This is a genomic window from Parabacteroides sp. AF17-28, assembly GCF_003479205.1.
GTDB classification, from domain to species: Bacteria; Bacteroidota; Bacteroidia; order Bacteroidales; family Tannerellaceae; genus Parabacteroides; species Parabacteroides acidifaciens.
The window spans coordinates 98,464-139,773 of the sequence record NZ_QUGV01000012.1 but is presented as its reverse complement, the minus strand read 5'-3'; the positions used below and the strand labels follow the sequence as shown (position 1 = coordinate 139,773).

General features: G+C 44.5%; 28 protein-coding genes and 1 other RNA gene. 15 read left to right on the top strand and 14 right to left on the bottom strand.

The window, feature by feature from the left end; translation table 11 throughout:
• Nucleotides 1–855: 855 nt before the first annotated feature.
• Both DWW90_RS10970 and DWW90_RS10960 read right to left on the bottom strand, forming a co-directional pair.
• Nucleotides 856–1,716 (bottom strand): RNA polymerase sigma factor RpoD/SigA, encoded by an 861-nt coding sequence (locus DWW90_RS10970; RefSeq protein ID WP_005641668.1) that lies wholly within the window; start codon nt 1,714–1,716, stop codon nt 856–858.
• A 143-nt stretch (nt 1,717–1,859) separates the two neighbouring features.
• Nucleotides 1,860–3,431, bottom strand: coding sequence for a Do family serine endopeptidase (locus DWW90_RS10960; RefSeq protein ID WP_122344997.1), 1,572 nt, complete (start codon nt 3,429–3,431; stop codon nt 1,860–1,862).
• Nucleotides 3,432–3,801: 370 nt separating this feature from the next.
• Between DWW90_RS10960 and rnpB the strand changes: the two genes are divergently transcribed.
• The 3 genes from rnpB to DWW90_RS10945 all read left to right on the top strand — a co-directional run bounded on the left by rnpB (nt 3,802) and on the right by DWW90_RS10945 (nt 6,887).
• Nucleotides 3,802–4,160: RNase P RNA component class A (gene rnpB / locus DWW90_RS10955), an RNA gene on the top strand.
• A gap of 13 nt (nt 4,161–4,173) precedes the next feature.
• Nucleotides 4,174–5,532 (top strand): YihY/virulence factor BrkB family protein, encoded by a 1,359-nt coding sequence (locus DWW90_RS10950; RefSeq protein WP_122344996.1) that lies wholly within the window; start codon nt 4,174–4,176, stop codon nt 5,530–5,532.
• Nucleotides 5,529–6,887: an MATE family efflux transporter gene (locus DWW90_RS10945; protein WP_122344995.1), complete on the top strand. Its 1,359-nt coding sequence runs from the start codon at nt 5,529–5,531 to the stop codon at nt 6,885–6,887. Before DWW90_RS10950 ends, DWW90_RS10945 begins: the two co-directional genes overlap by 4 nt.
• A gap of 6 nt (nt 6,888–6,893) precedes the next feature.
• Here the strand turns inward: DWW90_RS10945 and DWW90_RS10940 are convergent, their stop codons facing one another.
• Nucleotides 6,894–7,496: a riboflavin synthase gene (locus DWW90_RS10940; RefSeq protein WP_122344994.1), complete on the bottom strand. Its 603-nt coding sequence runs from the start codon at nt 7,494–7,496 to the stop codon at nt 6,894–6,896.
• An 81-nt stretch (nt 7,497–7,577) separates the two neighbouring features.
• On the opposite strand from DWW90_RS10940, the gene DWW90_RS10935 reads away from it, so the two are divergent.
• The 4 genes from DWW90_RS10935 to DWW90_RS10920 are packed head-to-tail and all read left to right on the top strand — an operon-like array spanning nt 7,578 to nt 9,101.
• Nucleotides 7,578–8,018 (top strand): nucleotidyltransferase substrate binding protein, encoded by a 441-nt coding sequence (locus tag DWW90_RS10935; RefSeq protein ID WP_122344993.1) that lies wholly within the window; start codon nt 7,578–7,580, stop codon nt 8,016–8,018.
• On the top strand, nt 8,015–8,323 hold the full coding sequence (locus DWW90_RS10930) for a nucleotidyltransferase domain-containing protein (protein ID WP_122344992.1): 309 nt from the start codon (nt 8,015–8,017) through the stop codon (nt 8,321–8,323). Before DWW90_RS10935 ends, DWW90_RS10930 begins: the two co-directional genes overlap by 4 nt.
• Nucleotides 8,324–8,329: 6 nt before the next feature.
• The gene (locus DWW90_RS10925; protein WP_122344991.1) at nt 8,330–8,665 is read left to right on the top strand and encodes a TM2 domain-containing protein; all 336 of its coding nucleotides are present in this window, start codon (nt 8,330–8,332) and stop codon (nt 8,663–8,665) included.
• Nucleotides 8,666–8,684: 19 nt separating this feature from the next.
• The gene (locus DWW90_RS10920; RefSeq protein ID WP_122344990.1) at nt 8,685–9,101 is read left to right on the top strand and encodes a DUF2442 domain-containing protein; all 417 of its coding nucleotides are present in this window, start codon (nt 8,685–8,687) and stop codon (nt 9,099–9,101) included.
• A gap of 83 nt (nt 9,102–9,184) precedes the next feature.
• On the opposite strand, the gene DWW90_RS10915 is transcribed toward DWW90_RS10920, so the two are convergent.
• A complete protein-coding gene (locus DWW90_RS10915) occupies nt 9,185–11,272 on the bottom strand; it encodes a GLUG motif-containing protein (RefSeq protein WP_122344989.1) in 2,088 nt (695 codons plus the stop codon).
• 5 nt (nt 11,273–11,277) lie between these two features.
• Complete coding sequence (locus DWW90_RS10910; RefSeq protein WP_122344988.1) at nt 11,278–11,682, bottom strand: hypothetical protein; 405 nt, start codon at nt 11,680–11,682, stop codon at nt 11,278–11,280.
• 625 nt (nt 11,683–12,307) lie between these two features.
• Between DWW90_RS10910 and DWW90_RS10905 the strand changes: the two genes are divergently transcribed.
• The gene (locus DWW90_RS10905; protein ID WP_122344987.1) at nt 12,308–13,123 is read left to right on the top strand and encodes a DUF6261 family protein; all 816 of its coding nucleotides are present in this window, start codon (nt 12,308–12,310) and stop codon (nt 13,121–13,123) included.
• A gap of 72 nt (nt 13,124–13,195) precedes the next feature.
• On the opposite strand, the gene DWW90_RS10900 is transcribed toward DWW90_RS10905, so the two are convergent.
• The 8 genes from DWW90_RS10900 to DWW90_RS10860 form a co-directional block, all read right to left on the bottom strand.
• Nucleotides 13,196–14,842 carry a diphosphate--fructose-6-phosphate 1-phosphotransferase gene (locus DWW90_RS10900; RefSeq protein WP_115499403.1) on the bottom strand — a complete coding sequence of 549 codons (1,647 nt, stop codon included), beginning with the start codon at nt 14,840–14,842 and terminating at the stop codon, nt 13,196–13,198.
• 169 nt (nt 14,843–15,011) lie between these two features.
• Nucleotides 15,012–17,327 (bottom strand): GH92 family glycosyl hydrolase, encoded by a 2,316-nt coding sequence (locus DWW90_RS10895; protein WP_122344986.1) that lies wholly within the window; start codon nt 17,325–17,327, stop codon nt 15,012–15,014.
• A 172-nt stretch (nt 17,328–17,499) separates the two neighbouring features.
• A complete protein-coding gene (locus tag DWW90_RS10890) occupies nt 17,500–19,788 on the bottom strand; it encodes a GH92 family glycosyl hydrolase (RefSeq protein WP_122344985.1) in 2,289 nt (762 codons plus the stop codon).
• Nucleotides 19,789–19,805: 17 nt separating this feature from the next.
• On the bottom strand, nt 19,806–22,133 hold the full coding sequence (locus tag DWW90_RS10885) for a GH92 family glycosyl hydrolase (protein ID WP_122344984.1): 2,328 nt from the start codon (nt 22,131–22,133) through the stop codon (nt 19,806–19,808).
• Between the two features lie 23 nt (nt 22,134–22,156).
• Nucleotides 22,157–23,263, bottom strand: a complete 1,107-nt coding sequence (locus DWW90_RS10880) for a basic secretory protein-like protein (protein WP_122344983.1) — start codon at nt 23,261–23,263, stop codon at nt 22,157–22,159.
• Between the two features lie 68 nt (nt 23,264–23,331).
• Nucleotides 23,332–24,954 carry a RagB/SusD family nutrient uptake outer membrane protein gene (locus tag DWW90_RS10875; protein ID WP_115499411.1) on the bottom strand — a complete coding sequence of 541 codons (1,623 nt, stop codon included), beginning with the start codon at nt 24,952–24,954 and terminating at the stop codon, nt 23,332–23,334.
• Between the two features lie 26 nt (nt 24,955–24,980).
• Nucleotides 24,981–28,052: a TonB-dependent receptor gene (locus tag DWW90_RS10870; RefSeq protein WP_233547709.1), complete on the bottom strand. Its 3,072-nt coding sequence runs from the start codon at nt 28,050–28,052 to the stop codon at nt 24,981–24,983.
• Between the two features lie 946 nt (nt 28,053–28,998).
• Nucleotides 28,999–33,081, bottom strand: a complete 4,083-nt coding sequence (locus tag DWW90_RS10860) for a hybrid sensor histidine kinase/response regulator transcription factor (protein ID WP_122344981.1) — start codon at nt 33,079–33,081, stop codon at nt 28,999–29,001.
• A gap of 141 nt (nt 33,082–33,222) precedes the next feature.
• On the opposite strand from DWW90_RS10860, the gene DWW90_RS10855 reads away from it, so the two are divergent.
• From DWW90_RS10855 to DWW90_RS10825, 7 genes are all read left to right on the top strand, one after another.
• Nucleotides 33,223–34,341, top strand: a complete 1,119-nt coding sequence (locus DWW90_RS10855; protein ID WP_122332896.1) for a TlpA disulfide reductase family protein — start codon at nt 33,223–33,225, stop codon at nt 34,339–34,341.
• Nucleotides 34,342–34,404: 63 nt separating this feature from the next.
• Entirely contained in the window at nt 34,405–36,360 is a 1,956-nt protein-coding gene (locus tag DWW90_RS10850) for an alkyl/aryl-sulfatase (protein WP_122344980.1), read from the top strand.
• A gap of 11 nt (nt 36,361–36,371) precedes the next feature.
• Entirely contained in the window at nt 36,372–36,818 is a 447-nt protein-coding gene (locus tag DWW90_RS10845) for an OsmC family protein (protein WP_115499417.1), read from the top strand.
• A gap of 123 nt (nt 36,819–36,941) precedes the next feature.
• The gene (locus DWW90_RS10840; protein WP_115499418.1) at nt 36,942–37,634 is read left to right on the top strand and encodes an iron-sulfur cluster assembly scaffold protein; all 693 of its coding nucleotides are present in this window, start codon (nt 36,942–36,944) and stop codon (nt 37,632–37,634) included.
• Entirely contained in the window at nt 37,627–37,818 is a 192-nt protein-coding gene (locus DWW90_RS10835) for a hypothetical protein (protein WP_122344979.1), read from the top strand. The genes DWW90_RS10840 and DWW90_RS10835 overlap by 8 nt, the downstream gene beginning before the upstream one ends.
• Nucleotides 37,819–37,826: 8 nt before the next feature.
• Nucleotides 37,827–38,828: a GGGtGRT protein gene (locus tag DWW90_RS10830; protein ID WP_122344978.1), complete on the top strand. Its 1,002-nt coding sequence runs from the start codon at nt 37,827–37,829 to the stop codon at nt 38,826–38,828.
• A 636-nt stretch (nt 38,829–39,464) separates the two neighbouring features.
• Nucleotides 39,465–40,505 carry a TQO small subunit DoxD gene (locus tag DWW90_RS10825; protein WP_122344977.1) on the top strand — a complete coding sequence of 347 codons (1,041 nt, stop codon included), beginning with the start codon at nt 39,465–39,467 and terminating at the stop codon, nt 40,503–40,505.
• Between the two features lie 218 nt (nt 40,506–40,723).
• Here the strand turns inward: DWW90_RS10825 and DWW90_RS10820 are convergent, their stop codons facing one another.
• Entirely contained in the window at nt 40,724–41,239 is a 516-nt protein-coding gene (locus DWW90_RS10820; RefSeq protein WP_115499422.1) for a thioredoxin domain-containing protein, read from the bottom strand.
• Between the last annotated feature and the right edge of the window lie 71 nt (nt 41,240–41,310).

Below are 41,310 nucleotides of genomic sequence, written 5' to 3'. Positions count from 1 at the left end.
AGTACTGCTCTACAACATAACTTCCAAATCTTTTCAAGACTATTTTTTAACCGGAATGTAATGAATTTTCGGGAGTCGCTGGTATATTGCACGTTACGGGGAAAACTTTTTTCAAATATCGAAATGAGTGGGAAAATCAAGAATTACTATTACTATATAATGTACGGGAAAGAAAATAAACAATACCGACTTTCCAGATAGGAAGAGACAGGGTGTAAAAGGATAAAAGTACGTAATCAATGACAAAACTTTACAATAACCCCTTTTTCGACTGTTTTTCTATTTCATCTGAAATGTTGATCCATTTTGAAGTGTCTCTTTTCACAGATTTAGTGCTTTTGTCTGACAATAGAAGAAATGAGGTGCGCAGGGCGTCCTTATACACACACAATTTGGCTACAGAAAAGCAGAAATGCCGACAATATGATAAACCTTAACTCCCGGAGAATCGAATATTTGAAAATAAAACGGACAGCGTTCCAAATATCTCGAGGAAATTCAGGGGCTTTTTTGCCTTGAAAACGGTCATCTTCCCAATTACGACCGTCCTAATCTTTGCGAGCTGCCGAGTGCACTACATATTAGCACGGTCGTAATGGCAAAGAGGACGGTCGTAATTTGGGAAAAGGCTCAAAAAAGAGGAAAAAGTCCCTTTTTGACGGCGGAAAAGCGGATTAACATTTGTTTTGTTTCGGATGTCTTTTCATCCTAAAAAATGCGGTTTTTACAATAAGTCCCATTTGGACTTTACAATAACTATTTGATTAAATGAGTATATACGATATAACAAAAGAATGCCCCCTACCCTAAACGGATAAGAGGCATTTAATCCTTTTTTGTCTTCCTCCTGGGAGGTTAACCTAAATACGATTTGAGGAGCTTGCTACGCGTTCCTTGTCTTAGTCTTCTAATTGCTTTTTCCTTGATCTGGCGGACGCGCTCTCTTGTGAGGCCAAATTTGTCGCCAATCTCTTCCAATGTCATCTCCTGACAGCCTATACCGAAAAACATTTTGATTATCTCACATTCTCTTTCGGTTAATGTAGCAAGTGCTCGATCAATCTCTTTTGCCAATGACTCGTTCATTAACGACCGGTCAGCGATAGGAGCATCATCGTTAACAAGCACATCTAAAAGACTATTGTCTTCGCCTTCTACGAACGGAGCATCTACCGAGATATGTCTTCCTGATACTTTTAATGTATCCGAAATCTTATCTACTGGTATGTCCAGCTCGTCTGCAAGTTCTTCTGGAGAAGGTCTACGTTCGTTTTCCTGTTCGAATTTAGAGAAGGCTTTGCTGATTTTATTCAACGAACCTACCTGATTCAACGGAAGACGCACAATTCTTGACTGTTCTGCCAAAGCTTGCAAGATAGACTGACGAATCCACCATACAGCATAAGAAATAAACTTGAACCCTCTTGTTTCGTCGAACTTTTCAGCTGCTTTAATCAACCCCAGGTTACCTTCATTAATAAGGTCAGGTAAACTTAATCCCTGGTTTTGATATTGCTTAGCTACAGATACGACAAAACGCAGATTCGCTCTGGTTAATTTTTCCAATGCTCTCCGGTCTCCTCTTTTGATAGCCTGTGCCAATTCTACTTCTTCTTCTACTGTGATCAAATCTTCACGGCCTATTTCCTGAAGATACTTGTCAAGAGAAGCGCTTTCGCGATTGGTAATGGACTTTGTGATCTTTAACTGTCTCATCCAATGTTTTTATATTGAGAATATCAGGGTGCAAAGATAATATTATTTTTATTGACAGAATTGGCTGGATGCACCCTACACCCAGCCAATTATAAACCTTTAACAATCTTCCCGCCAAATAAGACGAATATAACGTTATTTTATTATTCGGCCAGATCTATAGCATATACTTTTGTACGTCCATTCGGATAGAAACCTTTCACTACGATGTAGCGATCATCAGCATTGCCTTTCAAGACCTTATCAACTATTTTTTCAAGTTGTTCCGGAGATGTAACCTTCTGATCGTTTACTACCATGATGATGAAGCCTTTCTTAATACCGGCATCTTTCAACTTGCCATTCAGCAAACCGGTCACTTCAATACCATAGCTTACACCTAATTCACGTTTCTGATCATCTGTCAACGCTTTAAAAGCGGCTCCTAAAACTTCTGCACTGTCACCGCCTCCTTTCACTACGGCTGTACTTCCTTGTGCATTACGAAGTTCTACATTAAATGTTTTTGTGCTGCCATTACGGTCTACCGTCACCTGGACTTTATCGCCCGGACGATATTTACTGATCTGTTCCTGCAAAGCATTGGCAGATTTTACTTTCGCACCGTTTACGGCAACAATCACATCACCTTTTTCAATACCGGCTTCTTTTGCTGTACTGCGATCTGCGAAATCAGCGACACAAGCACCTTCTGACACTTTTATCTTTGATTTCAAAGCACTCAGTTCATCCTTCTGTGCACTCGGCAGATTCGGATCGCTCAACATATCGGCAATATCACCAACGCTCATAATCTGAACACCCAGAATAGCGCGCTGTACAGTTCCATACTGCTTCAGGTCATTTGCAACCTTTCCTGCAATACTGATAGGCACTGCAAAGGAATATCCGGCAAAGTTTCCTGTTTCGGAATAGATAGCCGTATTGATACCGACCAGTTCACCTTTCGTATTCACCAATGCGCCACCACTGTTACCGGGATTCACTGCTGCATCAGTCTGGATAAACGATTCGATCTTGCTCTTATCGCCTCCTCCCATAGAAATACCACGACCTTTTGCACTTACGATACCGGCTGTAACCGTAGAAGTCAGATTGAATGGATTACCTACAGCCAATACCCACTCTCCTACTTTCAACTTTTCAGAATCACCAAACGGAATCGTAGGCAGGTCTTTCGCATCAATCTTGATCAAAGCGATATCTGTAGTCGGATCTGTTCCTACCAGCTTAGCAGAGAACTTGCGGTTATCATTCAACGTCACTTCCAATTCATCCGCACCATCAATCACATGATTATTCGTTATAATATATCCGTCCGTTGAAATAATAACTCCGGAACCAGCCCCTACACGCGGTTGCGGCTGCGGACGCTGGAAATTACCACGTCCTCCGAATCCGAAGAAATATTCGAATGGATCGACATATTGCTGATTACCTCTGTCAGCATACTGTTTAGCGTTAGTCGTAGCTTTAATATGCACAACGCCATGAACCGTACTTTCCGCTGCGGTGGTAAAATCCGTATTCTCAGCAGCAACTGTTCCCAAGCTCGTGAGTTTATACGGTTGCTTAAACGTATTTTCAACTCCCGTAGCATATTGCACCGGCTGGCTGTTTTTGCTTGCCAGATAAGCGGTCGTTCCAACAGTAACACCTGAACTGATGGCTGCTATAAGAACAATTCCAAGCACATTCTTCCACATTGTTTTCATACTCATTTTATTTTATCAAACGTTTAAATTTAACACTTTTCTTTCGACAAAGAAAACTCAAAAAACGTGCGATTATTCCATTTGCGATTGTTTTTTTATCACTTTTAACGGCGACTTACAAGGGCTTAACTGCACTTAACAGTACTGTGTAATGCAAAGTACCTTTTTAACAATCAAGCGACTGACAAATGGTCATGTATTCAATAATATAACAGTAAGAACGGCAGAAAGTTCGGACCTATTGACAATGGATAATCGATAATTGGCAATAAGAAAAGTACCTAAACAGCCGTTATTCCCCACCCCTATCTCCAAATTTTCAATTCTCAATCCTCAATTTTCAATTTAAAACCCCTATCTTTGTCCCATTGCAGTCTGCCGGTCTGTCGCTCATCCCTTGGGATGGGAGGAACGTCCGGGCAACACAGAGCACCATACTTCTTAACGGGAAGCTGTCCGCGAGGGTAGAGTAACGTAACAGAAAACGACCGCCGGATTCGTCCGGTAAGGGTGAAAAGGTGAGGTAAGAGCTCACCGGGTCCTATAGTAATATAGGATGCCGTACGTCTTATGGGTTGTAAGGTCATGTATACCGGCGCATGTAGGATTGCTCGTCCGATGCCGGGGGGTAGACCGCTAAAGCTTGCTGGTGACAGTAAGACGAGATAAATGGCAGACGCTTCCGTGCAAACGGAAGTACAGAACCCGGCTTACAGGCAGACTGCTTTTTTACATTTAAAATATGAAGACAGCTGATAAAAAGACGTTCGGAGAACGGATCAATGCCTTACTGACAAGAACGATCCGTTTTGTAACTTACGACATTTGGCGGATTACCGAAAATGAAGTAAGCGGGCTGAAAGAACTTTATATCAACATCATTAAAACAATCATACTCGCCTTCAGAGGTTTCCGGAATGAGAATCTGCAAACAAAAGCCTCTGCCCTCACCTATAGTACATTATTATCTATTGTACCGCTTTTAGCAGTCTTATTAGGCATAGCCAAGGGGTTCGGTTTCCAGGGGACGGTCCGCCAGGAGCTGTTCGACTATTTTCCCGGACATGAAATTGAATTGAATAAGGCCTTCGAGTTCGTAGAGAGTTATCTGGCACAAGCACAAGGCGGAGTGATCATCGGAGTCGGCCTGATCCTGTTATTCTATACGGTTATCAACCTGATTTCCTCCATAGAAGATACATTCAACGACATCTGGCAGATACAGAAATCACGTCCCTGGTACCGAAAGATATCTGATTACCTGGCCCTATTCCTGATCCTGCCCGTACTAATGACGGCTTCCAGCGGTTTATCCATTTTCCTGTCTACGCTGCAAAATTCATTCCTCAGCCAGTATTTTTTCTTTACTCCCCTGGTCGAGCTGATTTTGAATATTGCGCCTTACATCATTACGATCCTGGCATTTACGGGGCTTTATATTTCGCTGCCCAATACAAAAGTCAGGTTTGTCAACGGGCTGGTCGCCGGGTTTCTGGCCGGTATCGCTTTCCAGTTTTTTCAGTTTATCTATATCAGCGGACAGATTTGGGTGAGTAAATATAATGCTATCTATGGTAGCTTTGCCGCCCTGCCTTTATTGTTACTTTGGTTGCAACTGTCATGGCTCATCTGCCTCTTCGGTGCGGAAATTTCGTATGCGTCCCAGAACGTAAAGAAATTCAGTTTCGAACGAGACAGCAAGAATATCAGCCGGCGTTATAAAGATTTTCTCACACTGCTGATTGCCTCGCTGATCGTCAAACGATTTGTGAAAGGCGAGAAACCTTACACGGCTGACGAACTGTCGGATGCCTATCGCATCCCGATCCGTATCACCACGCAAATTCTTTACCTGTTGACCGAGTTGAACATCATTATCGAGGTCAACTACGGAGACGACGAACGGGTTGTCCATTACCAACCGGCAATCGACGTGAACAAGATCACGGTTAGCTATCTGCTGACACGCATGGACGAATACGGCTCCGAAAATTTCAAGATCGACACTTCTAAATTATTCAGCAAAGAATGGAAAGCCCTTTTGAAAACCCGTGAAGATATGATTAAGGCAAATGACACAATTCTTCTTAAAGACCTATGAGGAATACATCTACGGATCTTACAAAGGGGAAAGTGTGGAAAGTGATCGTTCGCTTTGCACTGCCGCTTCTGATCGGAAATCTGTTGCAACAACTTTATAATGTAACCGATAGCGTTATCGTCGGACAATTCTTAGGGAAAGAGGCATTGGCGGCCGTATCGGCTTCTTTTTTCATATATTACTTTATCATCTCGTTTGTGATCGGCGTCGGAAGCGGGACAAGTGTCGTCATTTCGCAACTCTTCGGGGCTAAACAGTTTCAGAAAGTCCAACTGGCCTTCTCTTCCTTCTTTATCTTTATGCTGGTAGGGGGCGTTATATTATCCATCACCGGGATTATCTTTGCCGAACCGGTTTTCCGTCTGACAAACACGCCGGAAGAGGTTATCCCGCAAGCCGTCGCCTATTTCCGGATCTATATCGGAGGGACATTCCTGTTCGTGACATTCAATAGCATTATCTCGATCCTCCGGGGCGTGGGAGAATCCGTCCGGCCGATGATCTTTATATTAATCACGACCATCCTGAACATCCTACTCGACTTGCTTTTCATCCTCGTATTCAAATGGGGCATCGAAGGAGCCGCCCGTGCGACCGTCATCGCACAAGGGATCGGAATGTGCGTCGCCCTGGCCTACGTAAACAACACGCATCCCCTACTCTCCATCAAAAAGCAGGATATGCTGTTCGACGGCAAGCTATTCAAAGAAAGCCTGAAGATCGGTCTGCCGACCAGCGTGCAGCAATGCGCCATTGCCCTCGGACTGATCGCCCTCTTGGGGATTGTGAACAGTTTCGGGACCAATACGCTGACAGCCTACGGAGCCGCCGGAAAAATAGACACGATCATCACGCAAGCCATCCTCACCTTATCCGGCGCACTGGCAGCATTCTGCGGACAGAACATCGGAGCCGGACGGCTGGACCGGGTCAAAAAGGGACTGCGGTTCACCATGTACGCCAATATCGTGCTGGGACTGCTGACATTCGCCGCCGTCTATCTGTTTGGCGACGCTATGATGCGCATCTTCACGAACGACGCGGATGTGATTGTTATCGGGAAGGAATATCTGTTGATTATCTGCGGTTTCTTCATCGTTCACGGGGCGTTGAACGTCTACAACGGGGCGTTGCGTGGAGCTGGCGACACCTTGTTTCCAATGGTAACCAGCCTGGTATGTCTCTGGATCATCCGCATTCCCCTCGCCTATTACCTCAGTTCATGGTTAGGACGAAGTGGAATCTGGTGGGCTATCGTGGCAAGTATCACGATCGGGCTGATCGTGACCTTCATCTACTATAAAACGGGAATCTGGAAAAGGAGATGCATCATCAAAAACGAGACATCTCCATAAACCCGTTTATTTGAATTGCATCATCTTGCTAATATACTTCCCTACGATGTCAAATTCAAGGTTGACAACCGTGCCTTTCTCGATCTGGCAGAAATTGGTATTGTCGTGCGTGTAAGGAATGATCGCCACCTGGAAACTGTTCTGCTTTGAATTGCAGACCGTCAGGCTCACGCCATTCACGCAGACGGAACCTTTCTCTACGGTTATATATCCCTGCGCGGCCATTTCCTTATCGAACGGATATTCAAATGTATAATACCAGCTACCGTTCGCATCTTCGACGTCCGTACAAACGGCGGTCTTGTCCACATGCCCCTGCACGATATGCCCGTCCAGACGGCCATTCATCATCATGCTGCGTTCCAGATTCACCAGCGAACCCGGCTTCAGAAGCCCCAGGTTGGAACGTTCCAGGGTTTCACGCATGGCAGTCGTTGTAAAGGTATCCCCATCTTTGCGGACAACAGTCAGGCAAACACCGTTATGAGCCACACTCTGGTCAATTTTCAATTCATCGACAAAAGAACATTTCATTGTGATATGAATATTGTCTTTATCATGCTCGATCGCTACGACCTGAGCTGTTTCTTCTACAATTCCTGAAAACATAAGATTGTTGTTTTAATGATTATCGGAGCCCAAAGATACGGAAAATAACTATATTTGCCTGTACAAATCGCAATTATAGATATGACACAACAAGACATACGTTGGCTGCAACGATTCTCTAATTACCGCAAAGCACTGGCCAAACTGCGCCAGGCTGTAGAGTTGGTTTCAAAGCAACAAGATTTATCCGAAGAGATAGACGAACTTCTGCAGGAAGGGTTGATACAGCGCTTCGAATACACGCACGAACTCTCATGGAAAGTAATGAAAGACTATGCCGAATATCAAGGATATACCGACATTCACGGCTCGCGCGACGCCATTCGGAAAGCCTTGGAAATGGGCATTATCGATGATAAGCAATGGATGAATACGATCAACGACCGCAATCTGACCTCACACAACTATGACGATGATGTGGCTACCGAAATATACGAAGCAATTGTGCAGACCTACTATCCGCTGTTCTGCCGGTTTGAAGATAAAATGTTATCCCTGTCCGATAATATGACCAGCAAATGAAATACGGACTTACAGATACGGAAATCAATAAACTATGTGATCTTTTTGCCCGGTACAAGGAGATCGAGCAAGTTTTGCTTTACGGCTCACGTGCCAAAGGCAACTACAAACCATTCTCGGACGTAGACTTCACACTGATCGGAGAAAAACTGACTCATAGTGATATAAATCAAATAACATGGGCAATTGACGACCTGCTCTTACCCTATCAATTCGACATTTCTCTCTTTCACAAACTGACAAATCCGGATTTGATAGAGCATATCCAGCGGAAAGGGATCGTCTTTTACCAGAAAAAATCTTAATATATTATGGAAGCAGAAAAAGTAGACAAGTTCCTTCTTGCCAACGAAAGCAAATTTCCCGATTATGAAATACCCATTCACCGGCTGCTCGACCTCTCGCCGGAGAAGGAGACCGTTTTAGAGCAAACCCACTTCAACAGTCCGGTCAAGATACTGCTCGCCTCCCTCTTCTTAGGGATGTTCGGCGTAGACCGTTTCCTCATCGGCGACTGGGGCAAAGGCCTCTGCAAACTGTTTACAGGAGGCGGCTTCGGCATCTGGTACCCTATCGACTGGTTCCTGATCATGAAGACGACGAAAAGGAAGAACATGGGGAGGCTGGAAGGGATTGTGAAGAAATAAAAAGTATCCGATAGATCTTATGAAAATCAATGTTACAAAAACCTGGATAGACGATAAATTCGTACATATACTCACAGCCGATGGCATCGAACACCGGGAGGCTATAGCCAACTATGAACGACTTCGAAATGCATCATCCGAACAATTACAGAATTTCGAAACAGATAATATCGGCATCCATTGGCCGGATTTGGATGAAGATCTCTGCTATGAAGGATTTTTTCTAAAAGAAACGTTAGATGATAAGACGAAGCTCTATCGCACGTTTAAAAACTTTCCAGAAATCAATGTCGCCGCTATTGCTCGCCGCTTAGGAATCAAACAAAGTCTGATGGCAGTCTACATTTGCGGCTCAAAAAAGCCATCCGAAGCAAGAGAGCAAGAAATTATCAACGAGCTTCATGCATTGGGCAAAGCGTTATTGGAAGTTGGATGAGATTATAAAAAACAAAGATTCTGTTACTATTCACAGCAAATCCCCAATATGCAACAGATTGTAAACATATTGGGGATTTTATTTCATAAGGTGACCAAAATTTTCAAGACCTTCTCATTCACATGAACCAAATAAACACCAGGTTTTAACCCTTCATAACTTTGTAAACCCGATTGTTTCCGGCTTCGGATAATTGTTCCGTTTAAATCTATCACATAAACACGTTCTAATTGAGGCGTATAGACATATAAACAATTATCTTTACAATAGGCCTTTATATAATTGTTATTAGATAGCTTTTCATTAGAGGTTGTCGAAATCGCAACAGTTGGCGGATCTTCTCCTTCTAACGTTGGAAGTATCATTTTCCCATTTTCGTAACTCGCTTTAGTAATCCAATTCTCCTTTGTCGTAAAACAAACATTCATTACATTTATAATCTCTTGTACATTCATTTCTTTTACAGCTTCTATTCCTAACTCATAAAAATCATCTCCAATTCCAATATTTGAAGAACCCTCTAAATAGCCACAATTAGTAACAGAATTAGTAATATTCCAACCAAATACTCCACCACTCTTTTCTCCAACAACTGCAACTACCCCCATATTATAACTATTATTTACTGTTGCACCAGAAAAACCACATATTCCGCCGACTTTATTAGCTGTTCCAGTCTGAGTTCCCGTGTTATAACAATTATTAATTATTCCATCAGGATTATAACCACAAATTCCTCCTAAATCACAAACCGTACCATTTAAGGCTCCCGTATTATAACAATTACTAATTGTTCCTTTTGCACTATAGCCACAAATTCCTCCGAACTCATCAATAGATGATCCTGTTAAATTTCCCCTATTATAGCAGTTGCTAATTGTTCCTTCTGCACTATAGCCACAAATTCCCCCTAAATCCCTTACATTCTCAGCAGCTAAGGTCGCTATATTATGACAAAAAAGAATTGTTCCACCAGCATTATAACCACAAATACCTCCTATACTCGGTATTCCCATCACAGAAATAGATTCCGTATTGTAGCAATTCTTTATTATTGATTTCACTCCACTATTACATCCACATATTCCGCCAATAGAAGCATATTTTGCTTTCACAACATTCATATTCTTACAATTAGAGATAGCCCCTTGGTTTCGACCACATATACCACCAACGTCCCCCCCTTCATTTTCTCCATCATTAACAACGCCCTGATTTTCACAATTATCTATTCTTCCCGAAATTCCATTACTTCCACATATTCCACCGGCATAAGCCCCTGTAACCATATTTACATTATAACAATCACGGATTAGACCATCTCCCCTTCCGCATATACCACCAACATCACTATATTCACCAACACCCACTATTTTCCCTGTATTATTACAAAAACGAACTCCACCATCATATAATGAGCCACAAATACCACCTGCACAATTATATCCAGTTACAATACCCGTATTATAGCATTGGAGAATCATTCCTTCTGTATTCATTCCACATACTCCACCAGATTCTGAACCTTTTATAAAACCTGTATTATAGCAATATTCAACTGTTCCATTTTCATTAAATCCACAGATGCCACCAACATTACAATAATTTGTTTCACCAACTATGATTCCGGAATTATAACAACGCTGAATAAGTCCTCTATTATATCCACAAATCATCCCTATAGCTTGATTCTCTTTAATAGAGAGACAATAACTATCTTCTATACCCAGATTTTTTACAACACCGCCTTGTCCAACATGGGCAAACAATCCTAAGGACGTTTTTTCTGATATTATATAAAGTCCTTTAATAACATGTCCATCTCCATTAAAAGTTCCAGCAAAAAGTCTATTCTTTTCTTCATTATACGATATTCCAATCGGAGTCCAAGACTTAAAGTTACAGTTATTTAATTCTCCATTCTCATTTAAAACATTTTCATTGAGTATTATATCCTCGGTAAGAATAATTGTTTTATTACGAAAATCATTTCCTGCATCTACTAATTCAGCCAATCCTGCTAATGCTTCTGCTGAAGAAATCTCAAAAGATATTTTTGTTTTATCATACCAACTTATATTCGCTGTTCCATTCCAAATTTTAGAATCAGCCCGAAGAAAAGATGATGACATCAACCAAACAATCAATAGAATCAAAACTTTATTAATCATACTCTTTATCCTTTTATCAGATTCCAACAATCCTTATAATCCTTAATATCTCTCTTGAAAAGATCCGTTTGTCCTCCATCATAAGACACTCGTCGTTCCACGACTATCTGACTATGCACTATATAAAAATCTGGCAAAACATTTACATCGCCAAACTTATTGTTATAAATTACAATTACAATAAAATGCCCATCCTTTTCCTTTACATTCTTGACTGGGATCGAATCATAACCTCGTACAGATTTCACATCAATCGTAACAATCGAACCATTATCTTTTCTAATAATGATGTCAACACTCTTCTTATTACCTAATGTCAGATAGGCATCAAAACCTTTACGATACAACATGGACAGTACTAAATATTCACTCGCCATTCCTGTCTGGTAACCTTTATTGTCTTCACTCATACGATTAGAATTACCATCCTATTCCCCCGGCTGGTTCTTTCATAAATAAAAAAGCGTGGGAATCATCGTCTATCACTGTCTTGAGGCTTTGGACTGCCCACACTTCAATAATAGAACAATGATCCCACGCTTTATGCAGATATATAATATCTCCCCCACGAGGCAGATACATATAACAAACACAAGCGTAGGAGTCATTTTGTCTATTATCTTGAAGTGTTGAAATTGTCCAGATTTCAAGACAAGATAATATCGAAACGCTTCTACGTTAATTTTTCAATACAGAGGCAAAAGTCGGGATTTTTATCTAATGAAAAAAGAATATAGTAAGAAAAAGAATATATTTTGTATGTTTTGAACCGGCGCGGCTTGCGCCGACCACTTCACATCTCGAAAGCACTCGGCGCAAGCCGCGCCGACCACTTCACACCTCGAAAACACTCGGCGCAAGCCGCGCCGACTACTTCACACCTCAAAAACACTCGGCGCAAGCCGCGCCGACTACTTCACACCTTAAAAGCACCCGGCGCAACATGCGCCAATAATATTTCACCTGAAAAACGTTGTTCTTCAATTATTATACGTACATTGCGTCCAATAATCAACAAAACAAAATAAATCTATCATGGGAACATTCATTCATTTTTCAGATCCCTCATTCTCCCGTTTAAACAGCGCCGAATACGCAAACTTCATCGATCGTTTCCTCGCCCTGTTGCCATTGGCTCCGGATCCGGATCGCCCAAGTATACTGAGCGACGATTCTCCTTTGGGGGCACCGTCACTCAATATTCCGTCCTATATGGTGACACGAACGAAGGAATTGCTTGAAAAGCTGACGGATCTGAACAAACAAACCCGCTCGAATGCCGGTACGGAACAGATCGCTGAAACGGAACACAGTCGCGATATCGTTGCGAGTTTCATTACCGACCGCGTCTTCCGTTATTCCACTCTGCCGCTGGAATCGGAACGAGGCGCAGGGAAATTGCTCTATAACACACTAAAGGTCTATGCCGGCATCGCCAAGCTCCCGGTCAACCAGGAGACGTTGACGATCAAAGGCATGCTCCTCGACCTCCGCAAGCCGGAGTTTACCGAGGCGGTCAAGACACTGGGATTGCAACCCTATATGGACGAACTGGAACGGTTGAACAACCTGTATGAAGAACAGGTGGCACAACGCAGTGCGGCGCGTTCGCTCGGCAGTGTCGAAGAGAACAGTAAAGAAATCCGCTTGCAGATGGACAACCTGTATGAAGATATGACAGACCTGGCTTTTGCCAGCAACCTGCTGAAGGAGACGGACAAGACAGCTGCTTTTATCCGCGACGTCAACAACCTGATCGCCGAAACACGCACCGCCCGCAACCTGCGCGGCAGCAAACCGAAAAAGGATGATCCCGGCAGCAGCGATCGTCCGGGGATTTTGAATGCATAGCGCAACAGTGAAGAAATAAAAAACGGAGGCCTGTCAAAAGTCTCCGTTTTTTTATGCGCTTCTGCAATATCTTTATTTAGCCTGTTCCAGCTGTAACGTCTTAGTCGGCTGGTCGCAAACTTCTGTCGGACCGAAGTACTGGATAGGACCCGGATAAACATAGCTTGTTGTCAAAGCCCATTCGTCGCGGTTGGCGGCGAAAGTCTTGAAAGGAGCACCGTCCAGTTTAACCAGAGCTTTCTGGATAACCGGTTTCATTTCGCCATGACGTCTTTCCATGTTCATCATCATGGTGACAGGGATACCGCCTGCGATCCACTTGTCGGCCGGAGCAGTCGTGTTGCGTACGGATGACATATAACCTGTCTTGCCGGAAGCGATCAGGCAAGAAGCCGTGTAACCCAAAGAATAGCAATAGTCGGCATCGTAGTTAGACGGAGCGGCGCAACGTCCTTCGTAACCGAAGAAGTGGTGCTGTGCAGCGAACTTACCAACGTATTTGCCTTCGGCCTTCCACTGAGCCAGCTTGTTGCCAACCATTTCAGACAGCAGCTTTTCTGTTTCGATCAGAGAAACCTGAACGTTTCCGTGCGGGTCGCGGTCGAGAGACAACTGACGTGCCACGCCTTCCGGCAGAGAAGCATACAGGTCAGAGTTTTCTTTTGTCAGCTTGCTGATGATATAAGCGCGCTGTTCGCTTTTCTTGATCATCTTGAATTCGGCATCGTGTTTAGCCAGGAAGTCGTTCAGTTCGGCGATCAGGCGTTTCATAGCCGGAACGAATTCGATCAGACCTTCGGGGATCAGCACCGTACCGAAGTTGTTACCGTCGGCAGCACGTTTTGCAACGATTTCTGCGATATAGGTAACGATATCGTCCAGAGACATGTTCTTTGCTTCCACTTCTTCCGATACGATCGCGATATTCGGCTGTGTCTGCAAAGCACATTCCAGTGCGATGTGAGAAGCCGAGCGGCCCATCAGTTTGATGAAGTGCCAGTATTTCTGGGCTGAGTTACAGTCGCGCTGGATGTTACCAATCACTTCCGAATATACTTTACAAGCCGTGTCGAAACCGAAAGATGTTTCGATCTGTTCGTTCTTCAAGTCACCGTCGATCGTCTTCGGACAACCGATAACCTGTACACCGGCATTGATAGCTTTGTAATATTCAGCCAGCACGCAGGCGTTTGTGTTGGAGTCGTCACCGCCGATAATAACCAGCGCCTTAATATCCAGTTCTTTCAGGATTTCCAGACCCTTGTCGAACTGTTCTTTTGTTTCCAGTTTCGTACGGCCTGAACCGATCATATCGAAACCACCCGTGTTACGGTATTCGTCGATGATGTCAGCTGTCAGTTCCATATATTTATGATCGATCAGACCACCGGGTCCGAGGATAAATCCATACAGACGAGAGTCTTTGTTAGTAGCCTTGATGCCGTCAAACAGACCGGCAATCACGTTATGACCGCCAGGAGCCTGACCTCCGGAAAGGATCACACCAACGTTCATAGCCGGCATCGCTTTCTTCTCGCTACTCTTTTCGAAAGTAACGACAGGCATTCCGTACGTGTTCGGGAACAATTTCTTGATTTCGTCCTGATCGGCAACTGATTGTGTGTACTCACCGTCAACGGCTTTTACAGCGCCTTTCAATGCAGCGGGAACCTTTGGCTGGTAAGCTGCTCTTGCAATTTGTAATGCACTCTTTGTCATTTCTTAATCTGATTTATTTAGAAATTATCTGATCCTTAATTAAAGGCGGTGCAAATATAGAAATTTTTCGGTAATAGTGAAAGGGGATTTCGGTCGAATTCCTGCGAAGTCTAAATTTTATAAGAAAGAGGGCTTTTGAGACCCTCTTTCCATTACTGATATATGTTTCTTATGGTTTCTGATAAAGCATCGTCTTTCCCTGAGTCGACAGTGAGGCCGGGCGGGCATCGAGGGAGGTGGCGCGTTTGTAGTTCGGCTTGCTGCTCATGACGAAATGCAGGGTGATTCCGGGCTGCACGTCTTCGTAGGTCAGATAAGATTTATCGTACTTCTTGCCGTTGACATACAATTCTTTTACGTAGACATTCTCCTTCGACCAGTTTTCCGTTGTCATCCGGATCTCTTTCCCGTTGCTCATCCGGATCGAGAGCACCTCGACACATGGAGATCCTATATTATAGATGTTGCTGGACGGAGCCACCGGATAAAAACCGGCGCAGTTGAACATATACCAGGCCGACATCTGCCCGCAATCGTCATTGCCGCTCAGCGAACCCGGTTCGTTTCCATAAAAACGGTCGACGATTTCGCGTATCCACTTCTGGCATTTCCAGGGCTGGCCCAGGTAATTATAGAGATAGGCAACATGATGGCAAGGTTCGTTCCCATGCCAGTAACCGCCGATACGCCCCTGAATATCGTGTGCGCCTGGGATATCTTCAGGCAGTTCCACCGTAAACAGTTCATCCAGCCGTTTCTCAAAAAGCTTCTTGCCGGCCAGGTTGATATATCCCTGTACATCGTGCGGGACAGACCAGGTATATTGCATGGTAAATCCTTCCGTAATGTCTCCCCATCCGTTCACCGAACCCGGTCCCTGATAAGCGATCGGAGAAAACGGAGTACGCCAGTTGCCCTGGCTGTCACGGCCGCGCATATATTTTGTTTCCGGATCAATCAATGTCTGGTAAGACAAAGAGCGGTTCAGGAAACACTGATAATCATCCGTTTTCCCCAAAGCTTTAGCCGCCTGCGCAATGCAATAGTCATCGTAGGCATATTCCAGTGTCTTGGAAACAGATTCGGCTTCTTTGTCAAAGGGGACATACCCATTCCGGATATAATCGGGCAAGCAATCATAATATTTGTTTTGAGCTGTCGTCTTCATCGCTTCGTAGGCCCGTTCGTAATCGAAGCCCTTCACACCTTTGACAATCATATCTGCCAGCACAGAGACAGCGTGATAACCGATCATGCACCAGGTCTCATTACCGTAAAAAGACCAGACAGGCAGCATTTTTTCCACACTTTTGTCGTAATGAGCCAGCATGGAATTGGCTATATCGGCATTCACATCCTGATGCACCAGATTGAACCAGGGGTGCAAGGCCCGGTAAGTGTCCCATAAAGAAAGAGTCGTATAATTCGTAAAACCTTTGGCCTGTTCGATGTTCTTGTCCAACCCTCTGAAGCTGCCGTCGGAATCCTGGAATACAAAGGGATGCAAGGCCGCATGATAGGCAGAGGTATAGAACGTCTCTTTCGTTTTCCGGTCTGCCGTTACCCGGTACTTCTGCAATTCTTTTTCCCACAGATCCACGCCTTTATCTTTCAGGCCGTCGAATGTCAAGCCGTCCAGTTCCTGCATATTCCGCATGGCTCCGGCTGTGCTGACCGAAGAAACTGAAGTCTTTACTGTCACCACCTCTCCTTCTTCCGTTGCAAAAGAAAGGCAAGCCATCAGGTTTTTTCCCCACGCCTCGCGGTCACTTCTGAAACGGGATGTGTTATAGATCACCGGCTTTTTATCCTGCATGATGCGCAGGCCGTCCAACTTTTTGGAAAAGACTGCGGTAAAATAGATATGGCGTTCCGGCCCCCACCCTTTCACCAACTTATAGCCTGTCAGGGTCGAATCGTTCTCAATACGCAGATTAGCCCATTCACATTTCTGCCATAAGGTATGATCCATATCGATCATGATAAAAGACTTGTCCGACTTCGGATAGGTAAACCGTAGCATCCCACTCCGCAATCCGGAGGTCATTTCCGCTTTTACACCATAATCCAGTAATTGGACGGCATAATAATTCGGGGACGCCCACTCTTTATCATGCGTATAGCGAGACCGATAACCCTCATCGGGATTTTCCCGGCTTCCCGGTTCCAGCTTCATCTCACCGGTTCCCGGGATAAACAGGAAATCGCCCAAATCGGGAATCCCCGTTCCACTGAGATGCGTCAGGCTGAATCCCTGGATGGAAGTATGGTTGTATTTATATCCGGCCGCCGCATCGTAGTACTTGTCGTCCGTATCAGGACTAATCTGGATACCGCCGAACGGGATCTGCGCCCCGGGATATACATTACCAAAACCGTCAGTTCCCACTAATGGCCTGACATATTCCGTCAGTTTCTCATTTTGGGCCATGCCGGAGAGTGCCAGACATGACATGGCAACTAAAATACTGATTCTTGCTTTCATATCAAATAAATTATTTTAGGCACGGATTTCACGGATTCCACAGTTTAAAGATATTTCCAATACCGTGCAATCCGCATAATCCGTGCCTAATTATAATTATAGCCGAAAGTCCTATTATAATTAAGTGCTTATGTTAATATTAATTCTTTCAGCTAATATATAGACATTCTTATTATTTACCCAATTCTTTAGAGAATGAGTAAGGCGCATCGCTGTCCTGCGTACCCCGGTTCTGATTCGGAACAGGTGACATTGTATAGTTGACCGTCATGCCACGCAGCATATCGCCATGTGTCAGGTAGTTCTTCGTATAGTTCTTACCGTTAACCTTCATGGCCGAGATATAACGGTTAGCCTGACTGTTGTTGCCAGCCTTGATCACAACCTTCTTGCCATTCTCCAGGTTCAGGGTGACACCCTTGAAGAGAGGAGAACCTAAGATATACTGGTCCGAACCCGGACAAACCGGATAGAAACCTAAAGCGGAGAAAACATACCAGGCGGAAGTCTGGCCATTATCTTCATCCCCGCAATAGCCGTCAGGAGTAGCGAAATAGAGTTTATCCATCACTTCACGCGCCCAATATTGAGCCTTCCAGGGTTCACCGGAATAGTTATACATATATATCATGTGCTGGATCGGCTGGTTGCCATGTGCATAGTTACCCATGTTCATAATCTGCATTTCACGGATCTCATGGATCACGCCGCCATAATAGCTGTCATCGAACAAAGGCGGCACATTGAAGACAGAATCCATCATTGCGTTGAAGCCGGTTTTTCCTCCCATCAGATCGATCAATCCCTGCGGATCATGGAACACAGACCAAGTATAATGCCAGCTATTTCCTTCCGTAAAGGCATCCCCCCACTTCAGCGGGTTGAACGGAGACTGGAATGTACCGTCTGCATTACGTCCACGCATCAGCTTGGTCTCCTTGTCGAACAGGTTCTTATAGTTCATCGCGTGTTTTGCGAATATAGCAATTTCCGATTCCGGCTTGCCTAAAGCCTGGCCCAGTTTGTAGATAGCCCAGTCGTCGTAAGCATATTCCAGCGTGCGGGCTGCACTTTCATTGATCTTTACATCATAAGGCACATATCCCAATTCATTGTAATATTTATATCCCAGACGTCCGGTAGACGAAATCTTCGGATGTACGTTGTTGGCGCCATGTACGACAGCTTCCCAAAGCGTTTCGATATCATATCCGCGAAGCCCTTTCAGGTAAGCATCCGCCACAATAGAAGCCGAGTTGTTGCCGACCATACAGCCACGATGACCCGGGCTCGCCCATTCGGGAAGGAAACCGCTCTCTTTATATGCGTTGACAAGACCTTCCTGCATCTTCGTATTCATAGACGGATACATCAGGTTCAGGAACGGGAACAGGCAACGGAAAGTATCCCAGAAACCGGTATCGGTAAACATATAACCCGGCAACACTTCTCCGTTATACGGGCTGTAGTGCACGACTTTACCGTTTGCGTCCAGTTCATAGAAACTGCGCGGGAAAAGCAGTGAACGGTACAGGCAGGAATAGAACGTACGCAGTTTGTCCACGTCATTATCTTCTACTGCGATGCGTCCCAATGTCTCGTTCCAAACCTGGCGGCCTGCATCTACAATCTGGTCGAACGAACGGTCGCCCAATTCCTTCAGGTTCAGTTCAGCCTGTTCGGGACTGATAAAGGAAGAAGCGACACGGGCATGTACGATCTCGCCCTTATGAGTAGAGAAACCGATAATGGCACCGGTATGGTTTTCTTGCGCTTCTGTCTCGCCTTTGCGAATTTCACTGTCGCCGACAGTAGCCTTATAAGTAAACGGTTTGTCGAATACAACTACAAAATAGTTACGGAAGTTCTTAGGAACACCGCCGCTGTTACGGGTTGTATAACCGATAATCTTGTTCTCTTCCGGAATGATCTTGATATAGGAACCACGGTCGAAAGCATCTACAATCACATAAGACTTGTCCGTTTCGGGGAATGTAAAACGGAACATGGCGGCGCGTTCTGTCGGTGCGATTTCCGTCACGACATCATGCTCGGCCAGATACACCCGGTAATAATTGGGTTTTGCCACCTCTGCCTTGTGTGAGAACCAACTGGCACGCTTGTCCTGGTCGAATACAACCTTACCGGTAATCGGCATAATGGCAAACTGGCCGTAGTCGTTGATCCAGGGACTGGGCTGGTGAGTCTGTTTAAAACCACGGATTTTATCTGCATCGTATGTGTAAGCCCAACCATCTCCCATCTTTCCTGTCTGGGGCATCCAGAAATTCATACCCCAAGGCAGGGCAATCGCCGGATAGGTGTTTCCCGTCGACAGGGATATTTTCGACTGGCTTCCGACCAGCGGATTGACGTAATCCACCAGCTCCGTCTTGTCAGCCGCCACCGCAGTAAAGAGGCCGCTGCAAAGCGTAATCGCTAAAATAAATAACTTTTTCATGGATAGAATATGTTTAATTAATTAGTAGACTGAGAATAGGGCTTATCTGTACCCATAAAAATACGTTTTTTATTCGGAGACGACGTCATTTCGAATGTCAGCGTACCGCCATCCATAATATCCTGCTGGGTGATATAGCCTTTCGTATAAGGTTTGCCATTCAGTTTCACCGACTTGACATAGCGATTCCTGTCACTTACCTTATCAGCCCTGACCTCAAAAGTCTTTCCGTTTTCCAGCGTCACCTTCATATAAGGAAGGAAAGGAGCACCCAATACATATTGGTCTGTTCCCGGACAAACCGGATAGAATCCCATCGCAGACAGGATATACCAGGCAGACATCTGCCCGCAATCATCATTACCACACAAGCCATCGATATTGTTGCGATACATCTTGTTCATAATCTCACGCTGCCAGTACTGCGTCTTCCAAGGTTGAGAAGTCCAGACATACAGGAACGGGATGTGATGGCTCGGTTCGTTGCCATGCACATAACCACCCAGCAATCCCTCTTCCGTCACATCTTCCGTATCGGCAAAGAATTCAGCCGGCAAATGCATCGTGAACAGAGAGTCGAGTTTAGAGACAAACGACTTGTCTCCTCCCATCAGACGGATCATATTATCCACATCCTGCGGCACGTAAAAAGAATAGTTCAGGGCATTTCCTTCTATAAAGCCTTCACCATGCGTACTCAACAGGTTGAAGTTTTCCTTCCACCGGCCGTCTGCATAACGGGGGCGGGCATAACCAATGCCGGTATCGAATACATTCGCATAATTAGTAGCCCGTTTCTTATATGTCTCGGCCACTTCACGGTTCCCGGCCAAAAGCGCCGTATGATAGATTGTCCAGTCGTCATAAGCATATTCGAGTGTCAAAGATGCAGCACTGCCGTTATGGTCGAGTGCGACATATCCTTTTTGCATATATTCGCCGGTCCCGTCCAGATAAGGGATAGCCGAACTACTCACCATTGCCTTCAACACCTCGTCTTTGTCCAACGGAAGACCTTTGGCAACCGCATCTGCCAGAACGGAAACGGAGTGATACCCGATCATACACCAGTTTTCATTCGCCATATGGCTCCAGATAGGCAAAGCCTTGTGTACACTCTGTTCGCAATGCTTCAGCATGGAACGGGCGATATCCGTATTGACCTGGCGATTGATAATATTAAACAACGGATGCAGGGCACGGTAGGTGTCCCAAACGGAAAAGACCGTATAGTTCGTGAAACCGTCAGCCTGGTGAATATTATGATCCAATCCACGATACTGACCGTCAACATCGGTATATACGCAAGGATTGATCATCGTATGATAGAGGGAAGTGTAAAGCATTGCCAACTGATCTTCACTGCCGTTCGCCTCGATAACGGATAACTCCTTATTCCAGGTTTCATTTGCCCGGGCAGCCAATTGATCGAAGCTATAGCCGGATGCTTCGGCCTGCAAATTCTTTAAAGCGCCGGCAGCACTCACGCCGGAAAGAGCCACCTTTACCTCTAATTCTTCGGATGCGGCCGGATCAAAATCAAAATAAGCTACAATCTTGCGTCCGCCTATATCCGGAAAGTTTTCTTTCATATTAAACTTACCGTATCCGCCCCGGTAGTCGACCTTCGCCTTCTCTTCGCAACCATAATGTATGACCGGTTTGGAGAAAGACATGGCGAAATAGGTATAATTGGTACGCGCCCATCCGTTTGTAATCCGGTAGCCGGTAACCAATGTATCATTTTCGACGCGGATATTTGTCCACAGGACTTTTCCGTCATAGTTATATATGCCATGGATCATGTCCAGGACAATCCGTTGGTTCTTTGCCTCTTTCGGGAATGTATATTTATGGACTCCTACCCGCTTGGTTGTCGTCAGCTGTGCTTTTACACCGTAATCCGCCAGCATCACTTCATAGTAGCCGGGACGGGATATTTCCGTCTCGTGTGAAAAGCGGGAACGATAGCCGCCATCAGGGTTTGTGGCTGTCCCCGGGTTCAGTTTCAAAGCGCCGGTCGTCGGCATAATCAGGATATCACCCAGGTCGGAATGCCCTGTTCCACTGAAATGCGTATGGCTGAACCCGACGATACTGCTGTCTTTATGCTGGTAACCTGCACAGTATTCATATACGCGGGGCTGGTATTTACCATCTATATTATGAGGGATCGTGTCTGTATCGGGACTCAACTGCACCAGTCCGAAAGGCACACAAGCCCCCGGAAACGTATGCCCCATCCCGTTTGTCCCGATGATCGGGTTGACCAAAGAAGATTTATCCTGTGCGGACAAACCGCCAAAAGCCAATAAGGCGGAAAATAAAAGGATCGTCTTTTTCATGATATCATTATCTGTTTATATTCTTATTTTGACAAAAAAGCCTGGTATTCATCCCACATGCTTTCAATGCTGCTCTCTTCGCCGAAGATGCTCTTGATCGCTTTGTCGAAGCTCCATTCATCGATGTCGCGGACAGTCTCGTGGAATTTCCGGATCGCATCCGGATCTTTGGTTGTCAGCCACTGGATAAAGAAACCGGTCGTACGATAACCGTCCATCCAGTTACCGCCCGGTTTACGGGTACTCATATCGAAATATCCGGCCTGTGCACGGACTGCATCCGCCATACCTTCGATACAAGCCCAAAATGTCTTGTTTGTTGCATAGGAACCGATTCCTTTCGGTTCAAACTGATAAGCGTGTACCAATTCGTGATACAAAACGCCACGTGTTTCAAAATCGAGTTTATACAGCGATTCGTTTGCTGATTTCTCGATATGTTGCGTGCTATAAACAATCGAGATGACAGGCGGATTGCCACCTTTAGCCGACACGCCGTCATAGTCCTTCAACGTGTACTCGATTTTCTGCACGTCATTCATTGTGTCTTTGGCCGTATAGAACAAAATCTCTGCCACTTTACGGGCATGGTACCGGATATACTCGTCAGGATCTTGCACGAGGCCGGTATAAATTGAAGCCCCTTTTGTATCAGGGTCCAACACTTCAAAATCTACATTGGGATACCTAAAGCTTTCCCAATTTGCATTCAAATTCGTATCATATAATAATACATCGCCCAAAACCAGTGTATCGCCTGTTTCGGTACTGGCTTCCAGCATATATTGTTTATAGTTGGAAGGTTTGGCTATCGAACAAAGGATTTCCTGGTAGCGGGAACAAAATTTCTGGTCTTTCCGTTCGTCTACCACCACCCAATTCTTTCCGTCATACGATCCCTTCAATGTCCAGGCAGCCGGATCGTGGGCTGGTGTTTCGCCGGATGAATAAATTTTATAACTCTGGACAGGAACAGTACATTGCTCTTCAAATACAACCTTATTAACTCCCTTCGTCCCGACAAAACAAGTGGTCGGATTTCCATCCGACAGTTCGGGGACATTTACCGGTAATTTGGTCTGACAAGAACACAATAATAAACTTATCGATATAAATATACTTATTTTCATAACACAACTATTAAAATTAAGCAATATACTGTTCACTCTCCAAAGTTAGAAAAACAAATTAAAATAGACTAATTCCATCCAGGATTCTGATGTCCCTGCAATGCCGGGTTAGCCTGCATTTCATCCAACGGAATCGGCCATAACAATGCATATTCAGGAATAGCACCTACCCGGATCTGTCCGTCAGGTTTATTCTGAATCTTAGCAGAAGTAAGGGGAACCCAATTCAACTTACCGGATTGTGCACCGACTTCTTCCGGATACAAACGAGTACGGCGGATATCATCCCAAACTTTAAATTCCAATGGGAATTCATGCAAACGTTCTGTCAAGATCGACTGGATCAAAGCGTCACCTGTTGCTGTTTCATTTGCCAGACCTGCACGATTACGCACCTGGTTGAGATAACCTAACGCAGCGCTTTCCTGACCTGTACGAGCCAAACCTTCAGCTGCGATCAACAAGACTTCCGAATAACGGAACATCGGCATATTGTAGTCGCCGTCATGACCTTCCATCAAAGATTTTTCATCAAACCAAGCCCAGTTACCAATATTATTCAATTGATGACTAACACCTGTAGCATCTGTATATTCTCTGAAGAAGAATTGCTTTTCATGTCCACGGATATCGGCCGGATCATAACTGTTTACAATCATGTCACAGGGCAGATAAATGTTTTCCAGAACGTCGCCACCCGGATGGAAAATTGCACTACCATTCGCATCTTTCCACTGAGAAGCATCTGATCCCATCGAATGGGCAGCATAAGAGTTACCTACTTTATGGTTGGTATAGTTATACTCTTTTGCATAAATGATCTCGTTAGATGATTTTGTCGTCTTGATCACATTAAATGCCGAATTGAGATCATCACTGCTACCACCAGCCTGAACCAAGGCGTGCTGGCCACCTTCGACCACCTTCAACGCCATCTGAGCAGCCTTTGCATAATCAGCATCTCCACCGTTAAGCGGAGCTCCTGCTCTTTGCAGATAGACTTGTGCCAACAGAGTCTGGGCCATCGGAAGAGTTGCATAGCAACCATTATCGTAGAATGCCTTATTAGGCAAACCATTATTGTTTACGATGTCAAGCAAATCCTGTTCGATATAGCCGTAAACTTCAGCAGCCGGAATACGTTCTTTAAAGATTCCATCCGGAGAAGTATAAGGTTCAGAAATATAAGGCACATCTCCAAATTCCTTTACCAACCAGAAATAAGCATACGCACGGAAGAATTTACCCTGTGCCACATAATACTTGATCGTCTCTTCGCTCAGAACGCCCGTCATATTCGGGACATTGGCAATCACGAAATTTGCACGAGAGATACCTTTGTAGAACTCATGCCAATAGCTCATGGCCTGGTCTTCAAATGATGCGACATTGAAGTTACAACCTTCCGATGCATTTGTAAACTGACGGTCTTTACGTCTGTCAACATACAAACCTGAAATAATACCACCCCAACAAGTTGCTTTAGGGGTCCAACCGCCACCTGTATTGTGCAGATAAGGCACACCACCGAAATACAATGCGTTCACACCGGTTTCAGCATCAGCTGCAGTCTGCCAGAACTGATTTGAATCTTTCTGGTCCAATGGCTTCTCTTCCAGGAAGCTGTCACATGAACTCATGGCCAACGAGCAGATGCACAATAATGAAATATATCTTTTCTTTAGTTTCATAATGATCTTATATTATTTTTGACTGATTAAAATGCAACATTAACACCAAACATGAATGTTCTCGGACGCGGATAAGTAAAGAACTGACGGTTAGCACCCCAGTTGTTACCACCTAAACGAGAAGAGTTGTCCGGGTCATATCCTAAATAATCCGAAGCAGTGATCAAGAATGCATTATTCACGTTAGCATACAGACGTAAAGAAGACAAACCAATCGACTTGATCAGATTTGAATCAAATGTATAACCCAACTGAATCATGTTACAACGCAGATAAGCACCATTGGCAACCCAATCATCATCAGCTGCATTATTTGCACCCTGGCCGAAGTTGTTCAGACGAAGAGCCTGTTCTTGTCCGTTCGGATTCAAAGTCGGATGCCATGCATCCTGATAAATGCGGTCAAGACCGTTGGTCAGGAAACGAGCCACTGTAGAGTGGTAATATTCCTGCATAACATCAACACCCCATGTATATTGGAAATCAACTGTCAAATCGAAATTCTTATAGTTGAACGTATTGACGAAAGAACCCGTCCAGTCAGGTAAACCGTTACCAATGATTGTACGGTCTTTAGATGTTACTTTTTCACCGATAACAGACGGAACATTCATTGTTTCCGGATCCCAGTTTTCAGGTTTGCCATCATAAATACCGATACGTTTGTAACCGTAGAACGAAGAAAGCGGTTCGCCTTCACGGATAAGCATGTCATAACCTACGAAACCGTCAGTTGTAATCTGGCGTTTTCCTGTAATCGGGTCAACTGAAGCGCTTTCATCCAATTTCTCAACACGGCTTCTGTTGAAACCTAAGTTAATCGTTGAAGTCCATTGGAAATCATGATTTTGAATAGGATGTGCAGTAACCAGGATATCGACACCACGGTTGGATACAGCTCCGACATTATCCAGGATTGAAGAATAACCTGTTGATTCCGGAACCGGACGGTCAAGCAACAAGTCCGATGTATATTTGTAATAACCGGATACGTCAAAGCTCAAACGATCCTTAAACAAACCAAGTTCAACACCAAAGTCAAACTGACCGGTCTTTTCCCATTTCAACTTAGAGTTCGGCATATTGTCCAAATAAGAAACCATATGCAAAGCATCACCGATAATCGTAGTAGACTGGCTTACAGTAGCCAAAGAACGATATGTACCGATTTCAGAGTTACCGGTCAAACCATAAGAAGTATGCAGTTTCAACTTGCTGATAGTCGGATTGTCTTCCAGGAAACTTTCACGGGACATCAACCAACCTAAACCGACAGACGGGAAGAACGCATACTTATTACCGGATCCGAACTTGGAAGAACCATCATAACGTCCGGTCACTGTTGCCATATACTTATTGTCATAAGAATAAGCCAAACGGAGGAAGTATGAGTTCATTGTCCATTTGTCATAGTCGCTGCCTACACCCGGACGGTCCGTACCTTTACCCAAGTTGTAATAACCATAGAAGTCATCCGTAAACTTACTGTCGGAAGCATTGAATGATGTATATTCACGTCCCTGCCAAGACAAACCGAGCATGGCATTGATAGAATGCTTATCCAACAACGTAGAATAGTTCATGTAAGTTTCTTCCTGCCAGTAGAAAGCATTTGAATTACTTGCAGAAGCATAACCTTCGGAATTCTGGTTGATCATAGGACGCGGAGTAAACGGAGTGTAATTGGCGTCACGGCTGTTCTGGTAGTCCACACCGAACTGTGTCTTCAAATCCAATCCTTTCAACAAATGGAATGTAAGGGCTGCGTTACCGAAGATTTTCGTACGGTATTGCATAGCGTACATATTTTTCAACAATTCAACCGGGTTACCGACAGGTTCCGGACTAAATCCTTGAGTACCGCTGTTAGGATTATCCTTGTCATTCAAGATAGCAGTCGTTCTAATGATATTAGTCTGCGTATATTCACCATCCAGCTTAACCGGCAAGAACGGCAACTGTTCGAGCATCGTACGCAAAGCTCCCTGTCCGTAAGGGTTATCGGAAGTACGGTTACCCCATGTATGGTTCACCAACAAATTCACTGAAGTAGACAGCCATTTCGTTGGTTTGTCGTCATACGCCAATTTCGCATTGATACGTTTGAAATAAGAATTAAGCAAAATACCTTCCTGGTCAGTATAGTTGATAAATGCTCCGACTGAAGAGCCGTCACCTGCACGCTGGATACTGATCTGATGGTTGTGGGAAACAGCCGTACGGGAAGCTTCATCCTGCCAGTTTGTATTATATTTAGGAGAGCCGTCAGCATTAAACAAACGCTCGTCTGTAAATATCTGAGACAAATCAGTGGTAAAATTCTTACCCTGCCATGCATTGGCATTTTCCAAACCTTGCTTGAAAGCAGCCATCCATTCATAAGAATCCATCACGTCCATCTGTTTAGCCATCGTACCGACCGAAACAGAACCATCGTAAGAGATATGAACGCCTTTGCCTCCGTCACCACGCTTGGTAGTTACCAAAACAACACCGTTCGCACCACGAGCACCGTAGATTGCTGCGGAAGATGCATCTTTCAATACTTCGATAGACTGAATGTCATTCGGGTTGAGTAACTGGAAGTCAGACATAACCACACCGTCGACAACATACAAAGGAGAGGAAGATGCCTGGATCGTGGACACACCACGAATAACAACACGCATTTCACCACCCGGCTGTCCGGTATTGGAGAAAATGTTCACACCGGCTACTTTACCTTTCAAACCATCGAGGGCATTGAACGATTGCGTTTTGATGATTTCTTCACCTTTAGCCGTAGAGATAGAACCTGTTAAGTCGGATTTACGCATCGTACCATAACCGACTACCACTACTTCATCCAATGTCTGAGAATCCTCTTTCAAGAGTACAGTAATAGTAGACTGGTTTCCGACTTTAACCTCCTGAGTCAGGTAACCGATAAAAGAAATTTGCAGTACAGCCCCCGCAGGAACATTCGAGATGGAGAAATGTCCATCCATGTCTGTCATCGTACCGTTTGTAGTACCTTTCACAACGATGTTAGCTCCGGCAACCGGACCTAATTCGTCATTTACGACGCCTGTTATCGTCTTACCCTGCTGCGCCACCATGACATTGCCATCCGATGCCGAAACCGGAACAGCAAACGCTGCATGAGCAGAAAAAGCAGACATTAGCAAACATAAGGCTGAGGCCTTCACTATCCCACATGGAGATAATAGTTTAGATTCATTCATCTTTTTTGCTTTTTAATTTTTAACACATAATACATAATAATATTGGGAATATCTTTACCAATCAAGGCATTCATTAATTTTTGTATTTCGATGGCAATATTACTTGATCTTAACACATTCGTAGTAACACTGAAACACCAAAAGAGTATCAAAATCAACCGCTGGTCAATTATGACACTCTTTTGGACAACCAGGACACTATCAATTCACAAACACTTACTACTTATTTTTAACCATTCCTATCCGAAACGAGACTCCCCGGATGATGCGTTTCTCCAATATGCCAAGACCGGACATTCCATTAACAAAAAATACAAGAAGCCCTTTTTTGGAGCATTTTCTATTTCGTCCAAAATATGGGTTCATTTTGAACTGACTCTTTGCTTGATTTTAGTATTCTTTGCTGACAACAAATGAAACGAGGTGCCGAGACCGTCCCGGAAAACAGGCAGTATGATTGCCAGAAGGCGAAAACAGCGTCAATGTGATAAAGCTTAACTCCCGGAGAATCGAATATTTGCGGACGAAGACGGACTGCGTTCCAAATATTCCAAGGAAATTTTGGAGGCTTGTTGCCGTGAGGTGCGCAGAAAATTGTCTTGAAGTAACGCTTCATCGCTCTGAAGGTTGACTTCGTGCTATATGAAGTCAACCTTCAGAGCTACAAAGTTCCGGATCAGAGCGATAAAGTCCCTCTTCATGGCGATAAGGAGCCTGATCATAGGAAAAAGTCCCTTTTTGAGGTCAAAAAAGCGGATTAACATTTGTTTGGTTTCGGATGCCTTTCGGACCTGAAAAATACGTTTTTTACAATAACCCCCTATTCCCTCTGCCGATATTGGCGCGGAGTCATCTGGTATTTTTGAGAGAATTCGCGATAGAAATAGGATTTATTGGAGATGCCGACCTGGTAAATGATTTCCTGGACACTCAAATTGGTTGTAACCAAAAGCTGGGCGGCATGCGTCAACCGGTAATCCTTGATAAAATCGGTCGGCGTCAATGGCGAAATCTTTTTGAAACGGCGATACAGCGCACGGGAGTTCATGCCCAACTTATCTGCAATAAATTCGGGCCGCAATGCCTCCTGGGTAAGATTATCCCGGATAATAGCCGTAACAGAATCCATAAACTCTTTATCCTCCTGGTGGATCAACTGCCCACCGGACTGCTCATAGGCGCTTTCCGGCGAATAATAGTAGTCTTTCAGTTCCTTTTTAGTCGCCATCAACCGGTTCACAACGGAATGGAGCACGACGGCAGAGAACGGCTTGGTCAGATAAGCATCCGCACCCAGATCCAGCCCTTCCGCCTGTTCACGATCCGAGACTTTAGCCGAGACTATTATTAAAGGTATATGGCGGGTAAACTTATCCGCTTTAAGACGACTGATAAATTCAAACCCGTCCATACTCGGCATCATGATATCCGTAATAATCAGATCCGGTGATTGCCGGTCCATCAAAGTCAGCGCCTCTTCTGCACGGAACGCTTCCAACACCGTATATTCGGAAGACAATGTTTCTTTTATCAGCCAGACGATATCCCGATTGTCATCCACCACTAATATAACCGGCTTATCGGTCTTCACAGCTGCTTCGCCTGTAACAGGCGAAGCAGACGGTTGTACAACCGTCGAAACAGCAGTTTGCCCGCTTTTTTCCAGCGTTTCCTCTTCTACGCTCTCCTCTTCTGCTTCCAGAAGAGGCAGAATAACCGTAAACTCGGCATATTCGCCTTCTTTACTATCCACCTTTATTTCCCCACGCAACAATTGCACCAGACTATGGCAGATAAAAAGACCCAATCCGTTGCGGGATGTCATCTGGGTATAATTATTCACCTCCAAATCACCCAAGATGCGGAAGCGGTCGAATATTGTTTGCAAGTCGGACTCCCCTATCCCTTTTCCCGTATTGTAGACCTGTATGATTAAAGAGCCGTTTTCCGTCCGGACAGAAACACGAACCGCCCCGTCCCGTTTCGTATATTTAAAAGCATTCGACACCAGGTTTCTCATAATTGTCTTCAAACCGGCAACATCCGTATTCCAATAAAGGGGAACATCCAAGCCGGAAACCGTAAAGCTGATATTATTCTGTTCAGCCACAGGCATAAACAATTCACACTGCTTTTGAACCAAGCTGCTAACGGATACCTTTTTAATATGCAGACGGCTGAATCCGGCTTCTTCGATCTTTCTGAAATCCAGAATTTCCTGTATCAGTTCATTCAGACTTGTCACGTTTTCGCCCAAGATACGGGCATACTTCTCCAATTTTCCATCCGCCGACCGTCCGGCAGCACCTTTGATATAATCATTCACTCCGTTAATCAAAGTGAGAGGCGTACAGAGTTCATGTGTGATATTGGCAAAGAAATTCAGTTTCGCTTCATACAGTTGCTCCTTCTGCTCTTCCCTGATTTTCCGGGCTACCTCAGACTGCTTTTCTGATATCCGGAAACGCACCCAACAAAAAATACCGGAACAGACAGCCATAAACAGCAGACAGTAGATAGTCATGGCCCAGGTACTTAGATACCAGGGCGGCAACACCCGTATATGCAATAAGTATTCCTTTGCATCCGAATCGAAGACATCATTCTTATAACGGACTTTCAATACATAATTATCATAAGGCAGTTTCGTAAAAGAGACCTGGTTGTCTTTTTGAAGTTCGGTCCACGAAGTATTATAGTTTTCCAACAGGTACGAATATTCATAATTTTCCCCGTGTATATAGTCTGTCGCCACAAAAGATATCGAGAAAGTGGAGATGTCGGGAGGTATAGACACATAACCGGTTTTCTGGTCCGTTACATAATCGTACAAACCATGTGTCTCATCTCCCATCTTCAGTTCAAAGAAATGCAGGTCCGGCTTATAATTTTCCTGCCGGTCGTTCTGCGGGTCCACCCACACCAACCCGTTTATTCCTCCAAAAAACAATTTTCCGGTATAAGGACATTCCCAATAGGCATCATCCGAAAATTCCGTCACCGGCAAATCCGGACTTCCATAGTTATGGAAGAAACGGTTATGGGGATTATACTTGGTAAGGCCTTTATTCGTGCTCAGCCAGATACAGCCGTCCGGATCTTCAAGGATACCATGGACCATATCGTTTTTCATACCGTCGGCCTTACTGTATTGATGGACTTCGGCCAGATTATTGGCGTGCAACTTCATTTGAGTCATGCCCGAACTGGCTCCCAAATAGAATGTCGAATCCTGGCTATAGCACATACAAAGCACATCGCCGACAGCCCGGTTGCCGGCATTATTCATCGGAATAAACTCATACTGTTTGCTAATCAGGTTGAAGCAGACCAGTCCATATCCGCCACGACTTCCCAAATAAAGCATGGAAGTCTCATCATCGTAATTCATGGAATGAAACTCATTGCAAATCTTTCCATCCTTTTCCAAAACAAACGATTCCACATATTTAATAACAAGTTCGCTTCCACTCTTGCCGATTTTAACTTCCAACAATCCATATCCCGTTGTTGCCAACCAAAGCGTCGAATCATTCACTTCCCGTATTGCATGGACATATTGGATCTTGGTGTCGGCATTGCCGGTTAAGGTATGGACTTTCTTGTCCAGTAAAGAATAATAGGATAATCCGGGACCTTCCGTTCCAATCCAAACCCAGGGATAATAATTGCTTTTGCGAAAACAATAAACACGGTCACTGGCAAGACCGTTTGCCATCGTAAAATGAGTGATCTTATCAGCTGGTATTTTCCCTTTACCATACGAATCGTAGTCTTCCACCCGGACAAATCCATTCCCTTTTGTCCCGAACCATACCGTTTTCTCGTCCTCTGTATAGATGGACCGGACCGGATTACGCATGACAATCGGCAGATTCTCCAGTTTTATCCCTGAAAAACGATTATATTTATCATAATACATCTGAACCCCCTGTCCGTCTGTTCCAATCCAAAGGATATCCTGCTTGCGATCGGGCAAGGCGCAGAATAAGCTTACATCAAAAGACTGTATATCTTCCGGTCTGTCGATATTCAGCAAAAGACCATTCCTGAAAACCAGATAGACATCGGAATGAAACAAAGCGATGCGCGACAGTTTGCCGTATTGTTCCATCCATCCGGTCAGATCGGCAATGTACTTTTTCTTGCGGTCTTTTATGTTATAAGAATAAAGGCCGTTATCCACATCCACGAAATAGAGAATATCGCTCACATAATAGGCACGGTCCACTTCCTTATCATGGATAATATCGTCTTTTATGTTCAGCGTAATCGGAAGCGACTCGAAATCAGGACGAACCTCCTTCAGGCAACCATCTCCGGTCAGGAGACAAAACTGTTTTTCCCCGACTGCGAACAGAACTTTAACATCCCCCTCATTCATTCCTTGCATATGCACATCCTGAAAAGAACCTTTTGCCGGAGAATAGCAAGAGATAAAATCCTTTTGCTTTACGATCAATGTATTACCCATCGAATCGGCCGCCACATTCAGGCATTCCGGGTATTCCGTATAAGACTCCGTCACTTTCCGGTCCTTCAATGCAAAACGGTTCAAGCCCATCGAGGTCGACACCCATAAATATCCCTCCCCACCATAAGTGATTTTATTAATAATATTACTGCATAAGGTATATTTATTATTCGGCTCGAAGCGGAATACATACGTATTTTTGCCATTGTACAGGTTCAAACCGTCATAAGTACCGATCCACATATACCCGTTCTCATCCTGGTACATTTCGAGAATCGCATTATTGGACAGATCGATATTATGGGCCAAATGCAGGGATATTTCGGCAGACAGTGGAAAGGAAAACAAAGCAATACAGGCAATTGCAGACTTGACCCAACGGGAAAGTGCTACATATTCAGACCCAGTTTTGATAATGGATAAATTCATAATAACGGTTATTTGACTACAAATATAAGAATATCATTTGAATGACAACGAAAAATATTTTCAGCAGACAAATTATCCGGAAGACTTCGTATCTTTGCAAGGTAAATATTCTATGTATAAGTTTAACACAACAAATACAAAATGAAAAAGTATCTTATCCTTGCCGCTTCCACTCTGCTCCTCGCAGCTTGTAGCGAAAAACCGGGTTACGAAATTACCGGTTCGGTTTCAAATGCCGATTTGAATGGCCAGTATGTATATCTCTATGAATATGGAGTAAAAGACGCTGTGCCTCTCGACAGTGCTTTGGTGCAAAACGGAGCGTTTGTTCTGAAAGGCAGTCAAAATAGTCCGGCTCTCCGTACACTCCGTTTTTCTGAAGAAGCAGTAGAACCTGCACGTGTCGCTCCGGGAGAGAATGCCCCGTTTATGGCAACATTCGTACTCGAAAACGGAAAACTGACGGTTACGTTGGATTCGACATCTACGGTCAGCGGTACACCGGAAAATGATGCACAGAAAGAGTTACAGGGCAAAATCAAAGGTTTGCGTTCAGGTATCGACAAGCTGATTGCCGACATGAAATCGGGCGACGAAAAGCTGATCGAACAGGCGGAAGCCAAATATGATGAAATCGACCAGAAAATAACGGAAGCTGTTGTCAACTACATTCTGGCCCATACGGACAAACAGACCGCAGCCAAGAACCTGTATGACTTCCGTTACAATATCGGCGAAGACCAGCAAAATGAGATCATATCTAAAGCAGACTCTACATTTAAGGCTGTTCCGGGAATCAGCTATATGATCGATCATCTGAACGTGCTGAAAAAGGTTGCCGTAGGACAGAAATTCACAGACTTCGAAATGCCGGATGCAAAAGGCGAAATGCACAAGCTATCTGAATATGTAGGCAATGGCAAGGTGGTTCTGATCGACTTCTGGGCATCTTGGTGTCCTCCCTGCCGCGCAGAAATGCCGAATCTGGTAAAAACATACAAACAGTATAAAAGCAAAGGTTTCGATATTGTAGGTATCTCCCTGGACAGCAAAGCGGATGCATGGGCTAAAGGCGTAAAAGACCTGGACATCACCTGGACACAATTGTCCGACCTGAAAGGATGGCAGAACGGCGGAGCTGCTCTTTATGGAGTAAATAGCATCCCTCATACCTTACTGGTAGATAAAGATGGTACAATCATCGCCAAAAACCTGCACGGGCAAGACTTGGAAGACAAAATCAAAGAAGTTTTAAAATAACATAATCGGGGCTGAACGAAATTTCTTACTTTTCGTTCAGCCTTTATTTATAACCGCTAAATCATGAAAACTAAAACACGACTCCTATGGCTCCTTATTGCCACAAGTCACTTATTCGTTTGTGCTCAAAACACGGAACCGTCCCGTTTTACCAAACAAGCAAATGAACAAGTGCTCAAAACACTTCCTTTTGACAACAAACAAGATTTTGAAGATGCAACCCGGGGCTTTATCGCCACAATAGACGAACCGGCAATCACCGGCGAGAACGGGAAAGAGGTTTATGGACTTGCTGTCTGGGATTTCTTGAAACAAGAGGCTCCAGCCTCTGCAAACCCCAGCCTCTGGCGACAAGGGCAACTGAACCGGATACACGGATTATTCGAAGTACTGCCGGGCAAAATATACCAGATACGGGGATTCGACCTTGCAAACATGACGTTCGTCCGCAGTGATAACGGCTGGATCGTCATTGATGTATTATTATCAAAGGAAACGGCCTTGGCCGGTTATAACCTGCTCAAAAAACATGTTGCCGACCTACCTGTAAAGGCGGTTATTTATACACATCCCCACGTAGATCATTTTGCAGGTATCGACGCCATCCTGGAAAATGCTCCCAACCAACCGAACTCTATCGAAATCATCGGTCCAAAAGGGTTCTTTGAAGAAGCCGTCAGCGAGAACCTGATGGCCGGCGTCGCTATGGGACGCAGAGCGACTTATATGTATGGACGCAGCTTGCCTAAAAACGAGAAGGGTAATATCGGTACCGGCCTCGGACAAACAACAGCTGTAGGGACCAGCGGTTTAGTCCCTCCCACCCGCGAGATATCGGAAGAAGGCGAAACGCTGCGGATTGACGGTGTGGAGATCGACTTCATGTCGGTACCCGGGGCGGAGGCTCCTGTGGAAATCATGATGTATTTTCCGGAAATGAAAGCATTTTGCGTTGCCGAAGAGATCAATCACAACCTGCATAACTTATTGACCCTGCGCGGCGCCAAAGTGCGTAACGGCCAGTTATGGAGTAAATATATCGACAAGGCGATCGTGAAATGCGGTGACCAGGTGGAAGTATCTTTCTCAACCCACCACTGGCCGACATGGGGCAATAAGAAGATCGTGGGTTATTGGGAAAAGCAGCGGGATATGTACCGTTACCTGCACGACCAGACCCTTCATCTTGCCAACCAGGGATATACTCCGAGGGAAATCGCGGAGATGATAAAATTGCCGGAGGCTATCGCCAATGAATTTGCCAACCGGGGATATTACGGCACGGTGAGCCATAACGTAAAAGCCCAGTACCAAATGTATTTTGGTTGGTTCGACGGGGTTCCCGCCAATCTGAATCCATTGCCACCGACAGAAGAAGGTAAAAAATATGTGGAAGCTATCGGCGGAGAAGAAGCTGTAATGGAAAAAGCAAAGGAAGCCTATAACCAAGGTGAATATCGCTGGACTGCGACCCTGCTGAACAACCTTGTCTTCGCTAATCCGAATCATAAAGCGGCTCGTCAACTGCTGGCGGACACTTATTCACAATTAGGATATCAAGCCGAAAGCGGCCCCTGGCGCAATTTCTACCTGACAGGGGCGCAGGAACTGACAAACGGAATAGCAGGAAAAGGTAAAACAAGCTCAAATATAGCCAGAATGTCTCAGAATCTAAGCCTCGAGATGCTATTCGATATGCTGGCGATCCAAATAAACGGAGAGAAAGCGGCTGATAAGGATATAATTATCAATGTCAGCCTGACAGATACAAAAGAACAGGCGACCCTGATATTAAAAAATGGAGCCTTATCGAACCGTATCGGCGTACTCCACGCAGCTCCGACGGTAAGTCTGAAAGGTGACAAGCAAACGATCTACACGAGCTTCACGCAACCGGAAAGCATAATGGCCAATATGCAAGCCAAAAAATTATCGGTCGTAGGACGCCTCGAAAGTTTAAAAGATTTGTTCGCCACATTCGAAGCCCCGGACAGCTATTTTAATATTATCGAACCCTAAATATCAAAGTTATGTCTGCTCAAATCACTTTAAAATGGAAAAAAGACTCTACTTTTGAGACAGAGTTAAATGGTCATCCCCTTATTATTGACACATCCGTGGAAAATGGGGGAAACGATGAAGGGCCACGTCCGAAAGCTCTTATGCTTGTGGCTCTGGCAGGTTGTACAGGAATGGATGTTGCCCCTCTCTTCCGGAAGATGAGGGTACGATTTGAAAGCCTGTCGATCGATGTTACAGCCGGGACGTCAGAAGGGATACCTATGATCTATACGGATTTCCATATAACCTATCATGTAACAGGGAATCCGGACGACAGTGCAAAAATGTTGAAAGCTGTCCGTATGTCGCAAGAGACATATTGCGGAGTATCGTTTATGATGAAAAAGATAGCTCCCGTAACATGGCAGATTATTCTGAACGGAATACCACTTAATACTGATTCCGCCGATAAATAACGAACCGGGGCTGTTGCACGGCTGGATTAAAAATTTTATCTTTGTGCGGTCTTATTGAAAGCGATCTTACATTAAAATTAGCATAAAGTTTTATTATCACTTTAATATAATAAATTAGCGATTATGATTTATTCACATGAAGTTCAACACATGTGTGTTGTAAAGAAGGGAGCTGACCACCAGTGTGCTCCGATTCCCGAAGAAGGAAAGTGGGTTAGAGCAACTCAGATTTCTGACATCTCTGGTTTGACTCACGGTATCGGTTGGTGTGCACCGAAACAGGGTGGATGTAAGCTGACTCTGAACGTTAAAGAAGGAATTATTCAGGAAGCACTTGTTGAAACTATCGGTTGTTCCGGTATGACTCACTCTGCTGCTATGGCTTCGGAAATCCTGCCGGGCAAAACATTGCTGGAAGCATTGAACACTGACCTGGTTTGTGATGCTATCAACACTGCAATGCGCGAATTGTTCCTGCAGATCGTTTACGGTCGTACACAGTCCGCTTTCTCTGAAGACGGTCTGCCTATCGGCGCCGGCTTGGAAGACTTGGGTAAAGGTCTGCGTAGCCAGGTAGGTACAATGTACGGAACATTGGCAAAGGGTACTCGTTACCTGGAAATGGCTGAAGGCTACTGTACTCGTATGGCTCTTGATGCTGACGACGAAGTAATCGGTTATGAATTTATCCACCTGGGCAAATTCATGGATATGGTAAAGAAGGGTATGGATGCTAACGAAGCACTGGAAAAAGCAAAAGGCTCTTACGGTCGTTTCAAAGAAGCTGTAAAATATATCGATCCTCGTAATGAATAAGAAAACACTGACACGCGTCCTCCTTGGGCTGACAGCTATCACCCTTGTGGCTTCGGTTATCGCCTATTTCGTGATTAAACCGGATCGTCCCTGGATGGCTTTCTATGTGCTCTGTTGCGGCGGTGTGCTTGTTTTCAATTTTCTGATATCTTTATTCCTGGTAAATAAGAATTTAAAAAAGTAAAAAATAATATGGCTTTATTTGAAAGTTATGACCGTCGTATCGAGCATATCAACGCGGTTTTAAAAGAATATGGTATCAACGGTATCGAAGATGCAAAGGCTATCTGCGACGCTAAAGGTATCGACCCTTATACAATGTGTAAGGAAACACAACCTATCTGTTTCGAAAATGCTTGCTGGGCTTATGTTGTAGGCGCTGCTATCGCAATTAAGAAAGGCTGCATGAATGCTGCTGAAGCTGCCGAAGCTATCGGTATCGGTCTGCAGGCATTCTGTATCGCCGGTTCTGTAGCCGACGATCGTAAGGTAGGTATCGGCCACGGTAACCTGGCTGCCCGTCTGCTTCGTGAAGAAACAAAATGTTTCGCATTCCTGGCTGGCCACGAATCATTCGCTGCTGCCGAAGGTGCAATCAAGATCGCTGAAATGGCAAACAAAGTTCGTAAAGAACCGTTGCGTGTCATCCTGAACGGTCTGGGTAAGGATGCTGCTAAAATCATCTCCCGTATCAACGGCTTTACTTACGTTCGCACTCAGTTCGACTATATGACTGGCGACGTAAACGTAGTGGAAGAAAAAGCATACTCTACCGGTCTGCGTGCAAAAGTTAAGTGCTACGGCGCTGACGATGTTCGCGAAGGTGTTGCCATCATGCGTAAAGAAGGTGTTGACGTATCTATCACAGGTAACTCAACCAACCCGACTCGCTTCCAGCACCCGGTTGCAGGTACTTACAAGAAAGAATGTATGGAAAACGGTCACCCGTATTTCTCTGTAGCATCCGGTGGTGGTACAGGCCGTACATTGCATCCGGACAACATGGCTGCCGGTCCTGCTTCTTATGGTATGACAGACACTATGGGCCGTATGCACGGTGACGCTCAGTTCGCTGGTTCTTCATCCGTTCCTGCTCACGTAGAAATGATGGGATTCCTCGGAATGGGTAACAACCCGATGGTAGGTGCTACGGTTGCTGTAGCCGTTGCTATCGAGGAAGCTATGAAGAAGTAATTTAGACTTACTGATATAGTAAAGCCCTTGCATTCTTAGGAATGCAAGGGCTTTTTATTTAAAGTATCCGATAAAAGATATAAATTATCAGAACAAAATAGGACTAAGGTTGTTATCTAATAAAACAAGCATCAAATTAAAAGTTCATTCGCATAAGGAATTATAACAGGAATTTAATTATTCCACGAAATATGCAAAGACAATAAACAATGACATCTAAAACAGGTAAACACTTGACAAGCTTCATCTTGTTCCCGATGATGTTCTTCTTGCTACTCTCCTGTCCAACAAAGAGAGAGTTCAAGCAGATGTTGCATATACCTGTTCGGACAGCCAATGTCGAAAATTGCAGTAATACGCTAAATACCTGTATCTTTGAGCTTTCTTCTTCCGGAAAAGAGCAGGATAAGCCTCAATATACATATCTATCCGATTTATTCTCAACAAGCACACATATTTATCTACCGATCCGGACAACCCTGTCTGAACAAGTAAGACGAAATACAGATGTATTCATACAGACTTCACTGTTCATCTGTTATCGTAAACTAATTATTTAAGACTGCGTCACAATTGAGTACCCTCTACAAACAAAAGACTTAAACAAATTAGTTCACTTACAAATACATTTAGAATATGATAAATCAGAATAAACAGGAGATGTCCTATACATACTCCATGATCGGCTTATTTACCCTTTCATTACGGTTAGTGGTCGGATGGACCTATTTTTCAGCTTTCTGGAGACGCCTTATTTTAGAGAATAAACTGATACCGGATATGCCCGGCTATATAGGAGAAAAGTTCAATCACTTCCTGCCCAATGCCCTTGGCATTAAACCGATGATCGAATATCTGGTCACAAACCCGGATGTCCTTTGGTGGGCAATGGTTATATTTACAATTATAGAAGGGATCGTCGGACTATTCATCATGCTGGGATTGTTCACCCGGCTAATGAGTATCGGGGTATTCAGTCTGGCTACCGGTATTCTGTTAGGTTCGGGATGGCTGGGTACTACCTGTCTCGATGAATGGCAGATCGGGATATTAGGGGCTGTCGCCGGATTCACGGTCTTCTTATCGGGAGGAGGCAAATATTCCCTCGACTACCTGTTACTTCCCAAGATGCATTGGTTGCGCAATCAACCATGGCTTGTGTGGTTAACCTCCGGAGCGTTACCGTTGAGAACCGGCACAATCAATAAAATAGCCGGAATCGGCGCTTTTGCACTGTTATTCCTGTCGCTTGCCACCAACCAGGTCTTTCACAATGGGGTCTGGGGAAAACTGCATAACAAATCGGTCAAGCCAAAGATTGAAATATCGGATCCAAGTATCGATCACGGCAAACTATCCTTTACGGTCTATCGCGTGGAAGGAGCGGATGTTTACGGGTCTTTCCTGATCGGTATCACACTGAAAGACAAAGAAGGAAATGTGGTTCTGGACAAGGATGCAGAAGCACTGTCCAAGTTTCCGGCGTCAGACATCCAAAACAAGTATATTGCCAAAGTCGCACCGGGCAAGCATAGCCTGGTAATACCGCTCGGCAGCAAAGCAGGCTTAACGATCAGTGACCGTTCCATAGCCAATCTGCCGAAAGGGACATATACCCTGCTCCTTACTGACATTAGCGGGATTACCTGGAAAGAAGAGTTTACACATGAAGAATAGATATACCAATCCCCACAAAAAAGGAGTGTATCAAAAGTCCTATTTATAGCGTCTGTGTCCTGGCGGGCTTGACCCGCCATCTCATCCTGATCACTGTAGATCAGTTTAGTATAAGGTTGCGGGGCAAGCCCGCAATGACACGCTAAAACGTTAGAACTTACTTTTGACACATTCCCTTTTTTCCAAGCACTAACCCTGCTTTATCCAATCATAAAGCTTTAGGGTAGCAACGACCTGAGATATTCCGGAAATTCGGCAGTCGTCCAGTTTCCTTCATATTTCCGGCCATTCACAAAGAAAGTAGGTGTGCTATCCACTCCGTTCTTCTCGCCTGAAGTATAGTCGTCCTGTACTTTACGGGCATAAGATTCCAGGCCGAAATCATGTTTAAACTTCTCCACATCCATATCGATGATACGGGCATACTCGATCAAATGGGCATCATCCAACTCACGCTGGTTCTCAAGCAGGATATCATGCATTTCCCAGAACTTCCCCTGACCCGAAGCAGCTTCTGCAGCAATAGCCGCATGCAAGGCATACGGGTGTACTTCCTCCAACGGAAAGTTACGGAAGACAAAGCGGATATTATCTCCCTGCTCTTTCAGGATATCCTGCATGATATAAAACGCCTTTTTACAATACGGACACTGATAGTCGGCGTACTCCACAATCTCTATCGGAGCCTCGGCAGGACCCAGGATATGATCCTTTTCTGTAACATGTAAACTCATATCGATAACTATTTTATTGATTATGAATTAAGAACACCTCTATCCGGTTGTTTGTTGCAAATATTATGCAA

What these genes read in the sequence shown, in the direction of transcription:
- DWW90_RS10925 (WP_122344991.1), top strand. Translation starts at nt 8,330, where the DNA reads ATGGAAGCAGAAAAAGTAGACAAGTTCCTTCTTGCCAACGAAAGCAAA.
- DWW90_RS10940 (WP_122344994.1), bottom strand. Translation starts at nt 7,496, where the DNA reads ATGTTTTCAGGAATTGTAGAAGAAACAGCTCAGGTCGTAGCGATCGAG.
- DWW90_RS10935 (WP_122344993.1), top strand. Translation starts at nt 7,578, where the DNA reads ATGACACAACAAGACATACGTTGGCTGCAACGATTCTCTAATTACCGC.
- DWW90_RS10850 (WP_122344980.1), top strand. Translation starts at nt 34,405, where the DNA reads ATGAAAACTAAAACACGACTCCTATGGCTCCTTATTGCCACAAGTCAC.
- DWW90_RS10915 (WP_122344989.1), bottom strand. Translation starts at nt 11,272, where the DNA reads ATGATTAATAAAGTTTTGATTCTATTGATTGTTTGGTTGATGTCATCA.
- DWW90_RS10920 (WP_122344990.1), top strand. Translation starts at nt 8,685, where the DNA reads ATGAAAATCAATGTTACAAAAACCTGGATAGACGATAAATTCGTACAT.
- DWW90_RS10900 (WP_115499403.1), bottom strand. Translation starts at nt 14,842, where the DNA reads ATGACAAAGAGTGCATTACAAATTGCAAGAGCAGCTTACCAGCCAAAG.
- DWW90_RS10860 (WP_122344981.1), bottom strand. Translation starts at nt 33,081, where the DNA reads ATGAATTTATCCATTATCAAAACTGGGTCTGAATATGTAGCACTTTCC.
- DWW90_RS10870 (WP_233547709.1), bottom strand. Translation starts at nt 28,052, where the DNA reads ATGGTGGCGCAGCAGGGTAAGACGATAACAGGCGTCGTAAATGACGAA.
- DWW90_RS10950 (WP_122344996.1), top strand. Translation starts at nt 4,174, where the DNA reads ATGAAGACAGCTGATAAAAAGACGTTCGGAGAACGGATCAATGCCTTA.
- DWW90_RS10895 (WP_122344986.1), bottom strand. Translation starts at nt 17,327, where the DNA reads ATGAAAGCAAGAATCAGTATTTTAGTTGCCATGTCATGTCTGGCACTC.
- DWW90_RS10830 (WP_122344978.1), top strand. Translation starts at nt 37,827, where the DNA reads ATGGCTTTATTTGAAAGTTATGACCGTCGTATCGAGCATATCAACGCG.
- DWW90_RS10960 (WP_122344997.1), bottom strand. Translation starts at nt 3,431, where the DNA reads ATGAAAACAATGTGGAAGAATGTGCTTGGAATTGTTCTTATAGCAGCC.
- DWW90_RS10905 (WP_122344987.1), top strand. Translation starts at nt 12,308, where the DNA reads ATGGGAACATTCATTCATTTTTCAGATCCCTCATTCTCCCGTTTAAAC.
- DWW90_RS10835 (WP_122344979.1), top strand. Translation starts at nt 37,627, where the DNA reads ATGAATAAGAAAACACTGACACGCGTCCTCCTTGGGCTGACAGCTATC.
- DWW90_RS10930 (WP_122344992.1), top strand. Translation starts at nt 8,015, where the DNA reads ATGAAATACGGACTTACAGATACGGAAATCAATAAACTATGTGATCTT.
- DWW90_RS10845 (WP_115499417.1), top strand. Translation starts at nt 36,372, where the DNA reads ATGTCTGCTCAAATCACTTTAAAATGGAAAAAAGACTCTACTTTTGAG.
- DWW90_RS10890 (WP_122344985.1), bottom strand. Translation starts at nt 19,788, where the DNA reads ATGAAAAAGTTATTTATTTTAGCGATTACGCTTTGCAGCGGCCTCTTT.
- DWW90_RS10840 (WP_115499418.1), top strand. Translation starts at nt 36,942, where the DNA reads ATGATTTATTCACATGAAGTTCAACACATGTGTGTTGTAAAGAAGGGA.
- DWW90_RS10910 (WP_122344988.1), bottom strand. Translation starts at nt 11,682, where the DNA reads ATGAGTGAAGACAATAAAGGTTACCAGACAGGAATGGCGAGTGAATAT.
- DWW90_RS10875 (WP_115499411.1), bottom strand. Translation starts at nt 24,954, where the DNA reads ATGAAACTAAAGAAAAGATATATTTCATTATTGTGCATCTGCTCGTTG.
- DWW90_RS10855 (WP_122332896.1), top strand. Translation starts at nt 33,223, where the DNA reads ATGAAAAAGTATCTTATCCTTGCCGCTTCCACTCTGCTCCTCGCAGCT.
- DWW90_RS10885 (WP_122344984.1), bottom strand. Translation starts at nt 22,133, where the DNA reads ATGAAAAAGACGATCCTTTTATTTTCCGCCTTATTGGCTTTTGGCGGT.
- DWW90_RS10820 (WP_115499422.1), bottom strand. Translation starts at nt 41,239, where the DNA reads ATGAGTTTACATGTTACAGAAAAGGATCATATCCTGGGTCCTGCCGAG.
- DWW90_RS10825 (WP_122344977.1), top strand. Translation starts at nt 39,465, where the DNA reads ATGATAAATCAGAATAAACAGGAGATGTCCTATACATACTCCATGATC.
- DWW90_RS10945 (WP_122344995.1), top strand. Translation starts at nt 5,529, where the DNA reads ATGAGGAATACATCTACGGATCTTACAAAGGGGAAAGTGTGGAAAGTG.
- DWW90_RS10970 (WP_005641668.1), bottom strand. Translation starts at nt 1,716, where the DNA reads ATGAGACAGTTAAAGATCACAAAGTCCATTACCAATCGCGAAAGCGCT.
- DWW90_RS10880 (WP_122344983.1), bottom strand. Translation starts at nt 23,263, where the DNA reads ATGAAAATAAGTATATTTATATCGATAAGTTTATTATTGTGTTCTTGT.